Source organism: Agrobacterium rubi TR3 = NBRC 13261 (assembly GCF_000739935.1).
Lineage (GTDB): Bacteria > Pseudomonadota > Alphaproteobacteria > Rhizobiales > Rhizobiaceae > Agrobacterium > Agrobacterium rubi.
The window spans coordinates 172,251-221,695 of record NZ_BBJU01000023.1; the positions used below are offsets into that span (position 1 = coordinate 172,251).

Consider the following 49,445-nt stretch of genomic DNA (forward strand, 5'->3'; position numbering starts at 1 on the left):
ATCTACAATGCCGATACGCTCGGCATTCGCCCGGATCTTGTGGGTCGCGAAATATCGACTTGGGCCGATATCATGGACCCCAAATTCAAGGGCAAAACATCCATTCTCAACATCCCGTCCATCGGCATCATGGATGCAGCGATGATCATGGAAGCTATGGGCAAGCTCAAATATGCCGACAAGGGCAACATGACCAAGGAAGAGATCGACAAGACGATCGAATTCCTGATCGAAGCAAAACAGGCCGGCCAGTTCCGCGCGTTCTGGAAGTCCTTTGACGAGAGCGTCAACCTGATGGCATCAGGCGAAGTGGTCATCCAGTCCATGTGGTCGCCAGCCGTTGCCGCAGTTCGCTCCAAGGGCATCGCCTGCAAATATCAGCCGCTGAAGGAAGGCTATCGCTCATGGGGTGGTGGTCTTGGTCTCGCCAAGCACCTGACCGGTGCGAAGCTGGATGCCGCCTACGAATATATCAACTGGTACACGTCCGGTTGGGTCGGCGCCTATCTCAATCGTCAGGGCTACTATTCCGCGGCCATGGACACGGCGAAGGAACATATGTCGGCCGACGAGTGGGGCTACTGGATTGAAGGCAAGCCAGCGCAGGGCGATATCGTCGCTCCCGATGGCAAGGTCATGGAAAAGGCGGGCGCGGTGCGCGATGGCGGCTCGTTCGAAGAGCGCATGGGTCACGTCGCGTGCTGGAACTCCGTCATGGATGAAGACCGCTACATGGTTCGCCGCTGGAACGAATTCATCGCAGCTTAAGCCTGGCGAAAAGTGTGGGAGGAGCCTGTCGGGTACGACCGGCCCCTCCCCTTTCAAGACCGTTGACATCACCGCACGCGCTGCAAGAGGAAAAGACCATGGCGACTATGACGTCTCCGGAAATGGAAAAGATTGGCGACGCCAACGCCAAGAGCTTTCGCCTGTCGCCAGTGCTTGTGTCCTATCTTCAGGCCACGCCTCTTGCTGTCATTCTCGGCGCGTTTTTGCTGCTGCCGATCCTGATGATTACCGTCGTCAGCTTCTGGGATTACGATTTCGCCCAGATGTATCCCGACTTTCTGACCATGAACTACGCGGAAACGCTGGGGTCGTGGGTCACTTGGAAAACCTATCTCAACACGCTGAAATATGCATTTCTGGTGTGGAGCATCACACTCGTCATCGGCTTCTGGGTCGCTTACTTTCTGGCGTTTCACATCCGCACCAGCGCCATGCAGATGGTATTGTTCCTGGTCTGCACGGTACCGTTTTTGACGTCGAACATCATCCGCATGATTTCGTGGATACCAGTGCTGGGCCGTAACGGGCTGATCAACTCGACGCTAATGAGCACCGGCCTCACCTCGCAACCGGTGGAATGGCTGCTCTATTCGGATTTTGCGGTGGTGCTTGCCATGGTGCATCTTTACACGCTCTTCATGGTCACCCCGATCTTCAACACGCTGATGCGCATCGACAAATCGCTGGTCGAAGCCGCACGTGATGCAGGGGCGTCCAGCTGGCAGACACTGACCAATGTCATCTTCCCGCTTGCAAAGCCCGGAATGGCCATCGGCACCATTTTCGTCGTAACGCTCGTCATGGCTGATTTTTCGACCGTACAGGTCATGTCCGGCGGTCAAAGCGCATCGGTTGCGCTGATGATGAAAAATCAGATGTCGCTTCTGCAATATCCCGCCGCCGCTGCCAATGCCGTGGTGTTGCTCGTTCTCGTCTTGATGATGGTCGCAGGCATCCTGCGCATCGTTGATATCCGCAAGGAGCTATGAGATGCACAGCGACAAGCGCGGCCGCGAGTTTTATCTTCTGGCGATCTTTTTTGCGGTCTTCGTGCTGTTCCTCTACGGCCCGCTTTCCGCCATTCTCATCCTGTCGTTCCAAGGTCCCAATGGCGGCCTAACCTTCCCACTGAACGGCGTATCGCTCCGCTGGTTTGCCAATCTCTTCGAAACCCAGGCTGTAGGTGATTTCGGCGGCTCGTTCAAGCGTTCGGCCAGCCTCGGCATCATGGTGATGTTGGTCACGGTCGGCGTGTCACTGCTCGCAGGTCTCGCCTTCCGTCGCCGGTTCATCGGCGCGACCGCGCTGTTCTATCTGGCAGTCGCAAGTCTCGTGGTGCCGTCGATCATCATTTCGCTTGGCATCGGCGTCGTCTTCCAGCAACTCGGGCTGGAACCCTCCTGGTACACATCGGCTTTCGGGGCGCATCTGACCTGGACCTTACCCTTTGGCGTCCTCATCATGTTTGCCGTCTTCAACCGGTTTTCCCCGGCCTATGAGGAAGCCGCACGCGATCTGGGTGCCAGTTCATGGCAGACCTTTGCCCACGTGGTTTTGCCAATGATCGCACCAAGCCTTATCGGCGTCGGTCTGTTCGGATTTACGCTGTCCTATGACGAATTTGCCCGCACCCTCATGACGGCTGGTACTTTTAACACTCTGCCACTCGAAATCTACGGCATGACGACCAATGTGACGACGCCGGTGCTGTATGCATTGGGCACGGTGACCACGGTCTTTTCCTTCCTCGTTATCGCCGCAACACTCGGCCTCATCGTCCACCTCAACCGTCGCCGTCTGCGGTCGTAAAGAGACATTCATGCGCATTCTCATCGCCAATCCAAACACGACCGCCAGCATGACCGCGACGATTGCGGATTCGGCTGCGCGGGTGGCCAATGCCGGGACGGATATTACCGCTGTCACGTCATCCATGGGGCCTGTTTCGATCGAAGGGTACTACGATGAAGCCTTCGCCGTGCCGGGTTTGCTGGTGGAGATTGCCAAGGGTGAAATGGCCGGCGCGCAAGCCGCGATCATCGCCTGTTTCGACGATACGGGCCTGGATGCCGCGCGTGCTTTGGCCAATATTCCCGTGATCGGCATTTGCGAGGCGGCCCTCGCCACGACATCCTTCATCGCCCAGCGCTTTACCATCGTGACGACAATGGAGCGGTCGCGCCAGCCGCTGGAACATCTCGTCCACCGCTATGGCATGTCCAGCCGTTGCAACGTGCGCGCGGCCGATATTCCGGTCCTGTCATTGGAAGACCCAACCTCGAACGCCCGCGACAAACTGCGCCACGAGATTGGCCGCGCATTGCGGGACGACCGGGCGGAGGCCATCATTCTGGGCTGCGCTGGCATGGCAGACCTGACCGCCGAATTGCGCAACGAGTTCAACGTGCCCGTGGTCGATGGTGTCGCCGCCGCCGTCAAGCAGGCGGAAGCGTTGATCACGCTTGGCCTTACCACAGCAAAGAGCGGCGCCTATGCATCTCCGATCTCAAAGCCCTACAAAGGCATGCTCGAAATGTTCGAGCCGCGACTGACGATGGGAAGCTGATTGCCGTCTCGACTCAATCCGCCGCGTTGGTCACGACGACGATCTCGGGATTCCAGCTTTCCGGCAACGGATCAGGACGGGCAATGGCAATGTCGTCCGTTTTCAGTCCCGATACACCCTTGGTGAAGATACCGGGAATTCCACCTGGATACTCGATGAGGCCGATGATCTTGCCATCTGGCCCGAAGCGCCAGGCATTGACACGACCGGCACTTTTGTCGCCGATCGGAAACCGGTCAAACCGATCCTCAATAGTGGGGCGAATGTCGTAGCTCAGCCCAGTCTTCAACGGTCCTGCCTTTTGTTCGATCGCGATGCGGCGCAGGACGATGTCGGATATGCCGCCATCATGTTCCGCAACCATGTTGATCGCGCCTTCCATACTACCGGTGATATCTTCGATCAGAACGTTGCGAACGATACCTGCGGGGAACTCTTCCGGGCGGCGGTCTAGAACCGTAATCGTGATAGCCTCACCAGATCCCCAGTAACCGGCAGGTGTTTCGTGGCAATCGACGGAAATGCGCACGAAGCGAATGTTTTCCACCAACCCCCCATCGCGCGAAAAGATGCCAAGGCCGCGGTTGGATTTTTCGATTTTGACATCTTCAAACGCAATGTTGCGGAACGGCGAAAAACTTTCCGTGCCGAGCTTCAGCGCGCAGGAGAGACTTTCGACGACGCAGTTCTTGACGCTGATATTCTCGCAAGGCCCTGTCAGTGAGCCATCTTCGCGGCGGGTGGTTTTCAGCACGATGCCATCATCTGCGGTGCGGAAAGTGCTATCGGTGATGGCGACGTTGCGGCATCCGTCGATCACGATCCCATCGGTGTTGGGCATGCGACGGTCGTTATCGACGCTGACACGTTTGACATCGATGTTTTCGCAGGCGGCGAAATGCATCGTCCACATAGGCGAGTCATCGATGCGCAAATCTTCGATACGAATATCCCGACAGCCGTCGAGAACAAGAATGCGTGGGCGATAGCGGTGGGCCACCAGCGTTCCCATGTCGCCATCGACGCCATGGGAATAGTGCGTCGAACCGGCGCAGAAAATTCGGCCCTCGCCGCACAGCGTGATGTTCTTTTCACCGACGGCAGTCATCATCGCGCGGTCGCTTTCTTCCGCAACGATGGCGACGGTGGTCTGCGCATAGGCCTCGTAGTCGGGCACGAAATGCAACTCGGCACCCTTGACGATCTCGATCGTCACATCAGACGGCAACCTCAGTCCGCCACACTGGTGAATGCCCGGCTCCAGCACAACATGGAGGTGACCCTGATGTGTGTCGAACAGCGATTGCAGCCGTGTGGTCAAAACCTCTTGTTGAGGCGCGATGCGAATGGCGGAAGGAGACGTCATGGGATATGTAACCTGCTCATATCGGAAATATCATCGTGGCGTGGCGGCGGGTGGAGCCGCCAGCGCTGTCATCTTCAGCAACGGGTCTGTAGCAGCGCTGCGATATAGCCGTAGCAAAATGCAAAGGCGACCTGCTGCTGGTTTTCACCTGAAAGTGTCGGCGCGTGATCTGGCATCACCATGTATTTGTAACCGGTGTCGCGCAGCGCATCGATGACGGCAGGCATGTCCATATCGCCGTCCTCTGGAAAACTTTCGCGGAAGGAGTAACGCTTGCCGACGATGTTGCGGAAGTGGATGTTCATGATCTTGCCACGCTCACCAAACCACCGGGTGATTTTGGGCACTTCGGACACATCTTCCACCATTTCACCCAAGGTGCCGATGCAGAAATTCAGGCCGTGCACTGGGCTTTCATGCATGCTGACAAAGCGCTTCATACCCTCAACCGAGCCAAGCACGCGGGTAACGCCCATATAGCCGGGTGGTGTTGCCGGATCATGCGGGTGGCAGGCCAGGCGTACATTGACGGATTCCGCAACCGGCACCACACGCGCCAGGAAGTAGTCGACCCGCTCCCAGATCGTGTCTTCATCCAGGTTGCCGACACCAACGGGCGCCGGTTCATCAGGATTGGCAAGATCGAGCCGGAAGGCTTCGGCCATATAGCCACCACGACCCACTTCCATCGGCGTGCGGGGAATGCCGATATAGTTAAAGTTGTAACGCACGGAGGGAATACCGGCGGCGGCGCAATTTTCGATCAGGCGGCAGATGCCGTCGATCTGCGCATCACGCTCCGGTCCCGCCAGCATGATGTCCTTGCACGGAACATTGCGATCAACGCGGGTGGACGGCATGGGCAACTGCGTCATGTCGAGCGTCAGGCCGAAGCTCTCGATCTTTTCGCGGAAGGCCTCCAGCGTTGCACAATCCCAACTGCGCCAGTCTCCGTCCGGGGTAGCTGAAATATTGCTCACGCCGAGCTGCTTCATCACCCTGTAGTCATCGTCATTGCGGGCGGGGATCTGCGTTCCGAGATACATCTGACATGCTCCGATTGTAATCTGTTGGTGAGGCCTTCAAGGCCATTGGCTATTCGGGTTGAAAGAGAGGCTCGGTCAGCCCCTGGAAGGGAAGATCGACAGCGTAGACATCACCGCCGGGACCATTGCCACCGGCCCGCAACGTCGTGATGAAGGCCGTTTTCAAATCCTTGCCGATGAAACACATATTGGTGGCGTTGGGCACATCGACCTGAATTTCCGCGTCAACGACCCCATCCGGCGTCATGCGAACGATGCGTCCGCTATCGCTGGCTGCAATCCAGTAGCAGCCATCGACATCGATGGCCGCACCATCAGGACGCCCTCCAAGAAGCGCGCGATCAGCGAACAGGTGGCCATCGCCAACATTACCGGTCTCGATATCGAAATCGTGACGCATCACATGCGGGTTGAGCGGATTGGAGTCCGAGACATACATGGTCCGGCCATCGGGGCTCCAGGCCAGACCATTCTGGGTGCGAAAGCTTCCACCCCGTTCAACCACGTCAGCATTTGGCCCAATGCTGAACAGCTTGCCGAATGCGCCTGGCGCCGACGTATCCGGGGCCATGGATCCGGACCAGAAGCGCCCTTGCCGGTCGCAGGCTCCGTCATTCATCCGCCAGCCCGGCTTGAGATCAGGTCCACCGTGGTATTCAAGTTCAACGGCATCGCCGTTAAAAGTCAGCCTCGCGAACCCACGTTCGGTGGAAGCGATGAAACCGCCACTGGCCCTAACAGCCAGTGCACCGATCTTCACCGGCAGATCGAACCGCTCCAGGGCGCCATCTGGATAGGTCATGCGGTAAAGCGCCAGACCCGGCGCATCGACCCAGGTCACACGGGCACGATCCGGCTCCCAGACGGGCGTTTCACCGGTGATGCAGCCCGGTTGGGCAATCTTTTCGGCGACAAAAACCGGTCTACCATTGCGTTCCATGATTCCAGCCTGACCTTGTTGACAGTCCTCGATTATACCAGCGGCACGATGCGCCGTTCGGTCGCCTTGTCGAATAGCAGCGCTTTGCCGTTGGCAATGCTCAAGCCGACCTGATCACCCATATGCAGCGGGCTACGGCTCTTGGACGATACCAGCACCTGACCGACCGATGTATCGCAGATAACGGTCGTATCGGAGCCAGTTGTTTCCACGGCGTGGACCTTGGCCTGAAGGACACCGGCAGTCTCATAAGGCACGATCTCAAGATATTCCGGTCGAACACCCATCAACACGTCGCGCCCGCTCACGTCACCATAGTTGCCGGGGATAGGCAGGTTCGCTTTGCTATCGTGCAACACAAGTGTCTGGCCGTCAGGACTGACCTTTGCCTTCAACATATTGATGGAGGGCGAGCCGATAAAGCTTGCGACAAAGACGCTGTCGGGCAAATCGTAGAGTTCAAGTGGTGTGCCCGCCTGCTCCACGCGACCATCCCGCAACACGACGATCTTTTGTCCCATCGTCATGGCCTCGACCTGGTCATGCGTCACATAGACCGATGTCGTGTTCGACTTGTGATGCAGGTCGCGAATTTCGCCGCGAACCTGGCCGCGTAATTTCGCATCGAGGTTGGACAAGGGCTCATCAAACAGAAAGACAGCCGGGTTACGCACGATTGCACGGCCCATGGCAACGCGCTGGCGCTGACCACCGGACAGTTCCTTGGGAAGACGGTCGAGCAACTTTCCAAGGTCGAGCATCTGCGCCACGTCATCGATCTTGCGCTTGATCTCGTCTTTGGGTCGATTTGCGAGCCGCAGCGAAAAGCTCATATTTTCGCGCACCGTCATTTGCGGGTAGAGCGCGTAGCTCTGGAACACCATGGCGATGTCGCGTTCCTTGGGCTCCAGATCGGTCACATCGCGGTTGCCGATATGGATCGTGCCTTCGCTGGCCTCTTCCAAGCCGGCAATGATGCGCAACAGCGTCGACTTGCCCGAACCAGACGGCCCGATCAGAACGCAGAACTCACCTGCGGCGATATCGATGGAAACGTCCTTGATGACATCCACCGCGCCAAAAGACTTCGAAACACCCCTTAGGGAAACTGCACCCATCTCATTCCTCTTGAATTGTCTCAGCGCACGATGTGCGGATTAGCCTTTGACAGCCCCGGCCATGATGCCGCGGTTGAACTGGCGTTGAAGCAGAAGATAAACGATGACACTGGGCGCCATCGCAACCAGCGTCGCGGCGACGAGAATGTTCGGCGTGATCGTATCGTCGACACGCAGGGACGCCAGCGCCACGGGAAGCGTCATCATGTTCTTGTCGTTGACGACGATGAGCGGCAGCAAATACTGGTCCCAGATCATAATGAAGCCGAAGATCAGCACGGTACCAAGTGCCGGGCGTACGAGTGGCAGAATGACGCGCAAGAAAATTTGCCATTCGCTCGCGCCATCGATACGCGCCGCCTCTTCTAGTTCAAGCGGTATGGCGCGCATGAATTCGGTCAGCATGAAGATCGAAAATGCCCACCCAACCGCTGGCAGGATCATCGCCAGATAGGTGTTATAGATCGAGACATTGATGATCGGGATTTCCTTCTGGATGACCAGATAAAGCGGAATGGCGATCACCTCTTCCGGCAGCATCAGCGTGCACAGAATGAGCAGGCTGACGATAGCTGCTCCCCGAAATTTCTTGCGGGCCAGCGCATAGGCCGCAAGCGCACTGACGACAACCTGAAGCGTCGTACCGACGACCACAACGATGATGGAGTTGGTCAGGTAGCGCCAGACATTCATGTCGAAAATGGCGATCCTGAAGTTTTCCAGCGTCGGGTTATGGGGGATCAGCGTCAGTTCGCCGGGCTTGAGGCTGACGCCGCTGAAAGCCGTGACCAACGCACCCCAGAACGGGCCGACGAAGATGACCAGAATGATCGCGTAGAGAACGTAGCGGGCAAAGTTCAGAAGATGATCGGTTTTCATCGGACGCATCCTCACGACGTGATTTTGGATTTGATTTTCATGTGCAATAACGTCAGCAGCACGGTGAAAACCAGCAGCATGAAGGAGATGGCCGAGGCATAGCCATAATTCAGTTCCTCGAAACCGACCTTGTAAATGTGGGTCATGATGGTCGAGGTGGAGCCCGCAGGACCGCCGCCCGTCGTCGCATAGACCTCTGCAAAGACTCGGAAGCCACGAATGAAGGACAGCATCAGCACCACCGAGATCGATGGAACAATGCCCGGCAGTGTGACATGCCACAGCTTGCGCCACCGGCTGGCACCATCCACACTTGCGGCGTCGTAAAGCTCGCGATTGACGCCAACCAGACCGGCCACGAAGATGACCATGTCATAGGGCGCACTTTTCCAGATGCTCATCAGGATAAGCACCCACAGCGCCTGGTTCGGATCGCTGAGGAAGCCTTGCGGTTCAACGCCGATGACACTCAACAGCGAATTCACTAGGCCATAATCGGCAGAATTGAACAGGATACGCCAAATCTCGGCAATGATGGCCACGCTGGTGATCGCGGGCAGAAACACGGCAGTGCGGATGACGCCGAGGTGACGTGCGGGACCTTCCAGAGCCAGCGCCAGAAAGAACGCAACGGAGGAGGCTCCGATCGTTGCCACGATGACATAGATCGTGGTGTGAAGAACCGCGTCGCGCAGAGCCAAGTCGCTGAAAGCGCGGGCAAAGTTATCCAGCCCCACCCATTTGCTCTCGGAATAGAACTGCACATCGTAAAACGACATGGAGAAGCCCGAAATCATCGGATAGAACTTGAACCACGTGAAGATGATGAGTGCCGGGGCCAGAAACAGCCATGGTGTCATCATCGATCCAAAGCGCTTCTTGCCCCTACGACGTTTCGGGCGAGATGCAAGGCTGGTCGGCGGAACGACGGACGTCTGCGTTGCGGACATGGTCACCTCAAAGACAGGGCATGGTACCCGGCGCAACCGTTTTCAGGCGGCGCCGGAAAATGCTGTTTACTTATAAGAAGCGGACAGCACGTCCTGACCGCTCAGTTCCTTGGCCACCTGCTTATTCAGCGCCTCAAGTTCGGTCGGCACATCGGCATCACACTTGGCAAGAATGCTGTTGAAGCCCTCGCCGGTCAGCGTGCGCACAGCCGTCCAGTTCGGGATAGGCGGCATATAATGGCTGGACTTGTCGAAGGTCTCCTTGAAGACCATCCAGCGCGGGTCCTGGCGAATGGCGTTCACGTCCACTTTGCTATTGACCGGCAGTCGAACGATCGGCGTGCGCCCACTACCCTGCGCCATGGCGATTTCCTGGCCTTTGGGCGAAATCAGGAAAGAGAAGAACTTGTTGGCTGCGTCGTGATCCTTGGAGCTCTTCAGCAGAAACGCGCTGGTACCCTCGGCAAGAGAAGCGATTCCGCCTGGACCAGCAGGCATCATCTCAACTTCCACGACATCCTTGCCGGGCTCGGCGTCAAGCTGCGGAATGTGGTAGGGGCCAGAGATGAAAATTCCCGTCTGGCCGGACCTGAAAGTCGGCAACGTATCACCAGTAGTGGCGTTGATCGCGCCGGGCTGGGCAAACTTGTCGCAGATCATGCCACGCACATAGGTCAGTGCCTGCGCGACCTGCGGCGTGTTCAGAGTCGGCACGAAACCATCCGGCACCTGCTTCACATAGTCTCCACCGGCCTGCCAGATGAAGCTGCTGATAAACCAGCTGGCGTAACCGCGTGTCGTGGAACCGGGTATCGCCATGCCGAATGTATCGGCCTTTCCATTGCCATCGGGGTCTTTGGTTGTGAACGCCTCAGCCAGCTTGCGCACGTCATCCCATGTCTTGGGAACAGGCATGCCGAGCTTTTCACGCCAATCCTTGCGAATGAACATGGCAAAGGATTGCGCCGAAATCGGCACCGAATAGAGGCTGCCGTCGCTTGCCTTGGCGCCATCCCATGCCGACTGCGACACGTCCTGACTTCCGGTGATTTTTGCAGGGTCGATCGGTTCGAGAATACCCATCTGGCGCATCTGCCCCATAGCCGTCGTATCGTTCAGAACGATATCAGGCAATGTGCGGCCCGCTGCGGCGCGCGCCAAGCGCTGCTCGAAATCGACGCCGGTGTTGAACGTCTCGACCTTGATGCCGGTTTCTGCGGTGAATGCGTCGGTCAGCGCCTTCAAAACACTGAGGGACTCGTCGGTCTGGCGAGACCAGACGCTGATGGACTGCGCTTGCGCAACGCCCGCACCAGCGCACAACATGGCGCAACTAACCATCAAAGCTCGCAAGGATTTTTTATGCATTCAGACCTCCCATATCCATCCCGGATCAAGCGTAATACAGACCACGCTCAACAACTCAAATGATGAGTTAACCCAACTTATAAGACAATACAAGAAATTAATATGCTAATATATCACTGCAACCAAGGGACGGTAAAACATCCACCTTTGTGGATGGATGTGATGAATATGCCAAGCACGGCTTTCTGCAAAGCGTTAAGTCATATGCCTTCGGAACCTCTGTCGGGCGATAAAAGAGGTGTGATAGGTCTGTGATTACCTGTTGTTTCAACGCAGGATGCAGCCACAGAAGCGGAGCTGCACGTCTTCGGTTGAACAGCACACAGACGTTCCTTCATCTCTGAAACCAAGAAATGTTGGAATAATGGCGAAAGATATATGATGAATATCGAAAGCCAGCTCACCACATCGTTGAGAGCCTTGGGGAGTGAGAGACATGTCTGCCGCATCAACCAAACAGATACGTCTGGAGACTCACTTCGCCTGCAGCGTCGATAACTCCGCTTCCGTCTCGTAATGCAACCCATCTGGACGGTAATCGATCTGCGATGCTCTCTGCCCTGCACCGAGACCAATTTCGATCAGCCGGGTGCCGAACCCGCGTTGCTGCGGCGGTGTCACCGGTGGGCCACCAGCTTCCGTCCACTTGAATTTCAGCATTCTGGGCGCGTCCGAAGAGTCCCTTTCGATGCTCCAAGTAATCTCCACCTGTCCCTCGGGCACCGAAAGGGCACCATATTTTAGAGCGTTGGTGGAAAGCTCGTGGAGGACTAGGGAGAGAGCGAGCGACGCCTGCGGGCCAAGCCGCACTTCCGGTCCGTTCGCGCTGATCCGGTCACTCCCGGCATGGATCGATGTCGCCGATGCCACGAGTTCGTCAACGGGGGCGGCATCACGGTGTCCGGTCAACAATGTTTCATGCGCCGTGGCAAGCGCGTTGATACGCGGCGCCAACGTCTGTTGCGCGGATTTGACATCCGGCGCAGATCGCAACGTCTGACTGACAATGGACTGCACAATGGCGAGAGAATTCTTCAACCGGTGCGAAAGCTCTCGGTTGAGCAAGGCGCGACGTTCTTCGGCCTGCTTGCGATCCTCGACATCGATGACCAGTGCCAGCGTCGCCAGAATGCCGCCGTTCTGGTCTTTCACAGGTGTGGTCGTCACTTCGTATCTGCGGGTTTCACCCCGTTCGTTTTGATGCTCTATAAGGCGTTCGACCTCCGTCTCACCCGGAGCGAACAAGTCGAGCGCGGCGACCCCGCCCTGTTTCTTCACCTGGAGACCAAACATCTGCTCGAGCCTAGTGTTGATCGTCTCTTGGCCATCGGCGTAGACGATCGATATCCCGATCGGTGCCTGCTGCACTACGGCTTCCAGCAGACCGCGTTCGACATGAAGCTGCTTTTGGCTCTCGCGAAGTTCCGCTTCTGCTTTTTGCAGCCGCGTCAGATCCAGCATCGCGCCTATCATCCGGCGCGGGCGACCCTGTTCGTCACGAATGACATGACCCCGGTCAAAGACGGGAGCATAGGTTCCATCGGAACGCCTGAAACGGTAACCATCGGTCCATTCGGTCTCTGTCCCGTCGATGATGGCGTGGATCGAATGATCGATCCTTTGGCGGTCATCGGGATGAATATGATCGATCCACCATGCACCGGTCGGCTCCACCGTCTCGGGTTGATGGCCGTAAGCCGTGGTGAGAGCCTCGTTCCACAAAACGAAATTGGTTTCGAAATCCCAATCCCAGATCGCATCATTCGTTGCCCGGCTGGCAAATCGATAGCGCTCTTCCGTCTCGCGTAAGCGCCGTTGCGCCTCACCCGCTCGGGTAATGTCTCTCACCGTGCCGATGAAGCGAAGCGCGTTCGTGCCCTGAAAGAATGTCCTGCCTTTGGCGGCAACCCATCGTTCCACCCCGTCGGCCAGACCGATGGTGCGGTATTCGATGTCATAGCCACCCTCGCTCTGAGGGTCGATCGCGGCCATGACCGCTTCATGTGTTCTCTCCCGGTCATCGGGATGCAGTCCGGTTAGAAAGGTTTGGTAATCCACGGGGGAATCGGGCGGCAACCCGAACAATGTACGGCAACGGTCATCCCACACCAGAGAATCGCCAATCAGGTCGTAATCGAAGGTCCCCATCTCCGTTGCGTCGAGGGCCAGCTCCAATGTCTCCTGCGCCTTGCGCAGTTTTTCTTCGGCTTCCTTGCGCGCGGTGATATCGCGCGTGACGCCGATGAAGCCTATGGGGCGTCCATTGTCATCGAACTGAAAATCACCCTTCCGCGCGATCCAGCGGATTTCACCGCTATCTGCCTTGCGAATGCGATATTCGACATCCGTCGGCGCTTCACCCGTCCGACGATTGGCCTGATGCGATACCAGTGTATCGTCCACCGGGATCACCAAGCGTTCGAAATCTTCGGCCGGACGCTCATCGACATGATCGAGGCCGAAGGTTCTCGAGAATTCCGGCGTTCCCTTGACGGTGTTGGCATCGATATCGAGGGAGAAAAGCCCAACGCCGCCAGCCGTCTGCGCAGCGGCCAGCTTTTCTGATACTTCCTGATACTGCGCCTGATCCTTTATGCGCTCTGCAAGCATACGCGTGCGATCAACGGCCAGTTTGCCCAACTCAAGCTGCATCATGACCTGGCGCGCCAGAGCCTCAAGCCCTGTTCGTTGCGATGCGGTCAGGCCTTGCAAACGCGGCGTGTGATCCAGCACGCACAATGTCCCCAGCACCTGGCCGGTAGACGTAATGAGCGGCGCGCCTGCGTAAAAACGGACATGAGGCGCGCTCACGACCAAAGGGTTACTTGCTGTGCGCGGATCTTTCGTAAGGTCTGGGACCTCCAGGATTTCGCTCATGCCCAATGCATGGCGACATACGGAGCTTTCCAGGTTCGTCTCGCAAGGCTCGAACCCTTTGCGCGCCTTGAACCATTGCCGGTCACTATCAACGAAACTCACGAGAGCTACAGGCGCATCACACAACAGCGTTGCCAGAGTGACAATGTCATCAAAGCCGGCTTCAGGCGGCGTGTCCAGTATGCCATAGGACCGCAACTCGGCAAGGCGCAGATCATTCGTTTCGTAAAGTGTCAAATTCGGCATCCGCTATGGGTAGCCCCTGCGGCGATCCCTTGAGCGACATAATGTAGTGTAAGAAATGCTTTCAGGAAAGAGATGTTCCGCAGCGCAAAACAGGGCCAGATCAACGTGGTGTTCGCCACATTCGTCGCACGTGGACTTGAACGGAAGCCACGGGGTCCCCATTCATGTGTAGACGAGATATTTTCCTGTTCTGGGTTGGAGCAACCGATGGCCGCAAAAACGTGGAATACCAGCACCGCTGGCGCGCACAACGCAAAGGATTTCGATGACAGTGCCGCGCGTCTACGCCGCCTGCGGCGTTTGTCGGGCATCGCACGTTTGATGGATACCGCCATTGGCATTCCCGGAACACGCCTTCGTTTTGGCGCGGACTCCGTGTTGGGTCTTGTCCCGCTGGTGGGAGATGGCGCTGGTGCGCTGGTCGGCCTTTACATCGTCAACGAAGCACGCCGCCTTGGAATTCCGCCTGAGAAACTGGCCCGCATGGTTGGAAATGTCGCGATGGATTCGGTCGTTGGCAGCGTGCCGGTGCTTGGCGACATATTCGACCTTTATTTCAAGTCGCACCGTCGCAACGTCGATATGATTTTCGACCATTTTGGCGTCGACCGGGATGACGTTCAGCGCAAGCGGTAATGCCGCACGTCAAGCCGATGTGTTTCACACAACGCTCATAAAAGAATGCGACCTTTCCTCCGCACGTCGAAAGCGGAGAGGTACATGCACGAGAAAAAACTACGAGAGATCGAAAAAATCGCCGACACGATCAAGGGGCTGGCAACGCCGGGAATGAAGCCGAAAGCCCTGATCGACGCCGTAAAACAACAACACCCGCATGCGACGAAAAAAGAAATCGCACGTGCCGCCTTTCTCAGTGTCATCCTGGCTGCCGACTACGATTTTGACGATACGCAGGCATTGCATGATCTGGCGATGGACACCCGTGACGAAGATCAAGACCAATCGACATAACTTTATGATTATGTCCTAAGATATTTGCCTTCCTGCCGGAACCGCCTGCTCAGCAAAACCCTTTACCGCGTGACATCGATAAAGGGAGTTTTCACCAGATGGCATATGTAGAAGCAAAAGACGGCACGCAGTTACACGTCAAGGACATGGGCCAGGGTAAGCCTGTCATCCTCATCCATGGCTGGCCACTGACCGGCGATATGTTCGAATACCAGACTGTGGCGCTGCTCGAAGCAGGCTTTCGTGTCATCACTTACGACCGCCGCGGTTTCGGCCAGTCCGGACACCCTGCGACCGGATATGACTACGATACCTTTGCAGATGATCTCTCTGCGGTGATCGACAGCCTCAACGTGCCAAACGTGTCACTCGTCGGCTTCTCGATGGGTGGCGGCGAAATTGCGCGTTATCTGTCACGCCACGGCGCGTCCAAGGTCTCCAAGGCGGTTCTTGTGGCATCTGTGGCCGGATACCTGCTCAAGGACGGGACCAATCCACATGGTGTGGACGAAAGCGTCTTCGAAGACATGAAAAAGGATATCCGCAAGGACCGGTTCGCATTCCTCCAGAGCTTTGCCAAGACGTTTTACGGCGTTGGCTTCGTCACCAGCCCCGTCAGCCAGGGCATTCTCGATTGGTCGTTCATCCTCGGCGTTATGGCGAGCCCGAAGGCTACTATCGAGTGCGTGAACGCGTTCGGCAAAACCGACTTCAGACCTGACTTTGCGGCGTTTACGATCCCAACGCTCGTAATCCACGGCACGGGCGATAAGACGGTTCCCATCGAACCATCGGGACGCGCCGCGGCCAACGGCATCTCGGGCGCAAAACTCATCGAGTATGATGGAGAGCCGCATGGTCTGTTTGCGACCGTTCCGGACAGACTCAATCAGGACCTCATCGAGTTCTTGGCATAATACTGAGGGCGCACGACCACATGGTCGTGCGCCCTTACTTTCTGAAAAGGGTGCAGCTCGACATAGTCGCAGCGCGCATTCGTGACACATTATCGCTGTCGAAACCACTTCAGCGAAATGACCCCAAGACCTCACTCACACGTCACCACCGCCTCCTAACTGGGACGCTCACCGTCGCGACGGAACTTCCCGCTCCTGGCCCGGTTCGACAATCAAACAGAGGTGACCCATGGACAAAAAAGCAAAATATGCGCGCTATGACATGCCCACGGGCGGCTGGGGCTCCATCAAATCGGTCGTACAAAACGCTGTCCGACAAAAAGCCGTAAAAACAACGCCGGGGCTGCTCAAGGATCACAACAAGCTCGGTGGTTATACCTGCACCAGCTGCGCTTGGGCCAAGCCTGGCAAACCGCATCTCGGTGAATTCTGTGAAAATGGCGCCAAAGCAACGTTCTGGGACCTGACATCCAAACGCACGACACCGGAATTTTTTACCCTGCATACCGTGACCGAGCTTTTGACGTGGGAAGACTTCGACCTCGAAAATGAGGGACGCCTGACACATCCCATGCGATATGACGCCACATCTGATACCTATCGCGAAGTCAGTTGGGCGGAGGCTTTTGCGGATATCGGGTCGAAGTTGAAGAGCTACGAGCCTGAAGCGGCCGTGTTCTATGCATCGGGCCGGGCATCGCTTGAAACGTCTTACATGTATCAGTTGCTGGCACGCCTTTACGGCAACAACAATCTACCCGACAGTTCCAACATGTGCCACGAGACGACATCGGTCGCTTTACCACAAAGCATCGGAACACCGGTCGGCACTATATTACTGGAGGATTACGAACACACCGACTGTATCCTATCCTTCGGCCAGAATGTAGGAACCAACGCGCCCAGATTACTGCATACGCTACAGGAAGTACGGGAGCGAGGCGCGCCGGTGGTCGTGTTCAACCCGCTGAAGGAGCGCGGCTGGCAGGCCTTCGTCGATCCACAGAACCCTGTCCAGATGGCAACCAACAGGCCGACCGATATTTCGACGCAATATTATCAGGTCAATGCAGGCGGCGATATCGCTGTTATCATGGGAATGGCCAAGTGTCTGTTCGAGTGGGACGACGAAGCCTTGGCAACCGGAACGGAACGCGTGATCGACGTGGCGTTTATCGCCGAACACACGCATGATTTTGCAGCCTTCGAAACCCATGTTCGCTCAACCGCATGGGCAGACATCCTCAACGCGTCCGGCCTGACCCAGGCATCGATTGAAGCCGCCGCCAAAACATACGCGAAAGCCCGTGCCGTCATCGCGATTTACGGCATGGGGCTGACCCAGCACCGCTACGGCATCAGCAATATCCAGATGCTTGTCAACCTCTTGCTTATGCGCGGAAACATCGGCAGACCGGGGACCGGGATTTGTCCCGTGCGCGGCCATTCCAACGTGCAGGGACAGCGCACCGTTGGGATATCGGAAAAGACCAAACTGGTGCCTCTCGATCGCCTGGCAGAGCAATATGATTTTGAACCACCGCGCAAGGATGGGCTCAATACGGTGGAGGCCTGCGAGGCGATTATCCGCGGTAACATCAAAGCATTTATCAGTCTGGGTGGAAATTTCGTGCGCGCTGTGCCGGAGCGCACGCTGATGGAAGAAAAATGGCGGGGCCTTGATCTTTCTGTCCAGATTGCCACGAAGCTCAACCGCAGCCATCTCATCACGGCAGCCACGACCTACCTCTTGCCAACATTGGTGAGAACCGAGATCGATGAACAGGCGACCGGACCGCAGATTGTGACCATTGAGGATTCCACAACGTGTATCCACTCTTCGCGTGGAAAATATCAGCCAGCTAGTGACGCTTTGCTGTCCGAGCCGCGCATCGTCGCCGAAATTGCAAAGCATGCGCTTCAGCCAAACCCAAGGATACCTTGGGCCGAATGGGTGGGCGATTATGCGAAAGTGCGGGACGCCATGGAGGCTACGTATCCGGATCAGTTTCAGGATTTCAATGAGCGCCTCGATATTCCCGGCGGGCTTCCCCGTCCTGTGCCAGCACGGCACCGCGAGTGGAAAACAGAGACCGGCAAGGCAAACTTCAAACTGCCAAAGTCGCTCAATGCCAGCTTCTCGACCAGTGATGACCGCGACATTTTACGGCTTGTGACACTACGGTCGAACGATCAGTTCAACACCGCGGTCTACGGCTATGACGACCGTCTCCGCGGCATCAGCAAATCGCGGATGATCATCATGATGAATGCCGATGACCGGGTTCGCTTGGGTCTTTTGAAAGACGCACGCTTTCGTATCACAACTGCGGTAGACGATGGCGTGGAGCGCATGCTGCCCGGAATGCAGGTCATCGACTATGATCTGCCACCCCGCACCTGCGCCGCCTATTTTCCGGAATGCAATTCGCTGATCCCGCTTTGGCAGCACGATGAGGAAAGCAAAACACCGGCAGCAAAATCCGTGCCTGTGCGGGTGACCGCATCCTGACACGGCTTCCAGCCAAAGAGCAGAGGGCGACCAATGCCACCCTCTTTACAAGGCGTCAAGCCTGAAGAAATCGCTCGGCAAGTCTTGCCCACATTGCCGCGCCTACGGTCAGACTTCCATCGGCAAAATCATATTTTGCACTGTGCAACGTCGCTGAGTTCACACCGTTGCCCAAACGCAGGAACGTACCCGGCTTATGCTCGAGAAAATAAGCGAAATCTTCGCTACCTGGGATAAGATTGCAGGTGGATACGTTTTCGGCGCCGACAAGTTCTTCGGCCACGGTGCGGGCAAACACGGTTTCCGAATCCGAATTGACGACGACGGGATAGCCGCGCTCATAATCGATCTCGATCGTCGCCCCGAACCCTTCCACGATCGAATGCGCCAGTTTGGTGATCCGCGCTTCAAGCACTTCACGGATGCCAGGTTCAAAGCAGCGCACGCTCAAAGCAAGCTTGGCGTATTCCGGAATGACATTGACGGCCTCTCCGGCGTGAATTGTGCCAACCGTGACCACAGCCGTCTGCGTCGGATCGATGTTGCGTGACACCACCGTCTGTAGCGAGACTACGAGATTACAGGCAACCACCACTGGGTCGACCGTCAAATGCGGGCGGGACGCATGACCGCCTTTGCCCTTGATGGTCATCTGTACCGTGTCGGATGACGCCATCATCGGCCCCGAGCGCAGCATGAAGGTTCCTTCTGCGGCACCGGGATGATTGTGGAGGCCGAAGATCGCATCGATGGGAAAGCGTTCAAACAGGCCGTCGTCGATCATCTGTTGTGCGCCGCTCGGCTTTCCGTTTTCCTCAGCCGGCTGGAAGATCAGCGTTACCGTTCCATCGAAATGGCGTGTCCTGGCCAGGTATTCGGCAGCACCCAAAAGCACCGTAGTATGGCCGTCATGGCCGCAGGCGTGCATCTTCCCCGGCGTCTTGCTGGCATAGGACAGTCCCGTTTCCTCCAGAATAGGCAGTGCATCCATATCGGCGCGGATGCCGATGCTCTTTTTGCCCGTACCATTGGTTAACCGCGCAACCACGCCGTGACCGCCGACATTGCGGGTGACCTCATAGCCCCAGGCTTCCAGCTTTTCAGCCACGAAGCGTGCCGTCTCAGCCTCTTCCAAGGACAATTCCGGGTGGGCATGCAGATATTGACGCGTTGCTTTCATCTCCGCTTCCATCGGCTCGATATCGGAAACGCGGGCATATTGATTGTCGTTGAGCATGTGAGTCCTCCAATATCTGGAAAAAGAGCGCCGGTCGAAAGACCGGCGCCAAGTTGGGGAGAAGTCGGGGGCGCTTGCCCTATAGAAAGCGGGACAGGAAAGCCTTCGTCCGCTCGTGTTGCGGATTGCCGATCACCTCATCCGGCTTGCCCATTTCCACGATGTGACCACCATCCATGAAAACGACGCGGTCTGCCGCCTCGCGGGCAAAGCTGATTTCATGCGTGACAACGATCATCGTCAGACCCTGCTTGGCCAGATCACGCATGGTGTTCAGCACTTCTCCCACCAGTTCGGGATCAAGGGCCGAGGTTGGCTCATCGAACAGCATCAGCTTCGGTTTGATGGCAAGCGCACGGGCGATGGCCACGCGCTGTTGCTGCCCACCGGACAGCTGTCGCGGGTAGTTCTTTGCCTTGTCTGCTAGACCGACCCGTTCCAGCAGTCGCATCGCATTCTCGGTCGCTGCAGCCTTCGTCTCGCCATGCACGCCCACAGGCGCTTCGATGACATTTTCCAGCACCGTCAGATGCGGATAAAGGTTGAAGCTCTGAAAAACCATGCCAATCTTGCGGCGTTGAGCGGCGATGGCATTTGCCGATAGCTTGACCAATCGGTTACGCTGCATGCGATAACCGATCTGGTCGCCATCCACATCGATTGACCCGCGATTGATGGTCTCTAGATGATTGATGCAGCGCAGGAAGGTCGACTTTCCAGAACCGGACGGTCCCAGGATGGCGACGACTTCGCCCGGCATGACATCGAGATCGATCCCCTTCAGCACTTCCAACTGGTCATAGGACTTGTGTACATTGTGTGCCCTGACCAGCGGTTCTCTCGTCTCAGCGGCGATCAATGGCTTGCCTCCTCGATAAGCGCCGGTGCGGCAGGCTTGGCGGTGGGGTCACTGCGACGGTCACCGCGGCTGTAATACCGCTCGATATAGGCCTGACCAACATTGAGGACGGACGTGATCAGCAAATACCAGATCACCGCAACCAGCAGCATCGGGATAATCTCGAAGGTCCGGTTATAGATCGACTGCACAGAATAGAGCAGATCGGCCATCGCGATGACACTGACCAGCGAGGTCGCCTTGATCATACTGATCAACTGGTTGCCGGTGGGCGGCACGATGGAGCGCATGGCTTGCGGGATGATAATGCGACGAAGGGCGCGCGCCCGCGTCATGCCGAAAGCTTGGGCGGTTTCAGCCTGACCGCGATCGACCGACAACAGCCCGCCACGAATGATTTCTGCCATATAGGCGGCTTCGTTCAGGGCAAGACCGACGATGGCAGCCGTCATCGGCGTGATCACTGAATTGGTGTCCCAACTGGCCAGCGTCGGACCGAAGGGAATGGAGATGGAAAGCTCTGGGAACAGCGTCGACATATTGTACCAGAAGATCAGCTGTACCAGCAGCGGCGTTCCGCGGAAAAACCAGATGAACAGCGATGCAGAAGAACTGGCCAGACGATCGGTCGACATGCGCGCAATCGCCAGCAACAGTCCCAGGATCACGCCGATGATCATCGCGACCACGGTCAGCCCGAGGCTGACATAAAGGCCCTGAATGACGGTCGGATCGAAGAAATAGGCCGCGACGACAGACCAGCCAAAATTCTCGTTATTGGCGACGATCCAGGCGAAGTTGACGACGAAAAGCGCGATGATCGCCCACAGCGCAAAACGGTCATAGCGAAAGGGCGTGTGGGCATTGGCAACATCTCTCGATGACACATCGCCGGTTGGCGATGCGCTGGTTCTCACTGCGGTGCTCATTGTGGCAACATCCCGCCGAGATTGATGCCCGGCTCTTTCAGCGCATTGTTTTCAAGGCCCCACTTTTTCATGATCGCGGCATAGGTGCCGTTGTCCATCAGGACTTTGATGCCATCACGCAGCACTTCTGCCAGCGGCGAACCCTTAGGGACCACTGCTCCCTGATAAAGGCTATCGAAGCCGTTTTTCTCACCAACGCCCGTCAGTTCCAGCTGGCCGTTCGCCTGGCTGACGAAATACGTCAGTGGCGCCTGCGACGAGAAGAAGGCGTCCGAACGCTTGGAGCGCACTGCGAGAATGGAGCTTGGCTGGTCGCTAAAGGACTGGACTTCAAGCGCCTTGCCGTCCGCTTTGCATTTTTCGTTCTGCGCCTGAATGACACGTTCTGCCGACCCGCCCGCCATCACCGCGATGCGATGGCCGCATGCGGTATCGAGTGACACAATGCCTTTGGGGTTGCCTTTTTGAACCGCAAAGACAACGAACTCCTGCACCCAGTCAACGAAGTCGTTGGACTCTTCGCGGCTCTTGAAATCGCCGACTGGGCCAAATGCGAACTGGTATCGGCCTGAATTCACGCCTGCAAGAAGTGCTGGCAGACCGCCCACTGTCGCATGGTCGATCTTGACGCCGAGAACCTGTCCGAGCGCTTCAGTCAGATCGGCGCTGGCGCCCGTCATTTCCGTGCCGGTCACGATTTCATAGGGCGGAAACGAGCCGTTGTTGACCGAGGTCATCTTGCCAGCGGTACGGATTTTTTCCGGCAAACGCGCATGCAACGCCTCGTCCTTCTTCTGGGCCGGAATCGCCGCACCCTGAGCAAAGCTCATCGTTGCCGACAGCAGACCCGCGAGCATGGTCGATGTGAACATTCTTATTGCCATTTTTAGCATTCCCCTTGTTCGTATGTTCGTTTTCTAGGCTGTTTATGCAAATTTCGGAAAGAGGTCTGCGGGCGAAAGAAGACGCGGCATGATTTTCTGTTCGTATAGCTCTTCAGCGAAATCGGAGATCATCCTCTCATTGGCCGCCAGCCCGCTCTTGCTCCAGCCAGAAGGCAGATCGGCTGCGCAGCGGCTTAGCTCATCGATCATCCACGGCGTCGTGTCGGCGTATTTTTCGCGTTTGGCCAGCCAGATGCGCTGTGACTCGTCAATCATATCGCTGAGTTCTTCCATGACCCATGGATTGTCCGCAACGATCTGCGCTTTGATGCCGATCAGATGCATGCCGGGGACGTAACCGACATCGTTGAGATAGGCAATTTCGGACGCGCGATAATCAGCCAGCACCTGACGGAAGGGCGAGGCCTTGTCGAAGAAACCTTCTGGCATGAAGGGCGTGAAAATTGCATCCAGCCCGCCGTCGCGTAGAAGCTCGACCATCGGGCGCTCTCCGGGCGCAGCCTCGATCCGACCTTGCCGGCCAAAGCCGTCAAGCCGATCGGTGATCGGATGTGCTGCGGTCAGGCGGCCAGCATACCACATTGCGTCTTCCACGCCGACACCTTCGCGACGAACCGCAGCACGCGTCCATGTATTGCCGGAATCCCGCCAGCCCGTGAGGCCGATTTTTTTGCCAGCAAGATCGCTGAGGTGACGAACGGAGCTTTCCTGGGTGGTGATAATGCAGCGGTGGCGGAAACCCCGCATGATGAAATTAGGAATACCGATGACAGTGTCATCGCCATCATGGCGCATCTGCGCATAGCGACTAAAGGACATTTCGGCGGCGTCATGATGCTCGTCGGTCGCAATGTTCGACACGAGCGTGCCGACGCGGTCCACCTCGACCTGAAGGCGGGGAGACGAAACATCTCCTAAAACCAGCGGTGTCATATAGTCCCAATCGCGCAGTGCGAGGCGAAGTTTCAAAGGCATGTGCAGGCTCACAATTTCTGTCGATGGGGCCGAAATTAAATGTTCATTTGAGACATCACAAATGTTATTTTGTTATTGAACATTTAAAGGTGATTGAAAAATGAGCGACGTCATTTCGGCTGCCTGGTTTGCTGAAAAAATAACCAATCGTACGAAACGTGGAATAGCGATGGAAACCAGTGGCTTGGTGCGTGCGGGTGTCCTTCCATTAGGCACGCGTTTACCAGCAATTCGTGATATCGCCTATGAACTCGGCGTCAGCCCTGCCACCGTTTCGGAAGCCTGGAGCGACCTTCGCCAGCAGAAAATCATTGCCGGCCGCGGGCGAAACGGTACCTGGGTGTGCGGTGAACGTTTCGTTGCCAAGCCGGAACGACTGGCGAGCTCAGGCCATTACGGCGCAGGCTCCATCGATCTCACGCTCGCCGTGCCTGATCCCGCTCTCTTGCCCGAACTTGCGCAAGCCATGGCGCACGGGGCATCGGCAACCGGAACGAACAGTTATGAGCGCAGCCGGATCGTGCCGGAGTTGAGGGAAGCCGCCGAAAAGACATGGCCATATGCGGCCGAGGCGTTCTTGGCAACGAATGGAGGGTACAACGCGATCTACACCCTGTTACACGCGCTTGTGCGGCCTGGCTCCACGGTGGCCATCGAGCATCCCACAGCCATGCGCCTGCTGGATATTCTCGAGGATATCGGCGTGGTTATCCTGCCCGTCCTGTGTGATATAGACGGACCTATCCCTTCCTCGCTTCAAGCCGCGATGGAGCATAAGCCTGCAGCGTTCCTGTTTCAGCCAAGAATCCATTCTGTCACAGGGCGGTCGGTGAGCCCCGAACGCTTGGCAGCACTCGGCGACGTTCTCGAAGGGTCCGATACCTTGATCGTGGAGGATGACGGCACCGCCGACATATCACCTGCTCCACCGATGTCGCTTGGAACACGGTTTCCGGACAGGACGATCCATATCGTTTCCTATTCCAAGACACTGAGCCCGGATCTGCGGCTTGCTGTTTTGTCCAGCACGGCGGGTATCGTCGAGCAGATACAGTCCTACCGCAGCTTCAGTTCCGGCTGGACAAGCCGCATCTTGCAGGGCGCCACCGCATGGTTGCTCAACCAATCATCGACTTGGGACACAATAGCCCGCGCACGTGAGCAGTATCGCGAACGCTGCACCGGACTTGCCACTGCCTTGCGCGAGCGAGGCGTCAACGTCGAGAATGGTCAAGGCCTTGCGCTTTGGGTTCCCGTAGAGTCCGAACCCTTTGCGCTCGTCACACTGGCGGCCAGGCGCATTGCGGTTAACCCCGGATCGAAATTTTCCGTTATGCCCAGCAGCCACATTCGCGTCGCAACAAGCATGCTGACAGATCAGCGAGACGCGGTTGCTGATGCGATTGCTTTGGCCCATCAGCTTTGAGCATTCGAGACCAAAGCAACTGACACCCTGACCCCTCACCCTTCGAGAATTTCGGGGCGTGCGCGCAAGAATGTCTTTCTGCCAGCCTTCCAACCCGCATGTGCGGGTGCGATGGAGCGGATCGCCGCCCGTTGGTCAGGGGCATCGAGAATGACGAGATCAGCCGGCGCGCCGACTGCCAATCCATAGTCTGCACGCATGATGGCCGCCGCACGCCTGCTCACCATCGCAAAGACCTCATCGATATCCTCGTCTCGGGAGAGTTGCATGACGTTGGCGTACAGGTTTGCAATGCGCCCCAGCGAGGCATCACCAAACGGCGTGAAGGGATTGAGGATGTTGTTTGTGGCGATGGCTGCCTGCACTCCGTCTGCCAGCAGAAGATGCGCAGGCGTGACGCCGCGGGGGATGTTCGACTTGTTATCGCGTCCCATCAGAAACAAATCCGTGGCCGGCAGAACTGTGACAGCTATTCCGGCTGAAGCGATTTTGCGCGCGATGATCGACCGTTCTGCCGGATCGAGTGCTGACAGGTTGGTCACATGCCCGATTGTCACGCGGCCGCCATAGCCGTTAGCATGGGTCGCCTCGATGACAGCCGGCAAATCGGTTTTTGCTGGGTCCAGGCTGAAATCAAGATGGAAATCCACGTCGACATCATGGTGTCTGGCCAGCGCAAAAATCCGCCGGATATGTTCCTCTGGTCGGGGATCGGTATAGGGGCAACCGCCGATGAGATCGGCACCGTTGCGCAGCGCCTCGTCCAGCATCTCTTCCGTTTCAGGCTCCTGTGTCAGTCCCTCCTGCGCGAAGGCACATATCTGGATGTCGATTGCGAAGGCAAACCGCTCGCGCACGCGCTTGATCGCCGCAAATGAGCGCATGCCTGCGCGCGGGTCGATTTCGACGAAGGTACGCATGCGGGTGGTGCCGTGAGCAATGGCTTGCCGGACGATGGCAGAGGCACGCTCGAAGACGTCGTCTTCCGAAAATCCAGCCTTGGCCTTTGCCGTTTCGCGCACGGCTTCTTCCAACATTCCGGCGCAAATCGTGCAGCGCTCCAGAATGCACGCCTTGTCGAGATGAACATGGCTATCGACAAAGCCGGGAAAAGCAAAGTTACCCTCAACATTTTCCTCGGTCACGGCATCGCAGCGGAAATTCGCGCCGATCGCAGCAATGCGACCGTCCTTCACCGCAATATCCACCAACCCGTGCTGGCCTGCCAGGCGCGCATTTCTAAGAACGAGATCAAACAGCATGTCAGTCCTCACATACCAATGGCGCAGCCATCGCTGCGGGGATCATGCGCGCCATCGATCCATCCGTCCCCGTTCAATCGGATAACGCCCGCCTGCCCGGCCAGCGCACTCAGTGCCGGAATGGCAATCGTTTCATGGCCCATCGCCTGCAATTTGCCGATAACCTCATCTCCCACCGATGCCTCGATCTTGAGATTATCGCGGGTGTCGGAAAAGGTGCGCCCGAGCAAAAACCGCGGCGCAGACAGCGCCGAGAGCGGATCGAACCCGTGGTCGATCAGGCGGCTCAAAAGCAGGGTAAGTGTCTGCGGCTGCCCATCCGCCCCTTGCGTCCCATAGAGAAGATGCGGCTTGCCGTCTCTCAAGCCAATGCCGGGGTTGAGTGTATAGAACGGTCTTTTTCCGGGTGCCAGAACGTTGGGGCTTGCCGGATCAGTGCTGAAGGCCGCACCGCGATTTTGCCAGAGAATGCCGGTATCGCGGAGCAAGACACCGCTTCCCCAGTCATAATAGGTGCTTTGCAACACGCTGGCGCAACGTCCCGCGTGATCAACAGCGGCAAGATAAACCGTATCGCCGGTTTGATGGACTGCGGGCCACAGACGGGCAACGTGCCGGTCGATTGCTGCCGCCTTGCGTGACAGAACGGTCTGGTTCAACCACTCACCGCAGGCCTGCGCCACGACATCAGGGTCGGCAATAGCGCCCCGGTCGAGAAAGGCCTGTTTCACTGCCTCCACGCAGAGATGATAAAACTCGGCAGATGACGGGTCCACATTCGCCATATCGAAATTCTGCAACACGCCCATGATCCCCAGCGTCGTCATGCCTTGGGATGGCGGCGGCGGCGCCAGAAGTTCCACACCCCGATACACCATGGAAAGAGGATCGACCATCCGCGCAGCAGTCTTTTGCATATCACGCAGGCGGATCGGACTGCCGGCAGCTTCCAGACCGTTGGCGATGCGCTGGGCAAGCTCGCCCTCATAAAATTCGCGGTGGCCATGCAGCGCGATCCGCTCCAGAACCGAGGCCAGTTGCGGTTGACGCTGAATGCCCTCGGTGACGAAGTGTGCCTCGAAACCCGGCCAGTTGGGAATTTCAGCCGCACGAAAATCGTGCCAGTGCTTTTGCGACCGGCTGATCGGAACCCCCCGTGCCGCCAGCTCAATCGCATCGGCCAGCAAAGTTTCCAGGCTCTCTGTTCCATGCCAGGCCTCGGATGAATACTGTAAGGCTTTGCCCCAGCTGTCGACCAGCGCTGCGGTCGTCAGAGCCGATAGCGGTCCGCGTTGCGGGATGGCGTCGAGCACTGGCAGATGTTCCGCCGCCTGGCCGATCCCCATAATCGTCTGTCGCCGACCGGAGCCATCTGCCACGATCCATATCGCGTCTCCACCTAGCCCGCAGAAGTGAGGATAGAGAACCGTGAGCGCGGCGCCAGCGGCAATCACCGCCTCGATAGCCGTACCACCACGCCACAAGACCTTGGCACCTGCTTCACTCGCCGCGTCGTGCGGCGTGGTGATCATGCCCTGCCTCGAGCGCGCAGCTCTGTTTTCAGACTGACGCATGGATGCTCCTAATCGGACAGCGAAATAGAGAGGCTGAGATGTCGATCAGCCATTTGGAGCGTGTGAGTTTGGCCGAAGCGTAGACCGAGTCACGTCTACTAAGATTTGTCGCCATCGCTTCGGGCCGTCTTATGAATGCAATATGCCCATATATCCCACACACATTGCGGATAATCCAAATGTTAAATTGCAGGCGGTTTTTTTGGTGCGCAAGCCAACCAAGTCACGAACTACAATCGGCCTGTGGCGACGGCGCTGCTTTCCGTATAGAACGCAGTCTCAAACCGCAGAATGATGGCGCATGACGAGACGCCGCAGACCGAGGATCACCATTTGGCCCTTCCCAGCCCGCCTCTATCTCTCGACATGCTTGGCTGGTCTGATTTCTTCGCGGATCAGATCAAGCCGGACGAGGCGCATCTCATGCCCGCGCGTGTCGCATCGGTGCACCGCGCGCGCATCGATGCCATTAGCGTAGAAGGACCTCTACCGCTTGAGCTTCCTCCCAACTCCAACACGGCGGATTTTGCAGTGGGCGACTGGGTGCTGGCGGATCCGTTGACCGGCATGTTTGTTTCTCGTCTTCAGCGAAAAACCGTCTTTCAGCGGCGTCTGGAGGGCGGGCATGGCCACCAGCTTGCCGCGGCCAACGTCGATACGCTTCTGATCGTCACCTCCTGCAATGCCGACTTCAATCTTGCAAGGCTGGAACGGTATCTCATCATGGCCAATCAGGCAGAAACAAGTCCCGTTATCGTCCTGACAAAGGCCGACACCACTGACGAAGCGGCGGCATTCGAGCAGCAGGCAAAAACCCTTCAGCGTGATCTCGCCGTCGTCGTCTTGAACGCGCGGTCAGCCGATGCGGTCTCTCGGTTGCAACCATGGTGTGGTGCTGGCCAGACTCTGGCTCTGGTCGGCTCATCCGGTGTTGGAAAATCGACGCTGGTCAACACCCTCTCAGGCCTTGGACCTGAGGCGATGCAGAAGACTGGGACGATCCGCGAACAGGACGCCAAAGGCCGACATACGACGACGGCGCGATCGCTTCACGCCATGTCGGGTGGTGGCTGGATCATTGATACGCCCGGCATCCGGACGCTGTTCGTCAGTGATGCCAGCGACGGTATCGACACCCTGTTTGCGGAAATCACGGAGCTCGCGCCGCTTTGTCGTTTTCGCGACTGCACCCACGCGCACGAGCCCGGATGTGCCGTTCAGGCAGCGGTGGCGAATGGTACGCTCGACAGCGAGCGTCTGGAGCGCTGGCGAAGCCTGCTGGCAGAAAACAAGGATAGAACACCCGTGGCCAGCGGGCCGAAGGGCAATAAAATGATCAAAAAGAAGAAATACTGACTTATATCCCACCCGTGCCTTACATATTGGCTTCTATGACGGCCGGGTCCACCTTTCATATTAAAAGAACGTACCGGCCATTCAGGAAAACCCGCCAGAGCGTGGCCCATGAAATCCAAGGCACCTTTGAGAGTTTCACGTCACCACTGCACGTCAAGTAAGCTAACTCGAATATCAATGACGGGGCGCGGCGAGAAGTGTCGGGCGATCAATAGATATCGCAGTGCTGGCCTCGCCCATGAGACCGCTCAAAACGACTGGATTGAATTTCGAAAAGTCCGAAGATTCCGGCAGAAGGCCGTCCAAAAAGACACCGACGATTTGGTCGTCGCTGCTTTGCCACCCCTCTACCCGACCTCAGATCATCCCTGTGATATCCATCATTATTTGCGGGTCATCGATGAGAGGCAATCCCGTCAGCAGTGCGTTTTTGTTTAGAAATACTAAACTATTTATCGGGTGATTTCGGCGCATTCAGGGGCGGCGTGTTGCTCCTACACGTTGGGGAAACGCGTTTTGCGCAGACAATAAGCTGCGCAAAACGGTGATGATCCTAACCAGTCATCCCCTCGGGTCATACTCCCCTAGGGAATCAGCATATTTAGCCAGGCTTTCTTCTGGCAAAAATCGCTTTTCGATGTCCAGAACCGCTGGGAAGCCGGTGAGGTCGAGATAGGAGAAGGTGCCGAGTTTCGAGGATTGCTGGGTTTCCATGAAGTCGTTGAAAGCGTCGGCGCTTCTCTCTTTACAGTCGCGCAAAAATGCTTCCATCATCAATTGGGAAACCTTCGAGATGGAAATATTGTAGACTGCGGCACCGCTGGCCTCGTACTCGGCTGCCGAGAGCGCAGGCTTGATCGAGCTCGCATTGATGTAGATATCCGCCTCTGGGAAGGCTTCCAGCACGCGCTGCATTTCTTCGCGGCTCTGAAGCGCCATCACCATCAGCATATCGACACCGCATGCCAGATAGGCCTCGCAGCGACGCAGGACCTCATCGACGCTGCCGCCCACGGCTGCGCGCGAATCGGTTCTGGCGATGACGACGACATCGGGGTCCAGTTCATCGCGCTTGGCGCAGGCGGCGCGGTATTTGGCGCTGGCCTCCAAGATCGACACAACCTCTACGCCCTTGGTAAAGCCGCAACGCTTGGGAAAGGTCTGATCTTCAAGGAAGAACCCAGCGACACCGGCAGTGATGAACTCGTGCACGGCGCGTGTGGCGTTGACCGCGTTGCCAAATCCCGTCTCGCAATCGGCGATAACAGGAATGGTAATGGACTGGCAGATGCGGCGGATATTATCGACCGCCTCGGTCAGCGTCATCAGGCCCGCATCCGGCATGCCCATGATGTGGGCCGCTGCCTGTGAGCCGGACTGGAAGAACAGACGAAAGCCTGCCGCTTCCGTCAGTTGCGCATGATGCGGCGTTGCGCCTGAGATGCCGACCAGCGGCTTGCGGCCTTCCCGCAGCTGACGCCGCAGCTCCGAACTCATACGACCGGATATGACGGTTGGGCGAAGATGCATGTGAAACCTCCCTGAAACACTGCCGCATGTTTTCCATAGCATGGATTTTATGTCAACATTCTATCGGTATTTGCGCATTTATTCATCGCCAATCGAATTTTATTGCAAATAGTGTTGACAGATTTGCAAGTCTTGGGCTTAAGTGAGATGACATTAATATGACGGCATGGGAGGAGCTATGACTGTCAGAAACTGGCCACTGGCCACATTCGGCATCACCATATTCGCAATCGGGATTGCGGTGTTTCTCAATGCCCGCGGCATTCAGGGCGGGTTTGGGTATGACGCCGTCGGCCCCGCTGTCTTCCCGATGATCATCGGTGGAGGCTTCATGGTCTCTGCAATTTTGATGTGCCTCGAAAGCCTCAGCGTCGACGCCGACGCGACTAATAGCGATGAAAAAACAAACATCTGGCCGGTCATCGTCATTTCGGCAGCCGTGCTGATCGAGGCGCTGCTGATCAAGAAGGCCGGTTGGGTGCCCATGGCAACGCTTGTCTTCGTGGCTGGCGCCTGGGCCTTCGGTGATCGCAGGCTGCTTCTGAATGCTGTGTTCGGCCTCGTGCTGTCCGGCATCATTCTCTTCGCCTTCAACTGGGGGCTCGGCCTCGATCTTCCACTCGGCATTCTCGCGCCAATCCTTCCTGCCAACCAGTAGGTCGGCTCAAATGGATACTTTCTTTGATCTCATGAACGGCTTTGCCGTTGCTCTCACACCCGCCAATATCGGCTGGTCGCTTCTGGGCGTCACACTGGGAACCGCCATCGGCGTGCTGCCCGGCATCGGCCCTGCGACCACCGTGGCACTTCTGATGCCGCTGACACTCGGCCTCGATCCCATCTCGGCCTTCATCATGTTTGCAGGCATCTATTACGGTGCGCAATACGGCGGCTCGACAGCGTCCATTCTGCTCAACACGCCCGGTGAAGCGGGCGCGATGATGACGGCGCTCGATGGTAACGCGATGGCCCGCAAGGGGCGCGGGGCGCAAGCGCTGGCCACCGCTGCCATCGGCTCCTTCATTGCCGGAACGATTGCGACCATCGGCCTGACATTCGCGGCGCCACTGCTGGTCAATGTCGCCCTGCTTTTGACCGCACCTGATTATTTCGCACTGATGATCCTGTCGCTGGCGACGGTGACGACTGTCATCGGGCGTTCCACCGGCAAAGGTATCGCGGCGCTCTGCTTCGGCCTGTTCCTCGGCTGTATCGGCCTCGATCCGCAGACCGGACAGGAACGCTTTACCTTCGGCATCATCGAGCTTCTGGATGGTATCGACACCGTGGTGGTGGCAGTTGGTCTGTTCGCTGTCGGCGAGACGCTGTTCGTGGCGGCGCGTGAAGGCGGTGTGGCCGATAAGATTCATGCGCTGAAAGGCTCTATCTGGATGAGCCGCGAGGACTGGTCTCGGTCCTGGAAACCATGGCTGCGCGGCACGCTCATCGGTTTCCCGATCGGTGCCATTCCGGCAGGCGGAAGCGAATTGCCGACGATCCTGTCCTACACTCTGGAAAAGAAGCTGTCCCGCAACCCCGAAGAGTTCGGTAAGGGTGCCATCGAAGGTGTTGCCGGGCCGGAAGCTGCGAACAACGCCTCGGCGGCTGGTGCCTTGTCTCCGCTACTGGCGCTCGGCCTTCCCACCTCCACGACAGCCGCCGTTCTGCTCGCCGCCTTCCAGCAATATGGCCTGCGCCCCGGCCCGCTGCTGTTTGAAAGCAACAGCGATCTGGTCTGGGGTCTGATTGCCAGCCTCTACATCGGCAATGTGCTGCTGCTCATCCTCAACCTGCCCATGGTCGGCATCTGGGTGAAGCTGCTGTCGATCCCCAAGCCATGGCTCTATGGCGGCATTCTGGTGCTGGCATCGCTTGGAACCTACAGCATCAACGGCAATGCAATCGATATCTTCCTGCTCTGGATCATCGGTATCATCGGCTTCTTCTGCCGGGTTCTGGATGTGCCCATCGTGCCGTGCATTCTCGGTCTCATACTGGGCCCGATGATCGAACAGCAGATGCGCCGTTCGCTGGCCATCAGCCAGGGTGACTGGACGGTGTTTCTGACCCACCCGGCCTCGGCACTCATGCTGGCGCTGGCGGCCTCCATCATCTTTATTCCAGCCCTTATGCGCCTTCGCCGGTCCAACGACCCGGCTTCCGGCAATGCCGAAGCGCCCTGAAAGAACGGAAATGACCATGTCGCTGAGAGCCGAATATCGAAAACTCATCCGTGAGCGCGCAGGCCACGTCATGCCCGGCGTTTACGATGCCCTGTCTGCCAGAATTGCCGAACGCGCAGGCTTCAAGCTTATCGGTGGCGGAGGTTTTGCCGCCATCGGCACCATGCTGGGCGGCGCTGATATGGGCCAATCCAACATGCGCGATTATGCCGATCACTACGGTCGCATCTGCGCGGCGGTCAACGTGCCGGTATCCGTGGATGCCGACACAGGGTTCGGCGATGTGCACAATGTGACGCAGATGGTGCGCAGTTTCGAAACGGCAGGCGTTTCCGGCATCATGATCGGCGACCAGAGCTTTCCCAACCGCTGCGGATATCTGCCGGGCAAGGACGTGATCTCCGTCGAGGAAATGATCGCCAAGATACGTGGCGCCGTCGCCGCCCGCCGTGATCCCGATCTCGTCATCATCGCGCGCACCGACAGCCGCAGCGATTTCGGGTTGGATGAAGCGATCATGCGCTGCAAGCTCTATCTCGAAGCAGGCGCAGACCTCGCTAAGCCGCAAGGCGTCGACAGGCCGGAGGAAATCGCTCGCTGCATGGAGGAAATCCCCTGCGAATTTGCGGCAACCCTGTCTCAGGCAGCCAAGCAACGTTTTACCGACATTGCCGAGTTGAAGGCGCAGGGCGTCGCCACCATCAGCATGCCGTCCATCTCACTGTTTGCCGCTGCCCATGCGGTCGATACGACCTTGCGTTCGCTTGCCACGGCGGGCTCGCTGTCTTCAGTCGAGACGGGGCTGATGCGGCTCGATGACTATAATGAACTCGTCAATCTCAATGGCATGATGGCCAGTGAAATCGAGTTTCGGGAGGAGGCAACGCGCCTCGTCCAGCGCCATAACACGCGCTCTACAACACACTCTTCAGAAACCATCGACATGGGAGGAAACGTTCGATGATATCACGCAGACTGTTACTGGCAGCTTTTGCCACCACGCTCGCCCTGCCGGCACTACCCGTCGCGGCGCAAAACATCCGAACCCTAGACGTAACCGTGCCGGGCGGACCGGGCAGCGGGCTGGACCAGGTGGCACGCGCCATCGAAGACACGGTTCGCCATGAAAAGCTGGCGCCATCCGTCAAGGTCACCAACATCCCAGGTGGCGGCGGCTTTGTCGCCATCTCGCAATTCGTGACCAGCAAGGAAGGCAATGGCAACGCCGTTGTCGTGCAGGGTGCCGGAACGGTATTCTTCCCGCTGACCAACAAGACGCCGGTGACATTGGCGGATGTACGTCCGCTGGCGCGATTGGCAGGTGAATATGAGGTCATCGCAACCCGCGCCGACTCCGAGCTCACCTCCTTCAAGGACCTGATGGACAAGTTCAAGGCCAATACGGGCAGCGTTGCCTGGGGCGGCGGATCGCCGGGATCGACCGAAAACATCTTCTTCGCACGTCTGGCGAAGCAGGCCGGTCTTCAGCCAAAACAAGTGAACTTCATTCCGCACCCGAACACCGGTGAGGTCGTCGTCTCCGCGCTGAACGGGCAGGCGACCGTTGTCGGCGGTGGCTTGCAGGACTTCCTCACACAGGTGCAGGCCGGGAAGATGAAAATTCTGGCGGTTGCTGCGCCGGAGCGCCTGCCGGGCGTCGATGCCCCTACTCTGCGTGAACTCGGCGTTGACGTCGTGTTCGCCAACTGGCGCGGCATTTCGGTGCACAAGAGCCTCGATGATGCCCAGGCCAAGACGATTGCCGCTTTCGTGGAGAAAATGAAGGATACGCTACGCTGGAAGCAGATCCTGAAAGATCGCGGCTGGCTGGATATGTATATGAACGAGGCCGACTATCAGGTCTTCATCAAGAAAGAGACTGACAGCGCCAAGGAAATCCTGGGTGAATTGGGACTTGCTGCGAACTGATGCCTCCCAGGGCAAAAATCCTCACTGTCATGCTGGTGCTGGCAGCTGGGGTGGCAGGCGGAATTTTGTTCCGCCTGCTCCATCTTCCCCTGCCGTGGACGCTGGGGGCGATGTTCGGTGCGGCCCTTCTTTCGTTTTACGACCGTAGCCGAGTTCTACCCACAATCTTTCGCGATGGTGCGCGCCCGGTGATCGGCGTTATGGCCGGAAGCGCGTTTACGCCGCTGGTCGTCCAGACTATCACCGGCTGGTGGATGCTGGTGCCGATACTGATCCTGTTCTTTCTGCTGGTGACGACCTGCGGCTTCTACTTCTTTCGCTTGCTCGGCTACGACCGCTCGACAGCCATATTCGCTTCGATGCCCGGAGGGCTGGGCGAAATGACCTTGCTGGGCGCGCAGTTCGGCGCCGACATCCGCAAGCTGGTGCTTGTGCATTCCGTGCGCATCATCATCGTCGTCTCAGCCGTGCCGTTTCTTTTGACGCTGATGACCGATGTCAATCTGGTAAAAGGTGCTGCACCCCTCGGTGATCACGCCATTGCCGGCGCAGTCGACTGGCTGATTTTGCTGTTATGCGCGTGCCTTGGATATCTGGCCGGAAGACCGCTGCGATCATTCGGCGGTATCATGATCATGCCTTTGCTGTTCAGTGCCATCGCCCATGGCACCGGCCTCACCGCCATTGCACCGCCCTCATGGCTGGTCGCAGGCATGCAGGTGATCATCGGCTGTATCACCGGCGCGCGATTTGCTGGCATCAAGTTTCACGAGGCACGACTTGCGCTGATGCAGGGCGTTTTCTGGACATCGATCCTCATCGCTCTGGCACTTGGAGCGGCAGAGATCACCAGCATTCTGGTCAACCAACCCTTTGCCGCACTATTCCTGGCGTTTGCGCCCGGCGGCTTTGCCGAGATGAGCATCATCGCCTTTGCAGCTAACATCGAGGTTGCCTTCGTCGTGACCTGCCACGTCTTCCGCACCATTTACGTCGTTCTCGCGGGGCCCTTCATTCACCGTCTTCTTGCAGGGAAACATGATCGGTCATGACACTCTAAGCCATTGAATCGACGCATCCGCCTTCGAAAATCCATTCCGGTCTTCGGGCCGATGCGCTAGTATCGCGCGAGATAAACGAGGTTGGCATTGAGCATGGATCGCATCGACACGCTGGGCGCAGGCATTCAAGACCGCGCTATGGAAGTGGAAGGAACGCTGGCGGAACGACTTTTCCACCAATTGACCGAGGCCATTCTTCTGGGCGAAATTCCGCTCGGCTCGAAAATGAGCGAGCCCGCATTAGCCCAGCGTTTCGGTGTCAGCCGCGGCCCCCTTCGCGAAGCCATGCACCGCCTGCAGGAGCGCCGCCTAATTACGCGCACCGCCAACCAGGGCGCGCGCGTGACCGAAGCAACACCGGAACGACTGTCGTCACTGTTTTCCGTGCGTGAAATGCTGGAAGGCCTCGCTGCTCGCGAAGCCGCGGTCAAGATGACATCAGCCGATTTCCTCAAGCTGCGCGAAACCATCGAGCATCACGAAGCCGGGCTGGCAGGACTAGAGCCCGGTCAGCACAATGCGCTGGGCACTGTCGACAGGGACTTTCATTTTCAGATTGCCCAATCCAGCCAGAACGATCTGCTGATAAAGCTGCTTTGCGAAGAGCTCTATCCGCTGCTCCGTCTCTACCGCAGCCGCAACGACAGTCTCGTTCTGCGCCAACGCGCCGTGGTCGAACACAAGCGCATCTACGACGCCATCACCGACCGTGACGCCGACCTCGCCGAGATCATGATGCGCCGCCACATAGGCAGCGCCAAAATACGTCGGGTCGAGGCAATGCAGCGCGATATTGCGCTTGAAGGAGAAGTGACATCAGCCACCGGGAAACGAAAACTAAAGCCAAGTGGCCGTCAATGAGATCTAGGCATCATTCAACTCTTGGGATGAAGTGACGCTCTCATGCCTCTACCCCAGATGGAAAGACGATCACGCTAAAGGTAACAGTGACGAGACGTGTGGCGCTGTTCCTAGACACATGCATGACGCAAGGCGACGAACACCCGAGCGTCGGCGAAGCTGATGGCAAACTTTGGGGTTGTCTGTCCGACACGGCAACGTTTCCCGTGTTTCTGTACCGTTGCCTAAGCGCTTGCCGGTGCTGGCCCGTTTTTCGATGTTTCAACGCCACTGCGCGTTCTCAACTTGTCCAGCAGCAGATAGACGACAGGCGTTGTGTAAAGCGTCAGCAACTGGCTGACGAGCAAGCCACCGACGATGGCATAGCCGAGGGGTTGTCGCAGTTCCGAGCCTGATCCATGACCGATGGCCAGCGGCAATCCGCCGAGAAGAGCGGCCATGGTCGTCATCAATATCGGGCGAAACCGCATCTGCGCCGCCTTCGTGATGGCCTCCTCGCTGGTGAGGCCTTCGTCCCGTTCCGCCTGAATTGCGAAATCGACGAGCATGATGCCATTTTTCTTGACGATGCCGATCAGCAGAATGACGCCGATCATGGCGACCAAACCGAAATCAAAGCCCGCGACCTGAAGAGCAAGCAAGGCGCCGAGGCCAGCCGATGGCAGCGTGGAAAGAATGGTCAATGGATGGATGAGGCTCTCATAGAGAACGCCGAGGATGATGTAGACCACCACAAGGGAAGCGAGAATCAGCAGAGGTACCGTTCCCAGCGAATCCTTGAAGGCCTTGGCACTTCCGGAAAAACTCGTTTGCAGGGACGCGGGCGGCTGCATGTTTGAAACCGCATTTTCAATCGCAGCAGTCGCCTGTCCCAGAGCGACATCAGGGGCGAGATTGAAGGATACGGTGACCGCAGGCGATTGACCCTGATGCGAAATCGACACCGGCGATACGCCATCCGTCGACCATTTGGCAACGACGGGAAGCGGCACCAGCGTTCCATTGCTCGCCCGCACCGACAGCCGCTCAAGGGTCGCGATATCACGCTGAAGGCTTGGCAGAACTTCCAAAATCACCCGGAAGGTATCGGTCTGCGTCGAATAGGAGGCCACCTGTCTCTGGCCGAATGCATCATAGAGCGTATCATCAATCGCGGAGGGTAGGACGCCATAGAGCGTTGCTGCTGCGCGGTCGATCTTGATGGACAGGTTGGGCGCTTGCGCCTGCTGGTCGCTGCCGACATCTCGCAATTCCGGCAGGCCTTGCAGACCGCTGGTGATCTTCCCGGACCAGTCTCCCAGTTCCTGAATATTCGCATCCTGAAGGGTGAACTGATATTGGGTTTTGGCAGGACGAGCCCCGATGTTGATGTCCTGCGCCGATTGCATGAACAGCTTGATGCCCTGCTGAACGTTCAACGCGGAACTCAGCCTGTCGATGACCTCCTTTGCGCTGGCGTCACGCTGATCCAGCGGTTTCAAGGTTATGTTCACATGGCCCTGGTTGAGTGCGTTACCGCCATTGCCGCCGCCGATATCCATGAAGACGCTGTAAACGGCCGGGTCCTTCATGATGATGGCGCTGACGCGCTCTTGAAGCTTTGCCATCTCCGTAAAGGAGATATCCGGCGAAGCCTGCGAGAGCCCTGCGATAAAGCCGGTGTCCTGTTCCGGAAAGAAGCCTTTTGGTACTATGACGAAGAGGTAGCCGGTCGCCGCGACAGTGCACAGGAAAACCACCAGCGTTATGTATTTATGGCGTATGACCGGCTTCAGGCTGCGCATGTAGAGGGAGGTCAGGCCATCGAAGAAAGCCTCTCCCGCCTTGTAAAAGCGCCCGCGTTTGCTGTTATCCATCGGGCGAATGAAGCGCGATGCCAGCATGGGCGTTAGCGTCAGCGAGACGATTGCCGAAATGATGATCGCCACGGTGAGAGTTACCGCAAATTCGCGGAAAAGCCTGCCGACGATGCCGCCCATCAGCAGGATCGGGATGAGCACGGCAATCAGCGAGAGGCTGATGGAGACGATGGTGAAACCGATTTCGCCCGCACCCTTGCGCGAGGCCTCCAGCGGATCCATGCCATCTTCGATGTGGCGTGATATATTTTCCAGCATCACGATTGCGTCGTCCACGACAAAGCCGACCGCGACAACCAGCGCCATCAGTGAGAGATTGTCTAGGCTGAAGCCAAGCACCCACATGGGCGCTAACGCCCCGACAAGCGCGATGGGCAGGGTCAGAACGGGAATGATAGTGGCGCGCAGATTGCGCAGGAAAAGGAAGATGACGACGACCACGAGCCCGATAGTCAACATCAGCGTAAACTGGACATCCTCGACGGAAGCTCGGATGGTCGTCGTGCGGTCCGTGACCAGTTCCAATTTGATGGATTTCGGAAACGAAGCCTGAAGGGCCGGGAGTTGTTCCTTGATGGCATTGACGACGGCGATAACGTTGGCCCCCGGCTGACGGAATACGTCAAGCGCAATGCCACGCTCGCCATTTGTCCAGTGCGCCATCTTGTTGTCTTCAGCGCCGTTTACCGCCTGACCGATATCGCGGATGCGCACGGGTCCGCCGTTGCGATAGGCGATGACGGCATCGTTCCATTCGGCGCTGCTGCCAATCTGGTCGTTGGTATAGATCGGAAATGTGCGGGTGGGGTCGTCGATATTGCCCTTCGGCGCACTGAGGCTGAGGTTGCCGATCGCGGTTCGCACATCCTCCAAGGTCACATCTGCCTGCGCCAGCCTGCCCGGGTCCACCGCAATGCGGATGGCGGGTTTCTGCTTGCCGCCGATATTAACGAAGGCCACGCCGGACACCTGCCCGATTTTCGATGCGACATTGCGCTCGATATATTCGTCCAGCTCCGGCAAAGTCAGCGTGTCGGAACTAGCCGACAGCTGCATGACGGGCGCATCGGACGGGTTGACCTTTCTCACCGTTGGAAGCGATGTCATGTCTTTGGGCAGTTCACCTGCGGCTTCGCTGATGGCGGTCTGCACATCGCTTGCCGCCGTCTGAATATCCTGGTCCAGGTCGAACTGGACTGTGATCGATGTCGTACCAAGCGAACTGTTGGACGTCATCTCGGTTATGCCGCTGACACGCGACAGTGCTTCCTCGATGGGTTGGGCAACGCTGGATGCCATGGTGTCCGGCGAAGCGCCGGGAAGATTAGCGGCGATCTGGACCGTTGGAAAATCGATCTGTGGCAAAGCGGAAACCGGCATGAACGGGTAGCAAACAGCGCCGAGAAGAAAGATGCCCGCCATGATCAATCCGGTCGCGACCGGATGCATAATGAAAAAATCGAAAAAGCCAGGCTTGATTTTGTCTTCAGCGTCCTGAGGCTTGCTCATTATGGATTTGCCTTTTCAGCAAGCTCGCCCGTCGGGGATCCGGTCCAGGGCGTGACCTGAACCTTATCACCATCGCCAATGCGCGACTGGCCATCCATGACGACCTGATCGCCATCGCCAATGCCATCGACCACCAGCGCACGTGCATTCGTCACATAAGCGGTCTTGACGGTCCTCTTTTGAACTTTTCCGTCCTGCCCGATCACATAGGCATAGAGCCCGTCTCGACCTCGGGCGAGTGCCTTGTCGGGAACGACGACGCCGTTGCGTTTCTCCACGGTGAGGATCGTGGCGACGGGCAGTCCCGGCCAGAGCGCTCCATCCTTGTTATCGAATGTCGCCCGCAGGTGAATAGAACCGTTCGATGCGTCGACCGCATTGTCCACTGTGGTCAACTGACCCTTGGCGAGAACGCGACTACCATCCGTGCTGACGAGTTGAACCTCGGCAAGACCTTCCTTCAGCGCATCGCGGATTTCGCCAAACCGATCACCGGGGGCGACAAAGGACACTGCAATCGGGTCCATCTGCGTGATCGTGACGATACCATCGGTCGAGCGCGCACTGATCAGGCTGCCGACATCGACCTGCTTGAAACCCGTGCGGCCAGAAATCGGCGCAATGACGGTGGCAAAGCTCAGCTGCGTTTCGGCATTTTTGATCTGCGCATCATCATACTGAACGGCTGCGGCATATTGCTCGCTGGCTGCGTTCTTCTGCTCAAGCGTCGATGCCGAGGCCACGCCTTTTTCGGCAAGGGCGGCATATCGCTGGGCGTCCATCTGCGCGCTGTTGAGTTGCGCCTGATCCTGCGCCCGCTTGGCCTGTGCGGATGTCAACGCAGACCCCAACTCACGGTCATCAAGCTTGAGAAGAACGCTTCCCTTCGTTACCAACTGCCCTTCCGTGAAGGAAATTTCTGTTACCTGCCCATCGGTGCGCGGGCGAACATTGACGGACTGCAAAGGCGCAACGGTGCCGATACCGTTGATGACGCGGTCAATCGTTTCGACACTTGCCTTTATGGCGGTTACGGGAACAGGAGCCGGTTCTTCCGCTGATGAAGATGTGGATTGAAGAGCCACGATGCTTGCCAGCAATGACAGGCCTATAAATTTGCCACCAATGGCAGACAATCGAACCAAAGGTTTATTCATGCAAGCCACTCCTGAAAGCGGTGAATTAACGCGGCGATGATGATTTTGGTTCAATGCTTGAGGCGATGTCGCGTGCGGTACTGCCGTTCCACAGATTGAAACGAATATTCCCTTATCAATCCAAAGCGCTATTGAAAGCGAAATCCGGCCGCGAGAACGACATCACCGCGCGAAGCGTCAATGTCTTGAGGATGAGATAGCGGCCTGTTTCTGAAAGGTGAGGAACCACATCGGCTTCGCTGACAGAAACAACAGTTGGCGTGGCCTTTGACGTTTTAGGAGCATGGGACATCGTCACGTGGTCGGGAGAAACCTGTTCGGAAACCATGTCGTCAATGTCATTACCCTGCCGCAGGTTTGTGTCTTCAAACATCAGCGCAAAATCGACCATGTTTGCGCAAGACGTCACCAAATCAGCGCTAGGAAGCGCCTTATCGTGCAGGCCAATTCCATGCAGGTGCATCGATCCCTTCGGCCACAGTTTCGCCCAGCACTTTGGAGAGCCGCACCATCAACCCTTTTCCCTCGGCGCCAAGGTGCGACACCAACTCCTCCGCATGGGACACGACGAGCAGTTGGGACCGGTCACACGCCCGGATGATCAAACGAGACAAGGGTGCAAGGAGGCTGGGATGCAGACTGGTTTCAGGCTCGTTCAGCACCATCAGCGAGGGAGGACGCGGCGTGGTGAAAGCTGCCACCAGCAGCAGATAACGCAACGTGCCATCGGAGAGTTCTGTAACCGAAAGCGGTCGTAGCAAACCCTTCTGTCGCATCAGCAGTTCGAAGCGCCCTCGCTCCGTCTTGATCTCGATCGTGCTGCCAGGAAAAGCATCTTCGATAGCAGCGTCAAAGCCCGCCGCATCGCCAATTTCCTGGATAGTCGCGATGGCGGCGGCCAGATCGGCACCGTCGGATGACAGAGCCGGTGTTCGGGTACCAATCTGCATCTGTCGCACAGGCGAAAATGGATCGGTTCGGAAGTGATCGTAAAAACGCCAGCCACTCATTTGGGCACGCAAATACAGAAGTTCAGGCAAGTTCTTCGGATCAGCGGACTGCGTCATCATGCTTTCGAATGATGCGAGATCGTGCAGCAAAACCTCACGTTGGCCGCTTGCGGAAAGAGCGGTCACAACCGGCCCAGCACGTTCCACAAACACATTTCGGCGGCTCAACGCTTCGCCTGCCCACACGGCTTCTGCCTTGATAATGGGATCAAGCGCAAAATAGCTCGGCGGGGGTGGAGCGACTGGCAGTCCAAGATCAATCGCGTAACCGTAATCATCTGATGCAAATCCGAGCTTGAGTGCGACCGGATGTTTCCGAACCGTCCCCTGCACGGGCGCGGTGCCGTCCTTCATGCTACGCGAAAAAGCCTCCGGCCCAGCCCAGATCGTCGATTGCAGTCCACCCTCTGCAGCCAATGATGCGATAGCTCGTCCCTGCGCGACATCTGCAAGAAGTCTGAGCGCACGATAGAAACTCGACTTTCCCGCTCCGTTCCCACCGGTCACGACGGTCAGCTTTTCAAGCGGCAGGACGAGGTTACGAAGGGACCGATAACCCGAAATGGCGATAGTCAGGATCATGCGCACCAAGTTCTCACGGTTTGCAAGGAGATGGCAAGAGGAGACCCATCATGCCAAGCAATATCAGATCCAAAACCGATAGGTCTAATAGAGACTGGAAACGACCTACCAAACACATGACGTGGTCGCCATCGAGATCGCAAGCTTTGACAATTTTTTTCGAATAAATACGTCCGCTGATTTCGGTGCTTGTTTCGTCAGCGCGAGCAAACCGTCAGTGACGTGGTCTTCATTTCCGTCCTCATCCACTTACGGGGGTGCGGATAAAAAGTTGGACTGCTTTATACGTTAAGGCCAAGACTTCTTCGATATTCGACGCAAAGAGCGACAGAAAGTGGAGCGCGAGCAGCGCATCATCGGCGCGGCAAGAATGATTGCCGAAAAAGACGGCTGGGCCTCGGTAACAGTTCGTAGACTTGCTCAGGAGATCGAATACAGCCAGCCCGTCCTGTACGCCCATTTCCAAAACCGCGACGCGATTGTCGGAGCGGTCGCTCTGGAAGGATTTGGGGAGCTAGGGCCAGTGCTGCGGGCATCGATCCGGCGCGGCGCAAGTTCGGCGAAAGCAATGGAAGACGTTGCTATGGCCTACCTGGAATTCGCATTTGAGCGGCCAGCTTTGTACGAAGCGATGTTCGTCCTTCCGAGCGGTCTGCAGTTTGCAAAGTCCGATACACCTCAATCCATGCGCGATACATTCGGGGCAATGATGGCGGTCGTTGAGCCATTTTGCACAAACGCTGAAGTCGCCACCGAGACCTTCTGGGCTACCCTTCATGGTCTGGCAGAACTTGAAAAGCACGGTCGGATAAGGGCGGCGTTCCGCAAAGAGCGAGTGAGTCATTTCATCGATATGCTTTCGCGTAGGCACTGATCCACGAATACGGAAGACGTTTCAGCGCAGGGACCCGACTTCATGTTATTTGTGGAGTTTGCTGCGCTCGAACATTGCTCCTGACGAGCTTCGATATAGCAGCAACGATCAAGGCAATGTCCGTGTGTAGCGTAGCACTGCGAAGGCAACGGTTGGCCCGAAGCTGTCGCCCCATCAAGCACCGGCAACCGGCGCAGGCTCCAGTATTCCCCCCCGCTGCTTGGCTTCCAAGACCAAGCAAGCCAGCATATTGCGAGCCGGACTTGCTTGATCGGAGCAGTGTGACAAAGCCTAGCGCACCTTGTCGTCTAGCCTTTTAAACTCCCACCGAATTCTTCGGGGACGAGGTCTCGCTCGGCCTCGCCGCTGCGAACAAGTGCGAGGATTGCGTCGGCTACAAAATCCGGTGAATGCGCAATCGACCGGGTGTCAGCTTCTTGCGTTTCTGCCAAGCCGCCGCCTGACCTTACGGAGCCGTAAAACTCCGTGCTGGTGATCGAGGGATGGATCGTGGAGACTACAATCCCGTCGTCGGCAAGCTCCAGGCGCGCGACACGTGAGAGCATGTTGAGTGCCGCTTTCGAGCTCGTATATGCTGCCGAGCCCGCATAGACTGCAAGCGTTGCGCCAGAACTGACGTTGATGATGCTTCCGCGACCACGTTCGCGCATCCCCGGAATGACCGCCTGCATCGTGACCAACGGTGCGACAGCGTTCAGATCGAGCGCCGCCTTGAAGTCATCAGCAGCGATATCACCGATGTTGGCGTAAAGCCCTTGACCGGCATTGTTGACGAGAACATCAATCTGGCCAAACTCTTTGATCCCGGCTCGTACTGCGGCTTCCACCTGCTCGGGCCTTGTAACGTCGCATTCGACTGCGAGCGCGGTCCCGAGTTCCGCGGCGAGTGCCGCGAGACGGTCCTTTCGGCGGGCGAGCAGAATAAGCTTTGCACCGGCTGTAGAAGCCGCCCGTGCCGTGGCCTTGCCGATACCGGACGACGCTCCCGTGATCATAACGACGGCATCTCTCAATTCCATTTGAAACATCCAATTCACTTCAAGGCAGGTTCCCCACACGGGTCCGGCACTCACAAGAACTAAGCCGACGCAGCCGTTTTCGCGTGTCCGATCCGACTTGTTTTTTGCACGATCCTGCTTTCTGCATTGATTTGACGATGTCATCATGCGATGGGCCATGCATGAACCAAACCATGGACAGGCTGAAGGATTTTGCGCTGGACAGGTCCACGGGTATTCTGACTCGAACGGCCATTCCACGCGTGGACATCTTCAACGTTCCTGAGCCCACCGAACTCTTCCCGGAAATCTACCAGCCGTTAGTCAGCCTGATCCTGCAGGGCAGGAAACGGCTCTCGATCGGGAACGAGGTTTTGGAATACGGACCGGGAGACACGTTCATCGCATCCGTGGCGCTTCCTGTTGTCGGTGAAGTGGCCCAGGCGAGTCCGTCTGAGCCGTACCTTGCCCTTAGCCTGACCTTTGACAGTGCAGCGGTTGCAGACCTTTTAAAGCACGCCGATGCCCAGCCCGAGATGGGCGACACGCGTACCTTCAATGTCTATCAGGCGAGTGAAGACCTGCTCGACACCTGGACCCGGTTGCTGCATCTGGCGGACAGGCCCCACGAGGTCAGCGTGATGGCGCCTATGCTGGAACGTGAAATCCTGTTCAGACTGCTTCTCGGCCCGCAAGGAGCGATCCTTCGACAGGTGGCGAGTGTCGATAGCCGCTTCTCTCGGATAAGAACTGCCCAGATATGGATCAGGGAAAATTACGGGGCACCATTCCGAGTAGATGATCTCGCACGAATTGCTGGAATGAGCGTATCCGCTTTTCACCGTGCCTTCAAAGCCAGCATCGGTCTGTCTCCCCTCAAGTATCAGAAGCACATCCGGCTTTACGAAAGCCGTCGAATGCTGTTTGCATCACCTGGAAACGTAGGCGCTGTCGCTCTTGCGGTAGGCTATCAGAGCTTGTCGCAATTCACACGTGAATACACCAGGATGTTCGGTACACCTCCAGCTCGTGATGTCAAAAGCTTCCGGCAGAACTAATGGTTTGTCGCAAAATTACACGACTTCGCCACCTTTAGTTGTCGCCTTATCCTGCTTATTGCGCAAAGCAACGTCCCCGCCGACAATGCTTCGCTTTCAGAATAGTCAGTCTCGCTGATTGGCGGTGTCGGCTACGCCTGCGGAGGCGATGAAGAAGGTGTCGCCTTGATTACGACCCTACAGCAGAGGTAAGTCAACGCTTTCGACAGAGGTAATGTCCCTCACTCCTAACCAAAGGTAATTGCGAGAGGCTGGGTCAGACGCTCCGGTTTTCAGGCAAACTATCTTTGCCAAAAAATTCTTTTCGCAGCCCGTTACTGATCAGGCGAACCTTTAACAGGTTGCCGATCAGGTGGTGTGGATTTCGCAACGCCCACTTGTTAAGGAAATGTGCCTTTAAAATGCCGATCGATTTACTGTGCGCACCGCTATGTCCTACACGGTAGATAGCCCCGCGAAATGGGAGTTGGCTAAGGGGATGACCAGCATCGGCCAAGATTTTGCCGATCTTCACATGGCTCCCTAGCATCGTCTTGACATAGGCTGGATCGGCCTCGTCGACGCTTGCGGGTAATCCGTAGAGTGCCGCGCTGATAATCAAAGACGTACCGCAGAAGTTAGAAAAGTCGTTGTGGTGGAGTAGAAAGTTACCCCCTTCGCTCCATAAATATCCCTTGTCGATCTTCCAGCCATCGGAAGTCCGGTGTTCGGATATGAACGCAGCGATTCTGGAACTGACCAGATCGTCGTCATCGACCACCATAAAAAAATTCGATCCTGATCCAGTCAGCATGCCGCTCAATATCCGCCGGCCTTTATCCAAGCGAACAGCGTCATATGCCTTTTCGCGGTTGGCATCGTTTAAATCATAAAATTCGTTAGGCGGAAAGTTAACCCGGACGGTAGAAAACTGCGGAGGCAGGTCCGGCAGGTCAGCACCTTCGTTAGCGACGATGATCGCCCGCCAGTCGCTGTGCGTCTGTCCGGAAATCGATGCGATTGTTTGCGCTAGACGCGACTTCAGCGCCGACCAGTCCTTAGCGTTGGCCTGGTGGCGGACTGGAATGATGAACGTGACTAAAGTCATGGAATTGTCCTTGATGAACTTCAGGCCGAGCTACAAAATTGGTTCTTAGATCAATCGCTGGAAGGCTGCGGCTGGCTCTTTCGGTGCCGCGCCTGCAACGTCGTGTTCACGAGGAACATGATCCTTTGTCGACACATAAGTAGAATTAAAGCGCAGTAAGTGATCCCACCGACCACGATTTCAACCGCTAGCCGCCATGCCGGTGGCCAGTCGTGAAGCCAAGTAGAAATCGCTAATATGACCATGAGCATACCGATATAGGCAGCTGTTGGGCGGAGGAACTGTGCAAAATACTTCCAAACGCTAAGGTCGATAAGCTTGGACACCATGTAGAGCGTAACCGGCCAGAGAACAAAAACGCCAATCATCATGGCGCAGACAATCGTTGCCACGTCGTATTTGTAGAGCAACAGAATGGTTAGAATCGTTACGATATTGCGAACCAGCTGATAGTAGAACCACCAGTTTGACTTGCCCTGGCTGTTGATCAGTGAAGCCTGAACGATGCCTATTCCGCTCATTAGGCCGATGACGCAGAAAAAGCGAACCGGCCAAATGGCACCGTCCCAATGCTGACCGAATATCAGGGGGATGGCGTCACCGGCAATCGCGGCCAGCCCCATGAACACAGGGAACGAGACGAGCGAGCAGCCGAACGTCGCCATCAGAAATGCTTCGCGAACTTTCGCCTTTTCGGACTGTAGGGAGGAAAGAAGAACATGAGTGACGGAGTTCAGACCTCCTGCTACCACCTGATTGAGCATTTCGAACAGTCGCCGCGCAAAGTTGTAAATTCCGAGTGCAGCAGGACTGATCAGCGTGCCGATGATCAGTTGGTCCAGGTTCATGGTCTGCAAAAAGCGGTTTCCAGACGCGAATATTCCGTAATGAAGTAATTCACGCAGGCTCGCGAGCTTGATATGAAAACCTGGTAGCCAGCGGGCGCCCCAGAACGCAGCAATACAGGCTGCGGCAGGTGCTGCTATCTGGGCAATAGCAAGTGCCCAAAGGCCGAAGCCGGCAAAAATCAACGACAGGCATATGACCGCCGAGACGGAAGTGGCGATTGCTGTTCGTGCTGCAGCGAGATGAAATGACATCGTCCGTGCAATAAGCGCATTCGGCACAACCATCATCATGTCGAAAAATACCTTCAGGCCGATAATCGACAAGAGGCCGGCAATTTCTCCGTGACCGAGTAAATTGGCGAGTGGCGCTGAGGCGAAAAATAGCACCGCGTAGAGCACCGCAGCCGACATGAACGTCATCCAGAAGACTGTGTCGAGATGGCTACGGCGAATCGAGGTTTGCTGAATCAGCGCGTCACCAAAGGCCGTCGGTCCGAAACCTGCGGCAAAGCTGACTACAGCGAAGGCAAGCGCAATGAGCCCGAAATCCTGAGGCTGTAGATAGCGCGATGTGACAACGAAGACGAGGCTGTTGAGGGCAGTCGGAATCAGAGTATCGAGCGCTGACCAGAAGGCCCCCCGGAGAGCCGCTCTGGACCGATTCTCGCTGAGATGTGCAAAGACGATTTCGTCACCATCGGTCGTCGCCAATTACTTCACCTCTCTGTGCGCCTTCCATTGACCGTATCAGGCCATTTTGTCCAAGAAAAGACATGTGCTGCACTGCGGCAGGAATGGTGCGCGGTTTAACAGCTCGCCTGGGAGCGGCCGCCCGGTTGGCGTGCCAGCGCGCACCGACTAGGTCCAGCGAGTTCGATGAGATTCATGAACGCCGAGGGCACCCTCGACCTTAACGACCGAAGCCTATGTCCCACTCTACTACGCGCCCGGCGAGGCCTACCAGTTTGATTGGAGCTACGAGATCATTCTGATCAACTGGGTGACGACGACCATAAAGGTGGCACATGTCCGGCTTTTCCACAGCCGTATGATGTTTGCCCGAGCCTATATGCGCGAAAGCCAAGAAATGGCGTTTCGACACGCACGACAGGGCCTTCGACGTCTTCCGTGGCACTTGCACGGGTGGCACCCGCTGGCCTTGCATTCTATAGCCGGCAACTTTTTTCCGGAATGGGAGGCCTCTGCTAAGTCGACGGAGCTCACAATTTACTGTCAACTCGCTGCTATCCGTGCTTCGATGCAGGCGTTCCAGGAATACAGTGCCGGTCTCACGCAGCAGCATAGAAACGAGTTCGCCCGCTTGGTCAGGGCGCGTGAGTTCGATAATCAGTCTGAGATGGTGGCTTATCTTAAACGCTGTCGTGCCGTAATCGCCGAAGCGGAGGCTGAATGGAAGCTGTTACAAGTTTGGTTGGTTGCGGGGGCAGGATTTGAACCTGCGGCCTTCAGGTTATGAGCCTGACGAGCTACCGGGCTGCTCCACCCCGCGTTACCAGGTTTTTGCGTTCGCAAAAACCGACAGAGCAAACTCGCCGAGTTTGCGTATCCGATCCGGTTTTTGCCTTAGGCAAAATACCGTTATTACCAGCGTAAATCCCTATGGGATTTATCGCGACTGCATCACAGCTTGGCTGTGATGCATACTGCCGGAGCAAATCCTTTAGGATTTGTCTCCTGTAAGGGGCGCACGATTGTATGATACGCCGATATTGTCTTTGCGTTTTATAACGCAAAAGGCCGCGTAGTGAGCGGCCTTTGACTGGCCTTATGGCCGTTTGTTTTTGCGCT

41 protein-coding genes, 1 tRNA gene and 1 pseudogene (1 of these 43 only partly in view) are annotated in these 49,445 nt (G+C 57.1%); 19 read left to right on the top strand and 24 right to left on the bottom strand.

Going from position 1 to position 49,445, the window contains the following annotated elements; translation table 11 throughout:
• The 4 genes from RRU01S_RS17645 to RRU01S_RS17660 form a co-directional block, all read left to right on the top strand.
• A protein-coding gene (locus tag RRU01S_RS17645; RefSeq protein WP_045231603.1) for an ABC transporter substrate-binding protein crosses the window boundary here: on the top strand, nucleotides 1-768 show its 3' portion. It extends 519 nt beyond the left edge of the window; the window shows 768 of its 1,287 coding nt (coding positions 520-1,287); its start codon lies off the left edge, out of view; its stop codon occupies nucleotides 766-768.
• 122 nt (nucleotides 769-890) lie between these two features.
• The gene (locus RRU01S_RS17650) at nucleotides 891-1,778 is read left to right on the top strand and encodes an ABC transporter permease (protein WP_412674300.1); all 888 of its coding nucleotides are present in this window, start codon (nucleotides 891-893) and stop codon (nucleotides 1,776-1,778) included.
• 1 nt (nucleotide 1,779) lies between these two features.
• Entirely contained in the window at nucleotides 1,780-2,598 is an 819-nt protein-coding gene (locus RRU01S_RS17655; RefSeq protein WP_045231604.1) for an ABC transporter permease, read from the top strand.
• 10 nt (nucleotides 2,599-2,608) lie between these two features.
• Complete coding sequence (locus RRU01S_RS17660) at nucleotides 2,609-3,355, top strand: aspartate/glutamate racemase family protein (protein ID WP_045231605.1); 747 nt, start codon at nucleotides 2,609-2,611, stop codon at nucleotides 3,353-3,355.
• A gap of 13 nt (nucleotides 3,356-3,368) precedes the next feature.
• On the opposite strand, the gene pglB is transcribed toward RRU01S_RS17660, so the two are convergent.
• The 8 genes from pglB to RRU01S_RS17700 all read right to left on the bottom strand — a co-directional run bounded on the left by pglB (nucleotide 3,369) and on the right by RRU01S_RS17700 (nucleotide 14,136).
• A complete protein-coding gene (pglB, locus tag RRU01S_RS17665) occupies nucleotides 3,369-4,721 on the bottom strand; it encodes a polygalacturonase PglB (RefSeq protein WP_045231606.1) in 1,353 nt (450 codons plus the stop codon).
• Nucleotides 4,722-4,795: 74 nt separating this feature from the next.
• Nucleotides 4,796-5,767, bottom strand: a complete 972-nt coding sequence (locus RRU01S_RS17670; protein ID WP_045231607.1) for a mannonate dehydratase — start codon at nucleotides 5,765-5,767, stop codon at nucleotides 4,796-4,798.
• A 49-nt stretch (nucleotides 5,768-5,816) separates the two neighbouring features.
• Nucleotides 5,817-6,707: an SMP-30/gluconolactonase/LRE family protein gene (locus RRU01S_RS17675; protein ID WP_052816124.1), complete on the bottom strand. Its 891-nt coding sequence runs from the start codon at nucleotides 6,705-6,707 to the stop codon at nucleotides 5,817-5,819.
• A 32-nt stretch (nucleotides 6,708-6,739) separates the two neighbouring features.
• Nucleotides 6,740-7,825, bottom strand: coding sequence for an ABC transporter ATP-binding protein (locus tag RRU01S_RS17680; RefSeq protein WP_045231608.1), 1,086 nt, complete (start codon nucleotides 7,823-7,825; stop codon nucleotides 6,740-6,742).
• Between the two features lie 39 nt (nucleotides 7,826-7,864).
• Nucleotides 7,865-8,704 carry a carbohydrate ABC transporter permease gene (locus RRU01S_RS17685; RefSeq protein ID WP_045231670.1) on the bottom strand — a complete coding sequence of 280 codons (840 nt, stop codon included), beginning with the start codon at nucleotides 8,702-8,704 and terminating at the stop codon, nucleotides 7,865-7,867.
• Nucleotides 8,705-8,715: 11 nt separating this feature from the next.
• A complete protein-coding gene (locus RRU01S_RS17690) occupies nucleotides 8,716-9,654 on the bottom strand; it encodes a carbohydrate ABC transporter permease (protein ID WP_209806571.1) in 939 nt (312 codons plus the stop codon).
• A gap of 66 nt (nucleotides 9,655-9,720) precedes the next feature.
• Nucleotides 9,721-11,022 (bottom strand): ABC transporter substrate-binding protein, encoded by a 1,302-nt coding sequence (locus tag RRU01S_RS17695; protein ID WP_045231609.1) that lies wholly within the window; start codon nucleotides 11,020-11,022, stop codon nucleotides 9,721-9,723.
• A gap of 474 nt (nucleotides 11,023-11,496) precedes the next feature.
• Complete coding sequence (locus tag RRU01S_RS17700) at nucleotides 11,497-14,136, bottom strand: PAS domain-containing protein (protein ID WP_165572242.1); 2,640 nt, start codon at nucleotides 14,134-14,136, stop codon at nucleotides 11,497-11,499.
• A gap of 216 nt (nucleotides 14,137-14,352) precedes the next feature.
• On the opposite strand from RRU01S_RS17700, the gene RRU01S_RS17705 reads away from it, so the two are divergent.
• From RRU01S_RS17705 to RRU01S_RS17720, 4 genes are all read left to right on the top strand, one after another.
• Complete coding sequence (locus RRU01S_RS17705; RefSeq protein WP_045231611.1) at nucleotides 14,353-14,781, top strand: DUF4112 domain-containing protein; 429 nt, start codon at nucleotides 14,353-14,355, stop codon at nucleotides 14,779-14,781.
• 84 nt (nucleotides 14,782-14,865) lie between these two features.
• A complete protein-coding gene (locus RRU01S_RS17710) occupies nucleotides 14,866-15,117 on the top strand; it encodes a hypothetical protein (protein ID WP_045231612.1) in 252 nt (83 codons plus the stop codon).
• A 98-nt stretch (nucleotides 15,118-15,215) separates the two neighbouring features.
• Nucleotides 15,216-16,034 carry an alpha/beta fold hydrolase gene (locus RRU01S_RS17715; protein WP_045231613.1) on the top strand — a complete coding sequence of 273 codons (819 nt, stop codon included), beginning with the start codon at nucleotides 15,216-15,218 and terminating at the stop codon, nucleotides 16,032-16,034.
• 229 nt (nucleotides 16,035-16,263) lie between these two features.
• Nucleotides 16,264-18,546: an FdhF/YdeP family oxidoreductase gene (locus tag RRU01S_RS17720; RefSeq protein WP_045231614.1), complete on the top strand. Its 2,283-nt coding sequence runs from the start codon at nucleotides 16,264-16,266 to the stop codon at nucleotides 18,544-18,546.
• Between the two features lie 55 nt (nucleotides 18,547-18,601).
• Here RRU01S_RS17720 and RRU01S_RS17725 read toward each other — a convergent pair whose 3' ends face one another.
• From RRU01S_RS17725 to RRU01S_RS17745, 5 genes are all read right to left on the bottom strand, one after another.
• Nucleotides 18,602-19,783, bottom strand: a complete 1,182-nt coding sequence (locus RRU01S_RS17725) for a M20 aminoacylase family protein (RefSeq protein ID WP_045231615.1) — start codon at nucleotides 19,781-19,783, stop codon at nucleotides 18,602-18,604.
• A gap of 79 nt (nucleotides 19,784-19,862) precedes the next feature.
• Entirely contained in the window at nucleotides 19,863-20,642 is a 780-nt protein-coding gene (locus RRU01S_RS17730; protein WP_045231616.1) for an amino acid ABC transporter ATP-binding protein, read from the bottom strand.
• Nucleotides 20,639-21,571, bottom strand: coding sequence for an amino acid ABC transporter permease (locus RRU01S_RS17735; RefSeq protein ID WP_045231617.1), 933 nt, complete (start codon nucleotides 21,569-21,571; stop codon nucleotides 20,639-20,641). Before RRU01S_RS17735 ends, RRU01S_RS17730 begins: the two co-directional genes overlap by 4 nt.
• Complete coding sequence (locus tag RRU01S_RS17740) at nucleotides 21,568-22,455, bottom strand: ABC transporter substrate-binding protein (protein WP_045231618.1); 888 nt, start codon at nucleotides 22,453-22,455, stop codon at nucleotides 21,568-21,570. Before RRU01S_RS17740 ends, RRU01S_RS17735 begins: the two co-directional genes overlap by 4 nt.
• A gap of 42 nt (nucleotides 22,456-22,497) precedes the next feature.
• On the bottom strand, nucleotides 22,498-23,451 hold the full coding sequence (locus RRU01S_RS17745) for a substrate-binding domain-containing protein (RefSeq protein ID WP_045231619.1): 954 nt from the start codon (nucleotides 23,449-23,451) through the stop codon (nucleotides 22,498-22,500).
• A 100-nt stretch (nucleotides 23,452-23,551) separates the two neighbouring features.
• On the opposite strand from RRU01S_RS17745, the gene RRU01S_RS17750 reads away from it, so the two are divergent.
• The gene (locus tag RRU01S_RS17750) at nucleotides 23,552-24,877 is read left to right on the top strand and encodes an aminotransferase-like domain-containing protein (protein WP_045231620.1); all 1,326 of its coding nucleotides are present in this window, start codon (nucleotides 23,552-23,554) and stop codon (nucleotides 24,875-24,877) included.
• Between the two features lie 35 nt (nucleotides 24,878-24,912).
• On the opposite strand, the gene RRU01S_RS17755 is transcribed toward RRU01S_RS17750, so the two are convergent.
• Together RRU01S_RS17755 and RRU01S_RS17760 are read right to left on the bottom strand one after the other, a co-directional pair.
• Nucleotides 24,913-26,139 carry an amidohydrolase family protein gene (locus RRU01S_RS17755; RefSeq protein ID WP_174447695.1) on the bottom strand — a complete coding sequence of 409 codons (1,227 nt, stop codon included), beginning with the start codon at nucleotides 26,137-26,139 and terminating at the stop codon, nucleotides 24,913-24,915.
• 8 nt (nucleotides 26,140-26,147) lie between these two features.
• Nucleotides 26,148-27,713, bottom strand: coding sequence for a gamma-glutamyltransferase family protein (locus RRU01S_RS17760; RefSeq protein WP_234936188.1), 1,566 nt, complete (start codon nucleotides 27,711-27,713; stop codon nucleotides 26,148-26,150).
• Nucleotides 27,714-28,079: 366 nt separating this feature from the next.
• Here RRU01S_RS17760 and rsgA point away from each other — a divergent pair, with 366 nt between their 5' ends.
• Nucleotides 28,080-29,069: a ribosome small subunit-dependent GTPase A gene (gene rsgA / locus RRU01S_RS17765; protein WP_234936192.1), complete on the top strand. Its 990-nt coding sequence runs from the start codon at nucleotides 28,080-28,082 to the stop codon at nucleotides 29,067-29,069.
• A 561-nt stretch (nucleotides 29,070-29,630) separates the two neighbouring features.
• Here the strand turns inward: rsgA and RRU01S_RS17775 are convergent.
• Complete coding sequence (locus RRU01S_RS17775) at nucleotides 29,631-30,599, bottom strand: isocitrate lyase/PEP mutase family protein (RefSeq protein ID WP_045231622.1); 969 nt, start codon at nucleotides 30,597-30,599, stop codon at nucleotides 29,631-29,633.
• Nucleotides 30,600-30,777: 178 nt separating this feature from the next.
• Between RRU01S_RS17775 and RRU01S_RS17780 the strand changes: the two genes are divergently transcribed.
• The 6 genes from RRU01S_RS17780 (at nucleotide 30,778) to RRU01S_RS17805 (ending at nucleotide 36,633) form a co-directional block, all read left to right on the top strand.
• The gene (locus RRU01S_RS17780; RefSeq protein ID WP_045231623.1) at nucleotides 30,778-31,257 is read left to right on the top strand and encodes a tripartite tricarboxylate transporter TctB family protein; all 480 of its coding nucleotides are present in this window, start codon (nucleotides 30,778-30,780) and stop codon (nucleotides 31,255-31,257) included.
• Between the two features lie 10 nt (nucleotides 31,258-31,267).
• A complete protein-coding gene (locus RRU01S_RS17785) occupies nucleotides 31,268-32,782 on the top strand; it encodes a tripartite tricarboxylate transporter permease (RefSeq protein ID WP_045231624.1) in 1,515 nt (504 codons plus the stop codon).
• Nucleotides 32,783-32,798: 16 nt separating this feature from the next.
• The gene (locus RRU01S_RS25035; RefSeq protein WP_165572243.1) at nucleotides 32,799-33,746 is read left to right on the top strand and encodes an isocitrate lyase/PEP mutase family protein; all 948 of its coding nucleotides are present in this window, start codon (nucleotides 32,799-32,801) and stop codon (nucleotides 33,744-33,746) included.
• Entirely contained in the window at nucleotides 33,743-34,711 is a 969-nt protein-coding gene (locus tag RRU01S_RS17795) for a Bug family tripartite tricarboxylate transporter substrate binding protein (RefSeq protein WP_045231625.1), read from the top strand. Before RRU01S_RS25035 ends, RRU01S_RS17795 begins: the two co-directional genes overlap by 4 nt.
• Nucleotides 34,711-35,763, top strand: a complete 1,053-nt coding sequence (locus RRU01S_RS17800; protein ID WP_045231626.1) for an AbrB family transcriptional regulator — start codon at nucleotides 34,711-34,713, stop codon at nucleotides 35,761-35,763. The genes RRU01S_RS17795 and RRU01S_RS17800 overlap by 1 nt, the downstream gene beginning before the upstream one ends.
• A gap of 102 nt (nucleotides 35,764-35,865) precedes the next feature.
• The gene (locus RRU01S_RS17805) at nucleotides 35,866-36,633 is read left to right on the top strand and encodes a GntR family transcriptional regulator (protein ID WP_045231627.1); all 768 of its coding nucleotides are present in this window, start codon (nucleotides 35,866-35,868) and stop codon (nucleotides 36,631-36,633) included.
• 224 nt (nucleotides 36,634-36,857) lie between these two features.
• Here the strand turns inward: RRU01S_RS17805 and RRU01S_RS17810 are convergent, their stop codons facing one another.
• The 4 genes from RRU01S_RS17810 to RRU01S_RS17825 form a co-directional block, all read right to left on the bottom strand.
• Nucleotides 36,858-40,001: an efflux RND transporter permease subunit gene (locus RRU01S_RS17810; RefSeq protein WP_045231628.1), complete on the bottom strand. Its 3,144-nt coding sequence runs from the start codon at nucleotides 39,999-40,001 to the stop codon at nucleotides 36,858-36,860.
• Entirely contained in the window at nucleotides 40,001-41,158 is a 1,158-nt protein-coding gene (locus RRU01S_RS17815) for an efflux RND transporter periplasmic adaptor subunit (protein ID WP_045231629.1), read from the bottom strand. Before RRU01S_RS17815 ends, RRU01S_RS17810 begins: the two co-directional genes overlap by 1 nt.
• A 115-nt stretch (nucleotides 41,159-41,273) precedes the next feature.
• On the bottom strand, nucleotides 41,274-41,621 hold the full coding sequence (locus tag RRU01S_RS17820; protein ID WP_131367807.1) for a hypothetical protein: 348 nt from the start codon (nucleotides 41,619-41,621) through the stop codon (nucleotides 41,274-41,276).
• Complete coding sequence (locus RRU01S_RS17825; RefSeq protein ID WP_045231631.1) at nucleotides 41,590-42,750, bottom strand: AAA family ATPase; 1,161 nt, start codon at nucleotides 42,748-42,750, stop codon at nucleotides 41,590-41,592. The genes RRU01S_RS17820 and RRU01S_RS17825 overlap by 32 nt, the downstream gene beginning before the upstream one ends.
• Before the next feature lie 334 nt (nucleotides 42,751-43,084).
• Between RRU01S_RS17825 and RRU01S_RS17830 the strand changes: the two genes are divergently transcribed.
• Nucleotides 43,085-43,624 carry a TetR/AcrR family transcriptional regulator gene (locus RRU01S_RS17830; protein ID WP_276325040.1) on the top strand — a complete coding sequence of 180 codons (540 nt, stop codon included), beginning with the start codon at nucleotides 43,085-43,087 and terminating at the stop codon, nucleotides 43,622-43,624.
• Between the two features lie 308 nt (nucleotides 43,625-43,932).
• Here the strand turns inward: RRU01S_RS17830 and RRU01S_RS17840 are convergent, their stop codons facing one another.
• Complete coding sequence (locus RRU01S_RS17840; RefSeq protein ID WP_045231676.1) at nucleotides 43,933-44,664, bottom strand: SDR family oxidoreductase; 732 nt, start codon at nucleotides 44,662-44,664, stop codon at nucleotides 43,933-43,935.
• A 173-nt stretch (nucleotides 44,665-44,837) separates the two neighbouring features.
• Here RRU01S_RS17840 and RRU01S_RS17845 point away from each other — a divergent pair, with 173 nt between their 5' ends.
• Nucleotides 44,838-45,701 (top strand): AraC family transcriptional regulator, encoded by an 864-nt coding sequence (locus RRU01S_RS17845; RefSeq protein WP_234936189.1) that lies wholly within the window; start codon nucleotides 44,838-44,840, stop codon nucleotides 45,699-45,701.
• Between the two features lie 256 nt (nucleotides 45,702-45,957).
• On the opposite strand, the gene RRU01S_RS17850 is transcribed toward RRU01S_RS17845, so the two are convergent.
• Nucleotides 45,958-46,788, bottom strand: coding sequence for a hypothetical protein (locus RRU01S_RS17850; RefSeq protein ID WP_045231635.1), 831 nt, complete (start codon nucleotides 46,786-46,788; stop codon nucleotides 45,958-45,960).
• 50 nt (nucleotides 46,789-46,838) lie between these two features.
• Nucleotides 46,839-48,347, bottom strand: a complete 1,509-nt coding sequence (locus RRU01S_RS17855) for a lipopolysaccharide biosynthesis protein (protein ID WP_045231636.1) — start codon at nucleotides 48,345-48,347, stop codon at nucleotides 46,839-46,841.
• A 208-nt stretch (nucleotides 48,348-48,555) separates the two neighbouring features.
• Here RRU01S_RS17855 and RRU01S_RS25435 point away from each other — a divergent pair.
• Nucleotides 48,556-48,784 (top strand): annotated as a pseudogene (locus tag RRU01S_RS25435) (IS21 family transposase); the annotation flags it as partial.
• Between the two features lie 285 nt (nucleotides 48,785-49,069).
• Here the strand turns inward: RRU01S_RS25435 and RRU01S_RS17865 are convergent.
• A tRNA-Met gene (locus RRU01S_RS17865) sits at nucleotides 49,070-49,146 on the bottom strand.
• Nucleotides 49,147-49,445: the final 299 nt, after the last annotated feature.

Excerpts from the sequence above, each read along its gene's own strand:
- RRU01S_RS17715 (WP_045231613.1), top strand. The coding sequence starts at position 15,216 with ATGGCATATGTAGAAGCAAAAGACGGCACGCAGTTACACGTCAAGGAC.
- RRU01S_RS17760 (WP_234936188.1), bottom strand. The coding sequence starts at position 27,713 with ATGCGTCAGTCTGAAAACAGAGCTGCGCGCTCGAGGCAGGGCATGATC.
- RRU01S_RS17695 (WP_045231609.1), bottom strand. The coding sequence starts at position 11,022 with ATGCATAAAAAATCCTTGCGAGCTTTGATGGTTAGTTGCGCCATGTTG.
- RRU01S_RS17810 (WP_045231628.1), bottom strand. The coding sequence starts at position 40,001 with ATGAGCAAGCCTCAGGACGCTGAAGACAAAATCAAGCCTGGCTTTTTC.
- rsgA (WP_234936192.1), top strand. The coding sequence starts at position 28,080 with ATGCTTGGCTGGTCTGATTTCTTCGCGGATCAGATCAAGCCGGACGAG.
- RRU01S_RS17845 (WP_234936189.1), top strand. The coding sequence starts at position 44,838 with ATGGACAGGCTGAAGGATTTTGCGCTGGACAGGTCCACGGGTATTCTG.
- RRU01S_RS17650 (WP_412674300.1), top strand. The coding sequence starts at position 891 with ATGGAAAAGATTGGCGACGCCAACGCCAAGAGCTTTCGCCTGTCGCCA.
- RRU01S_RS17820 (WP_131367807.1), bottom strand. The coding sequence starts at position 41,621 with ATGCACCTGCATGGAATTGGCCTGCACGATAAGGCGCTTCCTAGCGCT.
- RRU01S_RS17685 (WP_045231670.1), bottom strand. The coding sequence starts at position 8,704 with ATGAAAACCGATCATCTTCTGAACTTTGCCCGCTACGTTCTCTACGCG.
- RRU01S_RS17800 (WP_045231626.1), top strand. The coding sequence starts at position 34,711 with ATGCCTCCCAGGGCAAAAATCCTCACTGTCATGCTGGTGCTGGCAGCT.
- RRU01S_RS17670 (WP_045231607.1), bottom strand. The coding sequence starts at position 5,767 with ATGTATCTCGGAACGCAGATCCCCGCCCGCAATGACGATGACTACAGG.
- RRU01S_RS17655 (WP_045231604.1), top strand. The coding sequence starts at position 1,780 with ATGCACAGCGACAAGCGCGGCCGCGAGTTTTATCTTCTGGCGATCTTT.
- RRU01S_RS17795 (WP_045231625.1), top strand. The coding sequence starts at position 33,743 with ATGATATCACGCAGACTGTTACTGGCAGCTTTTGCCACCACGCTCGCC.
- RRU01S_RS17815 (WP_045231629.1), bottom strand. The coding sequence starts at position 41,158 with ATGAATAAACCTTTGGTTCGATTGTCTGCCATTGGTGGCAAATTTATA.
- RRU01S_RS17840 (WP_045231676.1), bottom strand. The coding sequence starts at position 44,664 with ATGGAATTGAGAGATGCCGTCGTTATGATCACGGGAGCGTCGTCCGGT.
- RRU01S_RS17755 (WP_174447695.1), bottom strand. The coding sequence starts at position 26,139 with ATGCTGTTTGATCTCGTTCTTAGAAATGCGCGCCTGGCAGGCCAGCAC.
- RRU01S_RS17825 (WP_045231631.1), bottom strand. The coding sequence starts at position 42,750 with ATGATCCTGACTATCGCCATTTCGGGTTATCGGTCCCTTCGTAACCTC.
- RRU01S_RS17725 (WP_045231615.1), bottom strand. The coding sequence starts at position 19,783 with ATGCTCAACGACAATCAATATGCCCGCGTTTCCGATATCGAGCCGATG.
- RRU01S_RS17780 (WP_045231623.1), top strand. The coding sequence starts at position 30,778 with ATGACTGTCAGAAACTGGCCACTGGCCACATTCGGCATCACCATATTC.
- RRU01S_RS17690 (WP_209806571.1), bottom strand. The coding sequence starts at position 9,654 with ATGTCCGCAACGCAGACGTCCGTCGTTCCGCCGACCAGCCTTGCATCT.
- RRU01S_RS17710 (WP_045231612.1), top strand. The coding sequence starts at position 14,866 with ATGCACGAGAAAAAACTACGAGAGATCGAAAAAATCGCCGACACGATC.
- pglB (WP_045231606.1), bottom strand. The coding sequence starts at position 4,721 with ATGACGTCTCCTTCCGCCATTCGCATCGCGCCTCAACAAGAGGTTTTG.
- RRU01S_RS17775 (WP_045231622.1), bottom strand. The coding sequence starts at position 30,599 with ATGCATCTTCGCCCAACCGTCATATCCGGTCGTATGAGTTCGGAGCTG.
- RRU01S_RS17745 (WP_045231619.1), bottom strand. The coding sequence starts at position 23,451 with ATGCCTTTGAAACTTCGCCTCGCACTGCGCGATTGGGACTATATGACA.
- RRU01S_RS17735 (WP_045231617.1), bottom strand. The coding sequence starts at position 21,571 with ATGAGCACCGCAGTGAGAACCAGCGCATCGCCAACCGGCGATGTGTCA.
- RRU01S_RS17750 (WP_045231620.1), top strand. The coding sequence starts at position 23,552 with ATGAGCGACGTCATTTCGGCTGCCTGGTTTGCTGAAAAAATAACCAAT.
- RRU01S_RS17720 (WP_045231614.1), top strand. The coding sequence starts at position 16,264 with ATGGACAAAAAAGCAAAATATGCGCGCTATGACATGCCCACGGGCGGC.
- RRU01S_RS17785 (WP_045231624.1), top strand. The coding sequence starts at position 31,268 with ATGGATACTTTCTTTGATCTCATGAACGGCTTTGCCGTTGCTCTCACA.
- RRU01S_RS17740 (WP_045231618.1), bottom strand. The coding sequence starts at position 22,455 with ATGGCAATAAGAATGTTCACATCGACCATGCTCGCGGGTCTGCTGTCG.
- RRU01S_RS17675 (WP_052816124.1), bottom strand. The coding sequence starts at position 6,707 with ATGGAACGCAATGGTAGACCGGTTTTTGTCGCCGAAAAGATTGCCCAA.
- RRU01S_RS17805 (WP_045231627.1), top strand. The coding sequence starts at position 35,866 with ATGGATCGCATCGACACGCTGGGCGCAGGCATTCAAGACCGCGCTATG.
- RRU01S_RS17705 (WP_045231611.1), top strand. The coding sequence starts at position 14,353 with ATGGCCGCAAAAACGTGGAATACCAGCACCGCTGGCGCGCACAACGCA.
- RRU01S_RS17850 (WP_045231635.1), bottom strand. The coding sequence starts at position 46,788 with ATGACTTTAGTCACGTTCATCATTCCAGTCCGCCACCAGGCCAACGCT.
- RRU01S_RS17680 (WP_045231608.1), bottom strand. The coding sequence starts at position 7,825 with ATGGGTGCAGTTTCCCTAAGGGGTGTTTCGAAGTCTTTTGGCGCGGTG.
- RRU01S_RS17660 (WP_045231605.1), top strand. The coding sequence starts at position 2,609 with ATGCGCATTCTCATCGCCAATCCAAACACGACCGCCAGCATGACCGCG.
- RRU01S_RS25035 (WP_165572243.1), top strand. The coding sequence starts at position 32,799 with ATGTCGCTGAGAGCCGAATATCGAAAACTCATCCGTGAGCGCGCAGGC.